Raw genomic sequence first — 57,671 nt, 5'->3', positions numbered from 1 at the left:
CGGCCGAGGTACGACACGAGCGACGATCCGAACGACGAGACGTCGCGCGCGATGGCGTTCTGCGCGATGCGCGTGCCGTTGATGTAGACGCTCAGCTGGCCCGTGGTGCCGCTGATCACCGTGGTGTAGAGGCTGAGCCCGGCCGGGGTGCGCACGCCGGAAGTGGCGGCGTTGGACGCGCCGGGGCCGACCTCGGTGCCCCAGGGGGCGCCCGCGTTCACGGTGTTGGTGACGACCGACTTGACGTAGCCGCTGGGGTTGGCGGGGTTGAGCAGCCAGTAGCCCGACGAGAAGTTCGCGCCCGAGGCGACGGGTGCGCCGATGAAGGCCGCCGCGACGTTGCCGTTGCCCGAGCGCGGCGAGAGCCACGTTGAGATGGTGAGGTCCTTCTTGCCCACGAGGCCCGCGGTGGGGATGTCGAGGTAGGCCGCGGTGCCGGCCGAGCCGCCCGGCAGCGACAGGGCGCCGCCGGTGACGGAGCCGCCGCTCTGGCGGATGGTGGCGTTGTAGTTGTTGCCGCTGGTGTCGGCGACGCTGCTGCCGTCGGCGCTGTCGAAGGAGTAGTGGATCAGCGGCTGCGGCCCGTCGGCCGCGTGGGCGGCCGTCGCGGTCGCGCCCAATCCGGTCAGGGAGACGGCCACCGCGGCCGAGACGGCCAGGCCCTTTCTCCACAGGGGTGTACGTGTGCGCGTGCGCATGAGGGGGCGTCCTTGCTCTCGGGTGACGCGATGGAGCGTTCCCGATTCCGGACGACAACGTCAGGGGCGCCGGGGCACGCGTCTTCGCGGTGTGCAGGTGACCGATCGCTCGGTCGGAGTGCGCTCATGTTACCGAGAACATTCGATGAGGACAAGATGCGCTGGGCCGGAGTATCCCGCAGCATCCCGAGAGCGCAGAGCACGTGTGAAAGACGAAAGGGGTGCCCCCGGATCGGATCCGGACGCACCCCTCTCGCTCATCTCCTAGCCGCAGCTGCGCGCGGCGTAATCGGCCGTCGCGGCACCGCCGGAGCCGGCAGCGGTCGCCGTGATCGACCCCGCCGCCAGGTTGGGCGTGCGGGTGGCGAAGGTGACCGACTTCGTCTTGCCCGCGGCCAGGCCCGTCACGTCGGTGCTGCCGAAGGGCGACACCACCCGGGCGTCCAGCGCGGTGGTTCCGGTGTTCGTCACCGTCGCCACCAGCGTCGCCTTGCCCGAGATGCACCGGCTCGACGCCGCGAGCTGCACGGTCGGCTTCACGGGCGCGGTGACGGTGACCGTCGCGGTGACCGTGCGGTTGGCCGGGGCGAGCCACTCGGCATCCGTCATGTCGAGGATGGGGGTGTCGTCCTGGCGGAAGTAGACCATGCGGATACCGGAGTCGCGACTGCCGTTCTGCGTCGCCTTCGCGTGGAAGACGTTGAGCAGGTTGCCGTCGTCGTCGTAGGTGTACGAGTTGTGGCCGGGACCCCAGTTGTTCGCGAAGGCGCCCTCGTAGCTCCAGATGGTGCTGTTGCGCAGGTTCCACACCGCCGGGTCGAGCAGGTTCGCGCCGGAGGCGGCGGTGAGCAGGCCCACGCCGTACGTCCAGTCGACGCCCGACCCCGAGAAGGTGATCATGACCTTGCCGTCGCGCTGGATGACGAAGGGGCCCTCCACCACCGGGGTGGTGTTGGTCGACCAGCCCTTGTCGGGGAACGCGACCGTCGACCGCTCGCTGGCGAGCTGCCAGCTTCCGGACGCCTTCGTCGTGACCTTCGCGATCTTGAGCACGGCCGGCCCCGTCGAGGGCGCGACCACGCGCTCCGACCACATGACGTAGTCGGTGCCGCCGTCTTCGAAGTGGGTCATGTCGAGCGTGATGCCCTGGCCGTACGTGGTCAGCGGCTGCCCGGCCTGGTCGACGACGCGCTGCGGGGCCTCCCAGTCGGCGCGGGTCAGGGGATTCCCGCCCGGCTTCAGACGCATCGTGTAGGCCTGCACGCCGGCCCACCAGTTGGCGCTCTCGGCGTTGGCGGCGAACATGATGTAGAGGTCGCCGTCGATGACGTGCAGCTCGGGTGCCCACAGCTGCGCGTTGACGCTGTTGCCCGAGAGGCCGGGTCCGAGGATGCGGTTGTCGGTCGCGCTCGAGATCCCGCCGATGGTGTCGGACTGGCGGATGAAGAACTCGTCCTGACCGGCGTCGTCGGTCGCGATGTACAGCCACGTCTTCTGCCCGTTCGGCAGCGTGTATCGCAGCACGTGCGGGTCGGCGCGGTTGGCCACGAGCGGGAAGTTCGTGTCGGTGCGCTGCAGCGTTCCGGTGGCCGTGTAGGTGCCGGGCTTGCCGGTGTCGACCGCCGAGGTGTCCCATGTGACGCCGAAGTCGTGGGTGCCGCCGTCGGAGTAGTCGGCGGTGACTTTCGCGGGCAGCGCGAGCGCGTCGCCGGTGGTGAGACCGACGGCCTCGGGGGCGCGCACGCCGGTGTTGCGCACGCGTCCGAGCAGATCGGATGCCGAGCGGGCCTCGGCCGCGGTGACCGGGATGGCCGTCGCGTTCTCGGCGTAGGCGACGCCGGTGGTCGCGGAGCGTCCGCCGGGCTGCTGTCCGGCGCCCTGCGCGGTGACGGTCTGGAACGCGGTGGTGGTTCCGGTCAGGGCGGAGCCGGCTGCGCTCGTCCACACCACGCGGTAGGCGCTGACGCGGGCGTCCCATTCGGCCGACACGGCACCGGTCGTGCCCTGACCGGGCAGCGGCAGCAGGCCGCGCTCGGTCCAGGTGACGAGGTCGGGCGAGGTGAACACGAGCGCTCCCGCGGCGTCGGCCGCGCCGGCGGCGTTCATGCGCCGCGCGATGAGGCCGTATCCCTGGTCGCCCTCGAGGCGGAACAGGTAGGGCGACCCGAGATAGCGGGTCGTGCCGTTGGACTGCTCGGTCATGCCGGTCGAGGTCGCGTAGACGATGCCCGCGCCGCTGTTGAGCGGCGTGTACGTGGTGCCGTCGCTGCTGAGCGCGAGGTGCCCGCTGCGGGTCACCTCGGGGTCGTCGCCGCCGCGGGTGTTGCGCGAGGTCGTGTAGGCGGCCAGGCGCGAGGCGCCGGCCTCGGCGATGCGCACCGGGATCTCGGTGGTGGCGGCGTCGGCTCCCGAGCCGACGACGGCCTTGAGGGTGGCGTCGGCGAGACCGGTGGCGGGGGCCGAGGCGATCGCGCCGTTCGCGACCGAGCCGGCGCCCGACACGTGCGACCACGCCACGGGCAGGCCCTGCGCGGTCGTCGGCAGCACGTAGCCGTTCTCGAGCACCGACGGCAGCACGAGGGCGGCGGCGGCCTTGGTGGCCTGCTCGGCGGCGCTCGCCGGGGGCAGCACGGTGACGGTGAAGGTGCGGGTGGCGGTCTTGCCGCGCACCGTGGCGGTCGCGGTGAGCGTGACGTCGGTGCGGCTGGCGGGTCGGGTGACCTTGCCGTCCGCGGCGACGATGCCCGAGGGCGACGACGTCCAGGTCACGCCGCCCGTCGTGGGCAGCGACAGGTCGGTCTCGACGGCCGACAGGTTCTGCGCGTTCGCGCCGGCCAGGTCGATGGATGCCACGACCTCCGACGCCGTGGCGGTGGCATCCGTCGCCGAAGCCGCGGCGATGTCGGTGGCCGACAGGGCCTGGTTGTACACCCGGAACGACGAGACGCCGCCCTGGTAGAGCGAGTCCTCGGTGTACGCGCTGCGGCCGATGTAGTTCATCGTGTGCGTCGTGAGGTCGCTCAGCGCGGTGGTCGAGTCGGTCTTCTGCGCGACGAGGGCGCCGTCGATGTAGAGCTTCAGCGTCGAGGTGGCGGCGCCGGCGTTCTTCTCGATGGTGGCCGCGACCGACTGCCAGCGCCCCTCGGCCAGCTTCGTCGACGAGGTGACGGTCTGCTCGCCCGCCCAGTTCGTCTTCGAGATCGCCAGGCGGGGGGCGACGGGCTGGATGAAGAACTGTCCCGTCGCGGCGTTGCCGGATCCGCCGATGTTCCACAGGAACTTCGCGCCCGAGAGGGCGGTGGGGCTGGTCTCGATGATGATGGTCGCCGCGCTCTGCCCGGCAAGCAGGTTGTCGGGCAGCTTCACGTGGTTGGCGCCCGTGAACTGCATCGATCCGCCGCGCCACGCGGCGCCGCCGACGACCGCGGCGTCGCGACCGGCGCCCGAGGCGTCGCGCACGACGGTGCCGCTGGTCTCGGAGAAGTCGTACGACGCCACGAGCGATGCGGGCTCGGCGGCGCTCGCCGCCGAGACCCCGACGCCGCTGACGACGAGGGCGAAGCCGAGCGCGCTGGAGATCACCCCCGCGCAGCGTCTACGGAAGGCGCCGCGGGCGGGCGCGCTGGTCTTACGGTTCACGTCAGTGTCTCCTCTTCGTCGAGATGAGTCGTTCGGTCATTTGCACGAGGTGGCGCGGTAGTCGGCGGTCACCGTGGTGGAGGCACCCTGCACGGTCAGCGTGACGCGGCCCGCGTCGACGGATGCCGCACGGGTGGCGACGATCTTGGTCACCGACTTGCCGCTCGCGACGCTGCCGGTGCCGACGGTGCCGAAGGCGCTCGACAGGGTCGCGGTGAGCGGTGCGCTCCCGGTGTTGGTGACCGTCGCGAACAGCGACACCTTGCCGGCGACGCAGCGGGTCGTGACGGCCAGCTGCGCGGCCGTCGGGGCGGCCGCCACGACGATTCGCGCGCTCACGGTGCGGTGGGCCGGTGCGACCTCCTGCGCCGCGCTCAGCGAGAGGTCGAGCATGCCGTTGGCGCGCACGTTCACGGCCTTGAACCAGGTGTTGCGGTCGGGGTCGAACAGACCGCCGGCGTTCCCGCCGGTGTGCGGCTCGGGGTAGGGGCGCGCGTGGTAGGCGAGCACGAGGTTGCCGGCGGTGTCGGTCGCGAACGAGTTGTGGCCGGGGCCGGCCTGGCCGGTGCCGCCGAAGCGTCCGCCGGCGGTGTCGTTCGTGGTGAGCACGGGGGAGGGTACCTGCGTCCAGCTCGCGCGATCCTTCAGGTCGGCGTTCTTCGGGGCGCGCAGCATGCCGAGGTCGTAGTACTTGTCGACCGTGCCGCCGGAGTAGGTGAGGTAGACGTAGTCGCCGTGCTCGAGCATGAAGGGCGCCTCGACGATGCCCTGATCGGCACCCTCGTTCGTGTCGGAGGGAGTCGGCGACTGCTTGCCGTACTCCCACGGCTGGCTGAGCGCGTAGATCTCGTTCAGCCCGCCGTCGATGAGCGGCACCGTGCCCTTCGCGCCCATCTTCGTCTTGCCGACCAGCAGACGGCCGCCGTTGGGCATGACCCAGTAGCCCTGGGTCGCGCCGTTCTCCTGGCGCTCGAGGTACGACACGTCGAAGGCGGCGCCGTCGAGGATGGTCGGCTCGCCCCAGTTGGCCTGGTCGACCAGTCCGCCGGCTCGCAACGACTCCTCGGTGCCGGTGTAGGGGATGAGCACGGTGTTGTCGCACCAGCCGTTGGTGGGCGCGTAGCCCCGGTTCATGCCGGCGACGATCCACCACTGGCCGTTGATCTTGTGGAACTCCTGCGCCCAGATGTAGCCGCCCCAGCCGTAGAACGTGTTGGGGTACTGCGCCTGCTTGCCCGGGGTTCCGGCGTCGGGGTCGATGACGATCTGCTCGGGCGCGTCCTTCAGGCCGGCGATGGTCTTCGCGCGCTTGAGCCCGATCTTGCGGTAGGCGTTGGCGTCGATGAGCTGGCTGTCGGGGGCGTTCGAGGGGATCGAGTAGTGCGAACCGGTGAGGTACCAGTAGCCGTCGTCCTCGTTGAAGAACAGGTGCGGATCGGCCCGGGCGTCGTTGACCATCTGCTCGGCGGTCTGCTGCACCGTGCCGGTCACCTCGTACGTGCCGGGCGTGCGCGAGTCGATGGATGCCAGGTCGTCGGCATCCCACGTGACCGGGAGGTTCTTGGTGGAGCCGTCGTTGTAGTCGAGGGTGACGGTGGCGGGGAGGGTCGTGGCATCCACCTTCGCGCCGTTGTCGACCGCGACGTCGCCGATGGCGCGCACCCCGGTGTTCTGGAGGTCGACGTAGTTCTTGTAGAACACGTCGAACTCGGCCTTCGACAGCGAGAACGAGCTCGCCTGCGCCTGCGCGGCGAAGCCGGGCAGGCCCGTGCCGCTCACGCCGAGCGTGCGGGCGTCGGCCTTGGTCGCGACCGACGGGGTGCTGGTGCCGGTGAGCCCGTCGAGCTGGGCGACGCGTCCCTCGCCGGTGAGGTCGTCGGTCCAGTACGCCTTGTACTTCCGGCTCGCGGCGTCGAACTCGATGCGCGGGTTCTTCACGACCGATCCGTCGGAGGCGATCTTGACCGTGCGCTGGTTTCGGAAGGTGGCGCCGTCGGGGGCGTCCCAGACGTAGACGGAGTCGGTGGCGTTGTTCTGCGCCGCGACGGCGCCGAGGCCGCCGTCGGCGAAGCGCACGAGGGTGGGGGAGCCGACCTGGGCGTTGGGGTTGGCGGACTGCGAGCCATTCCACGTCGCGTAGAGGATGGCCTGCGAGCGGTTCAGCGGTTCCCAGGCGGTGGCGCCGGAGGGGCGGGCCGAGACGAACAGCGCGTCGGCGCGACGGTCGTCGTTGTAGGCGAGGGGGTCGTCTTTGACGCCGCCCGTCGTCGTGACCGTCTTGACGTAGGTGGCGATGTCGCCGCCGGCATCCAGGATCTGCGCCGACGCGGTGACGGGCTGGGCGACGCCGGCGATCGTGGCGGTCAGCTCGACCTGCACGGGACCGGTCGCCGGACGCGTGATCTTGCCGTCGGCGGCGACGAGCCCCGCCCCGGCACCCGCGGCCGACCAGGTCACGGCGTTGCCGAGGACCGACGAGGGAAGATCACCGGTGATGCGGGAGGGGATGCCGAGGGCGGCGGCCGGGTCGCTGGCCGCGGTCGCGAGTCCCAGTTCCGCCGGGGTGAGAGCGCGATTGTAGATGCGCAGGTTGTCGAGCAGTCCCGAGAAGTACTCGCCGCCGCCCCAGTTGGCCTTGCCCACCTGCAGCACGCCCCCGGATGCCCCGAGGATCTGCGACAGCGCGGGGCCGGTGGTGTTGGTCGACACCAGCTTCTTGTCGACGAACAGGCGCGCGGTCGCGCCCGAGATGACGAGGTCGACGTGCTTCCACGCCGCGTTGGCGGCGGTGGAGGCGAGGTTGCCGGCGCTGTTGCGGCTGCCGGCGTTGTCGTAGCGCTCCACGGTGATGCCGGTGGTGCGGTCGAGGAAGCCGAGGTAGTGCTCCTGCGCGTAGGTCTGCGTCGCGGCGCTGCGGGCGGCGAACACGGTCCACCCGGTGTTGCCGGTGGCGTCGGGCTTGCTGTCGTACGAGATGGTCACGTCGTTCAGGCCGGCCAGCAGCGGCGAGCCGTTCGTCTTGGCGACGTTGAGCCAGAATCCACTGCCGAGCTGCGCCGCGTTGCCGCTGACACCGGGCACCAGCCGGGCGCTGCCCTGCGTCGTGGCCGTGGCGCCCGCGCCGGTGAAGCTGGTCGTGCCGCTGTCGAACGTGAAGTCGGCGATGAGCGCGTCGTCGGCCCCGGCCGCGTGGGCGGCCCCGGGGGTCAGCAGGCTCGCGCAAAGGGCCGCGGCGGTCAAGGTGCCCCACGCGGAGGCCGCTCTGCGTCGGGTTCTCGGGCGGTCGGACGGGGTCTCGAACGGCGTTCCAGCGGGTGCGAGGCGCGTCGAAGGGGCTGCGATAGGCAGGTGCATGAACCACTCTCCATCGGGTCACTGGCCACCATTGGCGCAGTGTTATCGCTCACATTATGCATACGGATCAGCCGGTGCCAAGAGCCGTGTCGCGATCGTGATCAAAGTGCGCGCGCGCCCGGCGAGCGTCGGAACGCGCTGTTGTCTCTCGGCGAAGTGAGCGGTAACATCCTCGGAGTTCACGCTCTCCGGAGCCTGATCGTCCAGGCAAAGGAGCTCGGAGATGACCGAACATTCAACCGTCCACGCCGCCCCGGCCACCCGGTCCGTGCGCCGGCGGATGCGCACCATCCTCGGTGCGGTGACCGGTGCCGCCCTGCTCGTGGGCGGCCTCGTCCCCCTCGCCGCGGCGCCCGCCGCCGCCGAGACCGCCGTGCCCGCGGCCGGCCTCCGGGCCGAGTACGTGTTCGACGAGACGTCGGGGGCGAGCGTCCCCAACAGCGCCCCCACCACGCTCGGTGCGGCGAGCGTCGTCAACGGCACCGACGCGCTGTGGACGGGATCGTCGCTGGTGTTCACCGGCGGCGCCAAGACCAGTCCGACCGCCAGCTGGGTGCGCCTGCCCAACGACGTGCTCGCGGGCGCCCGGTCGGCGACGGTCACGATCGAGACCAAGCTCGACGCCTCGATGAAGAACAACTGGAACTTCCTCTGGAACATCGGCAGCGACTCCCCGACGCGGTCGTACTTCTCATCGGTCCGCGACAACCCGCGCACGGTCATCACGACGAACGGCGGCGGCGGCGAGGTCAACGCCCGCTCAGGCTCCGCCCTGGCGGCCGACCGGTGGTACAGCCTGACGTCGGTGATCGACGGCGGACGCATCACCTTCTACGTCGACGGCGAGCAGGTGGCATCCACCCCCACCGCGCTGACTCCCGCCGACATCACCGATCAATCCCTCAACGCGATCGGCCGCGCGCCCTACCCCGACCCGATGTACAAGGGCGAGGTGTCGACGTTCCGCGTGTACGACCGGGCGCTGTCGGCCACCGAGGTCGCGAGCGTCTCGACCGCTGACGCCTCGCTCCACGCCGACGCGCACCGCAGCGCCGCGCAGGGCGTCGTCGACGGACTCTCGGCGGTCACGATCGACGAGACCACCACGACCCTTCCCACCGCGGGCGGCCGCGTGACGTGGAGCTCGACCGACGCCGGCATCACCGTCGCCGGCGACGGCAAGACCGTCACCACGACGCTGCCCGCCGTGGGCGCGCAGCCCCGCAGCGCCACGCTGACGGCCACCGCCACGGTGCGCGGCGTCTCGGCCACCCGCGCGGTGCCCGTCACCATCGAGCCGGCCCGCGCCGCCGACGACGCCTTCGGCTACGCGATGGTGCACTTCATCGAGGATGCCAACGGCTACGCCGAGAAGATCTACCTCGACGTCTCGCGCGGCGACGACCCCGAGGCGTGGGATCCCCTGAACGGCGGCAAGCCCATCCTCGCCTCGCAGCTCGGCACCACCGGCGTGCGCGACCCGTACCTGACCTACAACCCCGAGACCAAGACGTACTACATCATCGCCACCGACCTGCGGGTCTTCGGCGGCGACCGCGGCATGGGCAGCTGCACCGAGTGGTGCTACTGGTCGTCGCAGGGCAGCACCAAGCTCAACGTCTGGGAGTCCACCGACCTCGTCACCTGGAGCGACCTGCGCCAGTTCGACGTCGCGCAGTCCCCCGCCGGGGCGAAGGTCGCCGAGCTCGGCATGGCCTGGGCGCCCGAGGCGACCTGGGTCCCCGGCTACAACGCCGACGGCAGCGGAGCGTTCGTCCTGTACTGGTCGTCGACCGTCTACGGCAGCTCCGCGCACACCGGCTCGACCTACTCCCGCGTGCTGTGGGGCGCGACGACCGACTTCACCCAGCAGACCTACCGCTACGGCGGCACCATGATCGACACCGGCGGCAACGCCATCGACACCACCGTCATCCAGAACGACGGCAAGACCTACCGCGTCACGAAGGACAACGCGTTCGGTCGCGGCATCTACATGGAGTCGACCACGGCGACGGACTGGTGGAAGCCGACGACGGCGTGGACGACCGTGCAGGAGCGCATCGGCGCGAACTACGCCGGTGGCAACGCCGGCGGCGTCGAGGGCCCCGCGGGCTTCCAGCGCCACGGTGAAGACGAGTGGTATCTCTACGTCGACGTGATCCCCTCCATCGGATACCGCCCCATGCAGACGACGAACCTCGACGCCGGGTTCACCCCGCTGGTGTCCGACACGTTCTCGATGGCGCCCAGCACCAAGCACGGCGGGATCGTCCCGCTGACGTTCGGCCAGTACGACGGGATCCGCAAAGCGGATGCCGCGGCGGTCGTCGCCACCGACCTCGGCGACGCCACCGTGACGCAGGGCGCGACCGCCGCCTCCATCACGGCGGCGCTGCCCCGCGAGGCGCAGGTGACACTGGCGTACGGCCGCGGCACGGCCGCCCAGCCGGTGACGTGGAAGCTCGACGGCGTGGATGCCACCCGCCCGGGCACCTACCCGGTCACCGGCACGGTGCGCACGATCGGCGCGAACCTCAACCAGTGGGTGGGCGCGGGCGGATCCACGGCGTACAACGCCGCCGACCGCCGCCTGTTCAGCTCCACGGCCCTCACCGTCACCGCCGACGTCGTCGTGACCGCCCCGGCGCTGACCGTCACGGCCGCGGCCGAGACGCGGTGCGTCGCGGGTAAGCCCGTCATTGCGGCGCGCATCACCAACGGCGGCACCGAGACCGTCGCGCTCACGGTCGCCTCCCCGCACGGCTCGAAGACGATCGCGTCGCTCGCCGCGGGCAAGACCACGAGCGTGACCTTCACCGCGCGGACCACCCCGCTCGCCGCGGGCGAGGTCACCGTCACGGCGAAGGCCGGTTCGGCCACTACCACGGTGACCGCGCCCTACGCGGCGATCACCTGCCGCTGATTCGATGAGGCCACCGGGGTCGCCCCTCGCCCGCGCGGTGGGCGGCCCCGGGCCACCGACGACCCGTCACAGACGACCGGTCGTCGACGACCCGTCACCGACGACCCCTCGACGTCGAGAAAGAAGTTCATGGTGAGACCGAAAGGCCCTCTCGCGATCCTGGTGGCCGCGAGCCTGACGACGGGGGCGCTCACGATGGGCGCCGCACCGGCCGCCGCCGCGATCCCCCGCCCCATCCTCTCGTACGATTTCTCGACCTCTGCGGGCATCGGCTCCGGCGTCGCAGCCGGGGGCACGGTCGCCGACACCGCCGGCACGCACGCCGGAACCGTGCGGGGAGCCGGAGCGACCGTGGTGGCCGGGCCGCGAGGCTCCGGCGACAAGGCGCTGCGCCTGCCGGGCGGATCGGCGGGCTCCGCGGCTGCGTTCGTCGAGATCGCGCCGGGACTGACCACGGCCGCCACCACCGACGTGACGATGTCGGCGTGGATGCGCTGGGAGGGCGATCAGAGCTGCGCCTGGGGCTACACGCTGGGCCAGTCGTCCGACCGCTACCTCTTCACCACCCCGCAATGCGGCGGGCGCCTGATCGGCGCCGTGAAGGCCGGCAGCGAGCAACGCGCCTCCGATGACGCCCCCGCCGCGGTCGGCCGCTGGTCGCACGTCGCCGTCGTGCTGCGCAGCGGCGTCAGCGTCTCGACCTATGTCGACGGCGAACTGGCCCAGACGACGCCGACGTCCGCGACCGGCGCCGCGACCGTGGGCACCTCGACGTTCTCGGGCCTGCTCGGCAAGTCCTTCTACGGACCCGACCCCTTCTTCATCGGCGCGCTCGACGACGTGCACGTCTACGACCAGGCCCTCACTGCGGCACAGGTCAGAGAAGACGCCGCGCCCGCCGCGACCGCCATCGCCCGCGCCGACGCCGATGCCGCGCGCCCGCCGGTCTCGGGCACCGTCACCACCGACATCGCCCTGCCCACCACGGGCGCGGGCGGGTCGACGGTGACCTGGACGAGCAGCAACCCCGCGGTGATCGACGCCTCCGGCAAGGTGACCCGCCCCGCGGCCGGTTCACCCGACGCCACCGTCAGCTTGACGCCGACCGCCTCCTTCGCCGGGGCAACGGCGACCGGTGCCACCGCGACGGTCACCGTGCGTGCCGACAGCGAGGCGGATGCCGCCGAGCGCCTGCGCACGGCGCTCGTGGTGCCGCCCGTCGTCGCCTCGGGCACGGCCCTGCCCGGGGCGAGCGGGTACAGCATCCAGTGGAGCGCCGATGGCGCGGCCCTCGGCTCACCCGTGCTGACCAACTCGACGGCATCCGATCAGGTGCGTCGCATCACCGCGCGCGTCGCCGTCGGGGCCACCACCGTCGAGAAGACCTTCTCGGTCACCGTCCTGAGCGCCTCGACGGGCCGCCAGCTCGTCTCGTACACCCGCAACGCCACGGGCGAGCGCAACGCCAACCACGACTCCGTGGCGCACAGCCTGCACCTCGCACTCGGCTCGTCGGTCGACGACGCGGCCCCGCTGTACAAGAACGGCGGCGTGGTCTTCGCCGAGGGCGAGTTCTTCGCCGTCGACCGCATCGACCACCGCGGCATCTCGAATCCGTCCCTCTTCACCTTCGCCGACGGCACCATCGGCGTCATCGCGACGCGCGTGCTGCAGTGGGGAGCGGCCGACGGCACCGAAGCCTCGAGCGCTCTGGTGTTCAAGGCGCGCGACGCCGCCGCCACCGACTTCGACGAGCTCGGTCTGATCGATCTGGGCACGACCGGCGGCGTCGTCGCCCCCCGCGCCGTCTGGGACTCCGCCGACAAGCGGTACGTCGTGTCGTGGACGGATGCCGCGGGCGCGGCGAAGTCGACGACGGTCACCGACCTCGCCCGCACCGAGATGCGCCCCGCGCCGTTCTGGCCCGAAGACGGAGGCACGCGCCCCTGGGTCGTCACCGAGGGCAACCGGGGCGAGGCGCGCTCCGGCGGGGCCCTGACCGTGGCATCCCCCGATCTCTCCGGCTTCGCCCGCCGTGTCGCCGACGCCCGGCCCGCCGGCACGCTGGCCGTGTCGGCGGCGACGGCGAAATCGCTGACCGACCGGCTCGGTCGCGTCGTCAACACGGCAGTGACCGTCGACCCGCAGACCATCGCGCCGGGGGGCACCGCCGCCCTCGCCAAGACGAAGGCGAAGCTGGCGTACTCCGACGGGTCGAGCGCGCAGCTGGGGATCGACTGGAACACGCAGCAGCTCGACAAGCTGGCGACCGCGGCGCCCGGCACCTATACCCTGTCGGGCACCGTGCGGCAGCGTGAGTACGCGGAGCCCTTCGCGTACAACCGGGCCGACCCGACGATCTACCGGTACGAGCGCGACGGCAAGACCCGTTACCTCTTCATCGCCACCGACGACACGAACAACAACAACATCGCGTCGGCACACCTGCCGATCCGCGTCGCCGACACCATCGATCAGCTCGCCGACGACAACGGCGGACGCAGCCGCGAGGTGGACCTGCTCAACCGCTACACCCGCGGCGACCGCACCACCGACGGCCGCGTGATCGCCGGCTGCTACTGGGCGCCGGAGATCCACGAGATCGGGGGCAAGCTGTCGATCCTCTTCGCGCCGTGCTTCAACCCCTCCAACCCGCAGTCCAACGAGGGCGGGCAGTGGTACACCGTGCAGGCGCACATCATGCAGCTGCGCGACGGAGGCGACCCGGGCAACCCGGCCGACTGGTCGCGGCCGGCCGCCGTCCTCAAGGGCGACGGCACGCCGCTCGGCCGGGCGGACTTCGGGCGCAACATCAGCCTCGACATGACGTACTTCGAATCCGGCGGAACCGCGTACTACGCCTGGTCGCAGCGCTACACCCCAGAGGGGGCACCCATCAGTGACCCCGCGACGTGGATCGCCAAGGTCGACCCGGCCGACCCGACCCGTGTCATCGGCACGCCCGTGCCGATCATCGTCCCGAGCATGTCGTTCGAGGAGCGTCTCGCCGAGGGCGCCTTCGCCATCCAGCGCAACGGGCGCATCACGCTCGTCTACTCGAGCGACGGCGTGAGCCCGAAGTACATCGTGGGCGGTGCCTGGGCCGACGAATCGAGCGACCTGACGAACATCGACAGCTGGCACAAGTACGACATGCCCCTGCTCAAGAGCGAGCCGATGCCGGCGGGTGTGACCGACTACCGCACCTATGAGCAGGGCCCGGGCCACGGTGCCGTCACCACCGACGAAGACGGGAACGACCTGTACGTCTATCACACGTGGGGCGACGGCGTCGGCGGCAACGGGCGCGACACCCGCATCACCCGCATCCACTACGCGGCGGGTGACCGGCCCGTCTTCGACATGACGCGCGACGAGGAGGTGCTGCCCTCGCTGCGCACCGTCACGACGACGGTCACGGTGACCGCCCCGCTGAGCGTCGCGGCCACCGCGGCGACGCGCTGCGTCGCGGGCAAGACGACGCTCGTGACGACCGTGAAGAACACGAGCTCGGTCGCCGTCGACGTCACGCTCGACACGGCGTGGGGCAAGAGGGCGATGGGTTCCGTCGCCGCCGGCGCCACGGCAACGGCCGCCGTCGCCACCCGCTCCGCATCGGTCGGCGCCGGGTCGGTCGGGGTCTCGGCCACCGCGGTGGTCGACGGCAGGTCGGTGTCGACCCAGGCGTCTGCCACCTACGCGGCGCGATCCTGCGGCTGACCGGCGAACCGGGAGGACGTGTGCGCGGTCTCGGCCGCGTCCTCCCGCGCGACGGGGTCGTCGCACCCTTTGAGTGAACCGCGTTCTCGCGCCCGTCCGCCCCGACTCGGGCGGGCGGGCGCGGCCGTGCCGGGGCGACAGACTCTGGGCGAGTGCATAGTTAGCGGGAACATCGCCGAGCTAGAATGGGACGAGAACCTCGCCCGTCGGCATAGCTGACGGACACGCACAGGATTGACGATGTCGTCAGCCCTCCGGAAGGACCCCCCGATGGCCGGACGCCAGATCCTCACCCTCCTCGCCCATGGGCTGCTCGCCACTTCGGCCGTCGCCCCCGCGGGCGTGGCTGCGTGGGAGCACCTCGACCTCGACAACAGCGCCGTCTCGCAGATCGCCGAGGGCGAGCCCGACCTGCTGTACATCAACGGTCGCGCTTTCGTCATCGAGTGACGTCGTAGGGACGCTGCCGAAGGGTCGCGACCGACCGCTGCTGCTGATCAGCCCGCAACCCTGTCGCGCTGACCAGGCTTCGCGCGAGGCAGCGAGCCGTGCTCCGTAGGGAGTCGCGCCCCGACCCCCGAACTCCCGCGCGCTCGGACCCGGAGCCCTCGAAGCGCGCGTCCGCCCCCCCGGCTCATCCCCGCCCTCGTGCTCCTGCGCCCGCCGCCGGCCTGACGCCCTCGACGATCGCGCCTCGCCGCTGACACCCGCCGCCCGCGGCGCACGAAGAACGCCCCGAGACATCCGGGGATGCCTCGGGGCGTTCAGGGGTGGAAGCCGTGGGCGGCCGCGCCGTCGCGTCAGCCGCCCACGGGCGTCTCAGCTGCAGCTGCGGGCGTCGTAGGCCCCCTTCTGCGTGGCCGTGACCGTCTTGCCGTCGACCTGACCGGTGGCGGTCACCGAGACCTCCCCGGCGGGAATCTGCGCCTGCCGGACCGTGAAGGCCTGCGTGGTGGTCTTGCCCGGGGCGACCGACGCGACGGTCTTCTGACCGTGCGGTGTGACGATGTTCATCGCCACCGTGACGGCGCTGGTGTTCTTCGCCATGACGGCGAGGGTCGCACGGCCCGCGACGCACCGCGACGTGACCGACACCTCGGTGGTGAGCGCCGGGGGAGCGGCGGCCCGCACGATCTGGATGCGATACGTCTTGGCCGTCGTGTGGTCCTGCGCCAGCGACCGCAGCGTCAGCGTCGTGGGCGCGCCGTCCGCCGCCAGCGGCACCGTGCGCTTCTGCGTGTCGTCGATGAGGATGTCGCCGACGTAAACCAGACCGCTGGGGGTGGCCGGGTCGGCGTCGAACGTCGCCGCCGTGGCATCCCGCGGGACCGTCACGGTGTAGTCGTACGTGCCGTCGGTCAGCTTCGGGCTGAGGGTGCCGCCGTCGAAGGTCAGCGCATTCAGGTCGGCGTCGGTGGCGTAGGTGGTGGTCGTGGTCGTGTAGACCCCGAACACCCCGCCGACGTAGCTGGTGCCGTTGCCCTGGAAGCGCACCGTGATGATGGGGATCTTGTTCCCCTTCTCGTCGAGCACGTAGTTGCCGGCCTGATCGCGCTTGTAGCGGTCCTTCGTGGCGATGTCGGCCAGCGCCGAGGCGGGGATCTCGTCGTACTGGACGTAGAACGAGTTCCCCCCGTTGGCGTTGGTGACGCGCTCCGACTTGAACTTCACGTCGTTGATGTACACGTCGAACGTCCGGCCGTTGTCACCGCCGAAGTACCGCACGCCGAGGTAGTTCTTCGGCGCGGACGGGTCGACGGCCATGTCGTACTGGAAGAACGCCTCGGTCGACATCTCGCCGTCGCGGTACTGCTGTCCGAGGTGCGCACCCACCGACGACCGGTTGAACTTGTAGTTCTTGCCGGCCTCGCTGTTGTTGTTGTCGAACGAGGTGAGGGCGTCCGTGGTCATCTCGTCGATGCGGAGCTTCTCCTTGTCGCTCTTGATGAGCGCCTGCGCCGCCGCCGAGTCGGGCTGGATGAGGTTCATGTACAGCGCGTACCGGGCGTTGTACATGCTGTAGTACGGCTCGAAGGTCAGCGCAGCGGAGGCGGCGTCGACGTTCTGCAGTTTGAACTTCATCACGGTGCGACCGTTATTGTCGGCGCCGTTGTCCTGACGGACGAGGTTCTTCTCGATGTCCTTCTTGAAGGCCTCGACGTCGCCGACGCGAACGCTGTTGGTGACCGACTTGTCGGCGACGCTGGTGCGGACCAGGATGCCGGCGGGCGAGGTCGCCTCGACGTTGGTACGGTTCAGCTCGGCCGAGAGCACGACCGGTCCGTAGCGGAACGCGACCCAGTTGGGGTCTTCGGTGCCGGCCTCGACCTGCACCTTGGCGGGGAGCTTGTACGCGATCTCGTCGCCGGCCGAGACCGGCACCACCACGTATCCCTTGTCGGTGGCGGCGGCGACGTCACGCGCCTGGCCGTTCACCGTGAGGGTCGGGTTGGGCGACCACGACGGCACGCGCAGGCGCAGGGTGGTGCCCTCGGCGAGGGCGCCGCCGTCGGCGGCATCCACCGAGAAGGTGACGGTGTCGGTGTTGGGCACGTCGGCCGTCTGCGTCAGCTTCAGGTTGTGCTGCTCCGAGGTGAACTCGGTGGAGCGGAACATGTTGACGTAGATCGACGATCCCTTGCGGAAGTAGATCGAGTCACCGAGCTTGGTGAAGCTCTCGGTGGCCGTGCCGTGGTCGCACCAGAACTCGTCCTCCTTGCGGCCGAAGACCTTGGCGTACCCGGCGGTCTGCGGCTGGAAGTACGTCATCATGCCCGTCTCGGGGTTCTGCGACGCGAGGATCGTGTTGATGTAGGTGTTCTCGTAGTAGTCGGCGTACTTCACGTCGGGGCTCACCCGGAACAGGCCGTGCGTGAGCTTCAGCATGTTGTACTCGTTGCATCCCTCGACCGTGGACTGCTCGCCGTAGCCGGTGGTGATGCCGTTCGTGGCGAACTCGTGCAGGGTGCCCGGCTGCTGGAAGTGCTCGGAGTAGCTGTTGCCGCCGCCGATGTACGAGTGGTCGTTCACCACCATCTGCCAGAAGTTCTCGGCCGCCCGACGGTACATGTCGAGGTTCGACTTCTCGGTGTCCGACAGGCGCGCGTAGAGCGTCGGGTTGTCGGTGAAGACGGTGTAGCGCTTGAGGGCGCCCACCAGCTTCGGGATCGTGGTGTTGGCGTGCTTGCCGGCCAGCACGTCCTGGTTCGCAGCGAGCTGCTGGAACAGCGTGACCTCGTCGAAGAGCTCGGCGGCCTTCTTGTGCTGGTCGTTCTCGGTGATGCTGTACAGCTCGTACAGCGCCTCGTTCATGCCGCCGTACTCGGTGCTCAGCAGTGCGCTCGGGTTGGCCTGGCGCGAGCCCCAGACATTGAGCCAGGAGCCGAAGCCGCTGGCGACCGTGAGGGCCTTGTCGGCGACGTCCTTCGGTGCGTACTGGTGGGCGTCGAGCAGGCCCGCGAGCACCTTGTGGAGGTTGTAGAACGGCACGATGAGACCGTCGGCGCCGTGCGGCAGGTACGACACCGGGAAGGGCGCGACGTACCCGCTGTTGGACGGGTCCTTCTGGGCGTAGGCGGCTTGGGCCGCGGCCAGACCGTCGACCGCGGTGGTCAGCTTGGCCAGCAGCTGGGCCTTGCGGCCCTCATCGGTCTCGGTCGAGTACGCCTGCGACAGCGCCGACACGAAGTGGCCGAAGAAGTGTCCCTGGAAGCGCGCACCGGTCGTCCGCTCCCATCCGCCGTACGGCTGAGCCGTGGTGGGGATGCCGGCGAGCTGGTCGAACGAGTAGAGGAAGCGCTTCGGGTCGAGGGTGAGCAGCCAGTCCACCATCTTCGCGTTGCTGTTCTGCAGGTAGGGGTCGGTGACCAGCACCTCGTTGAGGTCGGTGTCGTCGACGTAGATCGACGTCGACACGCCCTCCTTCGCGACCTCGACCTGGAAGGTCTTGGTGCGCGGGGTGCTTCCGGCGTAGGTCGCCGTGGCGGTGAGGGTGACCGTGGTCGTCGCGTCCTTCGGACGCGTGACCGTCGCCTGGCCGCCGTTGACGGCGATCACGGCGGGAGTCGACGAGGTCCACGTGAAGGCCGTGCCGTTGGAGGCGGCCGTGGTCAGTCCGAAGCTCGCCGAGGCGCTCCCGGGCACCGACAGCTGGTCGAGACCGCGCTGCGCCACCTCGGCCGGGTCGAAGGCGGGGTTGTTGGCCTTCGTGAGGGCGACGACATCGGATGCCGAGGCGACGGCGTTGTAGAGGGTGTAGTCGTCGAGCGCGCCGCGGACGTAGGCGCCGTTGTAGCCGGGGCCGTTGAAGCCGATCGACTTGGTCGTGGTGCTCTCCGACGTCAGTACGCCGGTCGCCGCGCCGCCGATGGCGTTCGGGATCGACGAGACCTGCTGCTCGCCGTTGCGATAGAAGGTGACCGCCTTCGTGTCCTTGTTGTAGGTGACGGCGACGTGCGTCCACTGACCGGCGGGGAAGAAGGCGTCGCGCGAGCCGTTGACCACGACCTTGTAGGGCTGCCCGCCGCCGGGGCCGATCGACAGGGCGAGAGGGGTGTTGGCGTTCTCGGCGGTGAGGTACCACCCGGCGGAGTTGTAGACGCCCTTGTTCCAGGTGAACACCTGTTCGCCGGTGCCCATGGCGCCGTCGGGCTTGAACCAGAACGACAGCGTCAGGTTCTCGGGCTGGAGCAACGCGCTCGTGCCGAGGCCCACGGCGTCGCTGCCGCGCAGGCTGAGGGCGCGACCGTGGATGCCGTCGACGTACGCGGCCGATCCGCGCAGCATCGAGGTGGGGATCTTGTTGGGGCCGGCATCGGTGAGCGTGTCGTCGAACGGCAGGTCGAGGACCTTCGTCGATTCGAGGGTGGCGGCGCTGGCTGCGGTGGGGGCGATCACCGCCAATCCACTGGCGATGATCATTGCGGTCGCGCCGATGGCGACCGCCTTGCGGAGCAGGGGCATCAGTGTTCCTTTCTGCGACGTTGCAGAACTGCGGGGGTGAGCGGCGGCTCGTGCCGCGTCGTCGGGGTCGGAGACGCGGCGGGAGGCCGAGTCTTCATGTTATCGGTAACAGAGCAAAAAGGCGACCGCTTTCCCAGACATCGCCGCCCGGGTTCGAGGCCGAGGTGCGGCGTTCACTCCACGGGGAGGAAGACGCGCATGGTGGTCGGCCACCGCTCCGCCCAGCGGTGGTACGGGATCAACGAGACGGGGATCCGCTTGCGGGCGGTCGTCGCCGACGGGGCTCCGTACGGCACCCGGCCGGGTGGCGTGTTTCGGGTCATGCGCACACGGACGTCGATCTCGGCGCCGTCCCCGTGGATTCTCGGCGCCGACGTCGTGTCGATCGCGATGTCCTGCAGATCGACGCCGGGAGGCAGGTCGGTCGATTCGACGCACAACACGAGGGGTCCGCGTTCGACCGCGACGCTCGCGCGCACGGCGTCGATACGGGGGTCCGGCCAGGTGAGGCGCGGAGCGACGTCGAGGTCGAGGTCGACGACGTCTCCCGTCACCAGGTCTTCGACGTGCGCCCAGCCGGGGCCCACCTGCTGGGGGCTCCTGCCCGAGACCGCGAGCGAGGCCGCTGCGCTCCACGACGGTATGCGCAGGCGCAGGCGGCCGCTCGTCGGCGCCTCCACGACGGTGATGCGGATCCGGCCGTCGACGGGATACTGCGTCTCGACATCCATCGTGTATCCGGCGACGGCGACCCGTCCCGCCATGTACTGCAGGAGCACGGCGTCGCCGTCGTCATCGGCCGCGGAGTACGCGGCCAGGCTGGCGAAGGTCCGCGCCACGTTGGTGGGGCAGCACGACACGTCGAACCAGGGAGCACGGCTGCCGCCCTCCGCGCGCGCGTTGACCCCCTCGTCGGGCGCCGAGGCACGTACCCGCTGCTGCAGGGGATTGGCGTAGAAGAAGGCCCGGCCGTCCTCGCTCGGCGAGGTGGCGATGACGTTGAAGAGGGTGCGTTCGATGAGGTCGGCGTAGCGCACGTCTCCGGTCGCGAGATAGAGCCGCCACGCGAACATCACGGAACCGACGCCGGCGCAGGTCTCGCAGTACGCTCTGTCGGCGGGCAGCTCGAAATCGTCGCCGAATCCCTCGTCCTGGTGACGTGAACCCATGCCTCCGGTCAGATAGGTGCGGCGTTCGACGGTGTGCGCCCACTGGCGTTCGAGCGTGTCGACGAAGTCGAGATCGCCGTCGTCGACAGCGGCATCGACGGCCGCGGCGGAGAGGTAGAGCGCCCGCACGGCGTGTCCGCGCAGGACGGTCGCCGACCTGATGGGCTGATCGTCCTGGAAGTACTCGGCCGACAGCAGCGGGCGCACGGGCAGGATGCCGTGACCCCGCCGTTCGAGGAAGAGCGCGGCCTGCCGGATGTACCGGTCGTCTTTCAGGGCGCGACCGAACTCCATGAGCCCGACCTCGATCTCGGGGTGACCGCAGATGGAGGGGCGTCCGTACTCGCCGAACTCCGCCCAGACGTGGTCGGCGGCCCTCTTCGCCGTCTCGACGAGCGCGTCCGTTCCGTGCGTGCGAAGGCGGGCGACCGCTGCCTGCAGGAGGTGCCCGATGTTGTAGAGCTCGTGGCCCATGGCCATGTCGCTGTACCGCGCGGGCAGGCCGGGGTGCCCGAAAGCCGTGTTCAGATAGCCGTCGGCATCCTGTGCCGCACGCACGCGCTCCACGAGGGTGTCGTAGGTCTGCTGGAGATCGTCGTCGGGCAGACGTCCGAGCTCCCAGGCCATGGCTTCGAGGAGCTTGTACACCTCGGAGTCGGAGAACTGCCAGCCGGGGCGACCGGTGGTGCGGTCGCCGCGGGCGACGCGGTCGAAGTTCTCGAGCCATCCCAGCTGTTCCATCCACGACCGGCAGTGCTCGAGCGTCGCGCGGCGGTTGGTGTGCTGCCTGTGCCCCCAGAACCCGGAGGGGTCGAGGTGCACCTCATCGATGCCGACTCCCACGCGGCGCGATCCGGGCGGCACGACCGGCGCCGCGGCATCCCGAGGGTGCGTGGCATGGATGGTCGCGTCCTTTCGAGGGCCGGTGATGGTCATGTCAGTCCTTCACTGCGCCGGCGGTGACGCCGGCCGCGACGTAGCGCTGTGCCATCACGAGGAGGATCGCAGCGGGGATGGAGGCGATGACCGCGGTGGCCATGATGGCGTTCCACTGGGTGGTGTTGTTGCCGATGAAGTTGTAGATGCCGAGGGTGATGGGCCGCAGCTCGCTGTTGCGGGCGAGGGTCGAGGCGAAGACGAAGTCCGACCACGCCCAGAGGAACGCGAAGAGCGAGACCGTGAGCACGCTGTTGCGGCTCATGGGGAGCACGACCGCGGTGAATGTGCGCCACGCGCTCGCGCCGTCGACGCGCGCGGCCTGGAGCAGTTCTTTCGGCAGGCCGCTCATGAACGCCGTGAACAGCAGCACGCCGAAGGGCACCGCGACGGTGGAGTCGGCGAGGATCAGGCCCCAGACGCTGTTGAGCAGACCGACGCGCACGTAGATGGCGTAGAAACCCATCGCCATGACCACGCCCGGGATCATCTGCGCGACGAGCAGCACGAAGTTCAGCGTGCGGCCCCCGCGCAGGTTGAGCAGCGCGATGGCGTAGGCCGCCGGCGCGGCGATCACGACGGTGAGCACGACGCAGCCGAATCCGATGAGCAGGCTCGTCGCCAGGTTGGGGAGCTGCGTACGGAAGACGGCTTCGAAGCCCTCGAACGTGGGGTCGAGGGGGATGACGTGGGGCGGGCTGTCGCGCAGGTCCTGGGTCTTCGTCAGCGAGACGTTGACCATCCAGTAGACGGGGAACAGCATGACGGCGGTGAAAAGGATGCCGAGGGCGACTTTCCACACGGGGCGGCGGGGGTTCATGAGGTCACCTCGCGGCGCTGGATGCGCAGGTAGAAGAAGCCGAAGACCAACGCGATGAGGATGAGCAGGTTGCCCACGGCCGCGGCGGGGGAGAGGTCGGGCTGACCCGTACCGAAGGCCTCGCGGTAGGACCAGATCGCCAGGGTGGTGGACGAGTTGGCCGGCCCGCCGGTGGTCATGATCCAGATGATGTCGACGACCTTGAGGGTGTAGACGAGGCCGAGCAGCAGCGTGATGGCCGACACCGGACGCAACAGCGGGAAGGTGATGCTCCAGAACTGCCGCCACGAGCCCGCGCCGTCGAGGGACGCGGCCTCGTACACATCGGCGGGGATGTTCTGCAGGCCCGCGTAGAGGATCACCAGGTTGAAGGGGATCCCGAGCCAGATGTTGGCGATGATGACCGAGGTGAGGGCCGTTTCGGGTGAGGTCAGCCAGTTGATCTGCGGACCGCCGAACGCGGTGATGACGGAGTTGACGATCCCGTTGTCGCTGTTCAGCATCCACGACCAGGTGGAGGCCGAGACGATGAGCGGCAGCAGCCAGGGGACGAGGAAGAGTCCGCGGAGGATGCCGGAGAGGGGGAAGGCGCCGCGGAAGAACACGGCGAGTCCCAGGCCGAGCACGTATTGGAAGAGCAGCGAGACCGCGACGAAGAGTGCGGTGTTCCCCAGCGCCTGGGCGAAGAGCGGGGAGCCGATGACGTCGATGTAGTTCTGCAGACCCACGAAGGCGGCGTTGCCCTGCACGAAGGCGCGCACGGTGTAGTCGTGCACGCTCAGATCGATGCTGCGCACCAGGGGGAACGCGTAGAAGATCAGGAGGTACGCGATGAGGGGAGCCGCGAACCCGACGGCGATCCAGCGTGAGCCGAGCAGGCCCGACGGCGGTCGCTTCCGCCGGGAAGGGACGGTGACCGAGACGGTGTCGGTCGTGGGGGCGGCGTGGCGGCTGAGCGAAATGGTCATGGAGTGTCCCCTCGGGTCCGGGGCGGGAACGACGGCTCCCGCCCCGGACGCTCGGTGGTGGAGTGTTACTTTCCGGTTTCCGCGGCCGCTGCGGTCTGCGCGGCCTCGAGGGCGGCTTCGGGGGTCGCCGCGCCCGACAGAGCACTCTGCACGGCCGTCCACAGCTGCTCGGAGATCACCGGGTACTTGGTACCGAGGTTGTCGCTGGTGCGTCCCTTGGCGGCCTGCACGGCCGACACCCAGGTCTCGAGGTCGGGGTGCTCCTCGAGGAGGGCTTCCTGGCCTTCGGCGGTCGGCGGGATGTAGTACGCGAACGTGTTCGCGGTCTCGACGAATCCTTCCGGCGTCGTCATGCACTCGATGATCTGACGGGTGATGTCGTATCGGGCGGTGTCCTGCTGGACGGGAGCGATGATGAACTCGCCGCCGGTGGGGGCCGCCGCGGCACCGCCGTTCTTCGCGGGCAGCGTGATGACACCGGTCTTGAAGGGGGCCTCGGCCGCGCTGTTGACCTGCCAGGTGCCGTTCTCGGCGAAGGCGAACTCGCCCGTCAGGAACTCCTCCCAGACCGTGTTCTGCGAGTTGGTGATGACCGAGTTGGGTGCGTACCCGCCGTCGACCCAGCCCTTCCACAGCGTGAGGGCCTCGATCGCCTCCGGCGAGTCGAGCTGGGTGAGCTCGGCGCCCGCACCCCAGAACCAGGGGAGGAATTGGAACGATCCCTCCTCGGTGTTCAGGGCGGAGAAGGTGATGCCGCGCTTGCCCGTGCTGGAGACCTTCGCGAGGGCGGCGTCGAGCGACGCCCAGTCGGTGATGGACGCGGGGTCGACTCCGGCGGCGGCGAGGACGTCGGCGTTGTAGTAGAGGGCGAGGGTGTTGGCGCCGACGGGGATGCCGTAGGTCTTGCCGTCGAGTTCGCCCGCGGCGAGGAGGTTCTCGTCGATGCTCGAGACGTCGAGGCCCAGCTCGTCGACGGTCGAGACCATGCCCGTCTCCGCGAGGGTGGACACCGCCGGGTTGTCGAGCAGGATGACGTCGGGGGAGTTGTTCTCCTGCGCCGCCAGCAGCGCCTGGTTGGTGAGCGCGGTGGTGTCGTACGCCGTGCGCTGGATGGTCACGCCGGCGGCGTCACCGCACGCCTGGACGCGGTTGGCCCAGTCCGAACCCTCCTCGTGCTGCGGGTACGGGTCCCACCAGGTGTAGGTGCCGGATTCGGCGCTGGAGTCGCCGCCGGAGGCGGTGCTGGAGCAGCCGGCGAGCGCGCCGACGGCGGCGAGCGTGGTGACGAGCGCGACGGGTACGCGCAGGGATCGGGCGATCATGGTGTTCCTCCTTGAACGGGTGACTGGATACCCCAGTCGGGGTGAGTGAGTCAGCGCAGGTCGTGGGCTGGCGGTGGTGCGCCGACGGATCCGCGCTCGGTGATGACGGGCGGGATCAGTTCGACGACGTGGTCGGACGTGTGGTTCTCGATGTGCCGGACGAGCTGTTCGACCGCTCGCCGCCCGAGCTCCGCCGCCGCGCTGTCGACGGCGGAGTAGGGGAGCGAGAAGGTGCGGGCGAAGTCGTCGGAGTAACGGCCGATGACGGAGAGGTCGTCGGGCGCCCGGAGGTGCCTCGTCTGCAGGACGCTGGGCAGGGCGGCCGCTGCGGCTTCGTTGTTCAGCAGCAGGCCCGTGGCGCCGGGGTGCGCGTCGAGGAAGCGGTGAAGATCGGCACCGATCTCCGGTTGCGCCGATGCGCCGAAGTACGTGTGCAGGCGGGCCCCGAGCTCCTCGGCGCGGGAGTGAGCGGCGTTCGCGAGTCGCCAGACGTACGCGCCCCCGCGTTCCACGACGTGCTGCGGCTGTGAGACGAGCACCATCTCGCGGTGGCCCAGGCCGTAGAGGCGGTCGACCATGAGGCGTCCCGCCGCGGCGAAGTCGAGGTCGAAGACGTCGAGACCGTGCGGGTCGCTCGGGAGGCCGATGAGCGCTCCCGGCTGGACGGCGGTACGCAGAAGGTTCAGGCGCTCGTCGTGCTCCGCCACGTTGAGCAGGACGAACCCGTCGACCATCCGCGAGTCGGAGATGCGCTTGAGCGCTTTCACGCCGTCTTCCTCGGTAACCATGAGGGTGTCGTATCCGAGCTCGCGCGCGCGGTCGGTCACGCCGAGGATGTACTGCAGCATGGCGGGGGCGAACTCGTCGGTGAGGAACTGCGCGAGCAAGGCGATGACGTTGGTCTGCGACGTGGCCAGGGCGCGCGCGCCGGCATTCGGCGTGAAGTTCAGGGAGCGGATGACGGTCTCGACCCGCTCGCGCACCTCGGGGGAGATGGACCGCTTCCCCGATAGGGCGTAGGAGACCGTGCTGCGCGAGACACCGGCCGCTTTCGCGACATCGCCGATGGTGACCATGCGAGCTCCTCTGCTGTCGAACCGGTTCTCTTGCGAACCGGTTCGACAATAGATCAGCCGCGAGGGCGTCGCAAGACACCCATGTCGCGAATGCATAACGACGCCGTCGGGGCGTCGACGGAGCGGGCGCGTCCGGTCGCGGAGGCGCCCGCGGCGAGCGGCTACCAGGGCGGCCGGTCCGGAGGGAGCGCGCCGGCGGTCGACGCGGCGAGCCGCTCGCAGAACGTCCGGCTCGCAGGTAGCGCGTCGAGGGTGGGACCGATAGTAGGCTCATCGAACCGGTTCTCCTGCGGGTGGTCCCCGTCGTCGGACGATGGCGTCGGCACGACCCCGGAGCCGCCCGGCGACGTCGCCATGATCGTCGCGCGGGCTACGACAGTGAAGTGGAGCCCTTCATGACGCGCACCATCCCCGCCTTCGACGTGCGGCACGTCCCCTTCAGCAGGCGCGGCGCCTGGATCAACCTCTCTCCCGTCGTCGCGGCGCACGTGACGGTCGACGACGTCCACCTCGTGTCGCATCGCACGGGCATGCACGCGGTCCTGTCGTTGCGGCCCGCCGGTCCGGATGCCGAGGCCGCGTGGACGGTCGACGCCGACGCCTCCCGCCTGCGCTGGTCGGACGGGTCCCGATCCGTGTGCGCCGTGTTCGCGGCCTCCGACGTCGTGCGGATCCGAGGCGAGGCCGGTGCGTCGATGCGCCTCGCCGAGGCCGCCGCCGAGCTCACCCCGTTCACCGGCACCTACCTCTACCGCGATCCGCGCGACGGGAGCGCCGTGTTCACCTCGTACGAGACGGGATGCCGTTATCGCGTGACCCTCCTCCGGGGCGCCCTCCACATCGACGGCGCGGAATCCCTCGGCGCCGCCACCCGGGCGGTCACGGTGACGGGCGACGACACCGGGTGGGAGATCGCGATCGAGGAGTACGAGACCTCGCGCCCGCCCTTGTCGCTCACGCGGTCGTTCGACGCGTGCGTCGAGGAGGTCGCAGAGGAGTTCGGCGCATATGCCGACGCGGTCGCGCCGTGGGCCGGCGAGGCCGACGCTTCCTCATCGCGGAGCGATGCTTCGCTGCTCGCCGCCTACGTCCTGTGGTCCGCCACCGTCTCGCCCGCCGGCTTCTTCGCGCGCGAGTCCGTGCTGATGTCGAAGCACTGGATGGACAAGGTGTGGAGCTGGGATCACTGCTTCAACGCCCTCGCCCTGGCATCCGGTCTTCCCGATCTGGCCCTCGATCAGTTCTTCGTCCCGTTCGACCATCAAGACGCCTCCGGCGCCCTTCCCGACTCGGTCGCCCACTCCGAACGGCTGTACAACTTCGTCAAGCCGCCCATCCACGGGTGGGCGTTGCGGCGGCTGCGCGACGAGGGCGTCGAGCTCTCCCCCGCCCAGTTGAGGGACGCCTACGACAGGCTCGCCCGCTGGACCCGCTTCTGGCTCGAGCACCGTCGCATCCCGGGCCACGCGCTGCCGCATTACCAGCACGGCAACGACAGCGGGTGGGACAACGCCACCACGTTCGACCGCCATCGCGTCATCGAGTCGCCCGACCTCGCCGGCTTCCTGCTCGTGCAGCTCGAGGTGCTGGCCGAGCTCGCCGACGAGCTCCACGACGATCCCGCACCCTGGCGGGTCGAGATCGCGGCGATCTCCGACGGTCTGCACCAGCTCTGGACCGGTGACGGGTACGTGGCCCGCGGGGCCGTCGACGGTGAGGATGCCACGCGCTCGAGCCTGCTGCCCTCGCTCGCCATCGTGGCGGCCGACCACCTCTCCGGCGCCGTGCGAGACGCCCTCGCCGACGGCATCCGCCCGTTCGTCACCCCCTGGGGCCCGGCCACCGAGCGCCCCGACAGTGCGCACTACGCGCGCGACGGCTACTGGCGCGGTCCGATCTGGGCGCCTTCGACCCTGCTGATCGAGGACGGACTCCGCCGCGCCGGTCATGACGACCTGGCCGACGAGATCGGCGCGCGCTTCCTGCGACTGTGCGAGAACGGCGGCTTCGCCGAGAACTTCGACGCCCAGACCGGCGAGGGGCTTCGAGACCGCGCCTATACGTGGACGGCCGCGGCGTATCTCATCCTCGCCCGCGACGCATCGCGGCGTTCCGCGCGATACTGAGGATCGCCGGCGATCGCCTCTTGCGTCGTCGGCGAACGGTGGTTACCGTAGTCGAACCAGTTCGATGACGAGGGGGACGCATGGTCAACATCGCCGATGTCGCGAAGGCCGTCGGCGTCTCCCGCAGCACCGTCTCGTACGCGCTGTCGGGAAACCGGCCGATCTCGCGCGAGACGCGCGAGCGGATCGATGCCGCCATCGCCGATCTGGGGTTCACGGTCAATGCCGGTGCCCGCGCCCTCGCCACCTCGCAGACCATGGTCCTCGGACTCCTCCTGCAGTTCCATGACGACGAGTTCCCCCCGGCGATGCTGCAGTACATCCTCGCGATCACGACGGCGGCGCGAGAGCTGGGCTACGACATCCTGATGATCACCGACGATCACGGGGCGGAGGCCATCCAGCGCATCACCTCGTCCAACATGGTGGACGGCGTGGTCCTGCTCGACGTCACCCACGAAGACCCGCGCCTCCCGGCGCTGATGAAGGCGCGGCAGCCTGCCGCCCTCGTCGGTCTCCCGAGAGACACGGATGAGCTCGACGTCTTCGACCTCGATTTCGAGGGAGCGGCCCGGCTCCTCGTCGACCATCTGCACGACCTCGGCCACCGCGAGATCGTCCTCGTGTCTCCGCCCCGCCACGTCTTCGACCGAGGCGGGGCGTACGCCTGGCGTTTCCGCGACGCCGCGCTCGAGCGGGCCGCGCAGCACGGGCTCACGGTGCACGCCCATTACGGCGAGTCGCAGCAGCCGGCGGTCGAGCGGAGCCTCAACGCCATCCTCGACGCCCACGCGCAGGCTACGGGGGTGATCGTGCACAACGATGCCTCCATCGCCGCCCTCCCCGCGGTTCTGCGGGAGCGCGGCACGGTCGTTCCGCGCGACCTGTCGGTGGTCAGCCTGTACCCGCGCAATTTCGGCCGCACCTTCCTGCTGCCCTACACCGCGGTCGAGACCTCGCCCGACGGACTGGGTCGGGAGGCTGTCCAGCAGCTGGTTCGCCGGATCGTCGCTCCGCAGGGCGGGCCGTCCGTCGTCCGTTTCATCGAGCCCGAGCTCACCGACAGGGGGAGCACCGCCTGAGAAGGCGCGGAGCGCGCCCGGTTCGTCGCCCATCGTCGAACCGGTTCAATACATCACCTGAACCCCGATACGACCGCCGTATCGGACACCCACTCAATGACGAGGAACCCCCCAATGAGGTCATCACCGCGGCTCGCCTCCGGCACGCCCATCGCAGCAGTGACAGCAGGACTGGCCGTCGCCGCTCTCGCCATCGGTCAACCAGCCGTCCCCGACAGCGCGCGGGCGGCCACACCGGCTGTCACCGCCGCCGACCACCTGATCCTGGACTACGACTTCGACGGCGCCGCCGCACCGACCGCGACCATCGAAGACACGTCGGGTGACGGCCGCGACGGCACGCTCACCAACCCGGGGTCGGCGAAGCTCGTCGACCGCCCCGGGGGCGGCAAGGCCCTTCATCTGAGCGGTGGGGGTCGCACCTCGACGACCGCGCCCTACGTCACCGTCCCGGCCGGTCTGTTCGAAGGCCTCCAGGGAACGACGATCTCGTCCTGGGTGAAGTGGGAGGGGAGCGAGGTCTTCGAGTGGCTTTACGTCTTGGGGAAGGACCGCGACAGCGCGACGTTCTACACCCCCAAATTCGAAGACGGCGTGGCCCGCTCGAGCGCCAAGCCGGCGACCAACGGGCAGGAGGTCGGCGCGCGGTCGGCGACAGCCCTCCCGGCCGACGAGTGGCATCTGGTCACCACGACCCTCGACCGTGACAACGTCATCTTCTACCTGGACGGTCTGGAGGTCAGCCGCACCAACGTGGGCATCGACGTCGCCCAGGCGCTCTACGGGGCGGCGTCGCCGAACTCGGGGTACATCGGACAACCCTTCTGGACCGGAGCGCACCCCTTCTTCACCGGCGCGGTCGACGACTTCCAGGTCTACGACACCGTTCTGTCGCCGCAGCAGGTGCGCGACCTCGCCGGCGCGTCCGCGCCCACGGTCACCGAACTGCTCGAGACGACGACGCAGACGCGCACCACGGTGGGCACGGCGCCCACCCTGCCCGGCGTGCGCGCGATGTTCAGTGACGGCCAGGAACGCCTGGCTCCCGTCACCTGGGAGACCGTCCCGGCGTCCGCCTACGCCCGGCGCGGCTCGTTCACCGTGAACGGGGTGGTCGACGGAACCACGACCGCCGTCACGGCGACCGTGCGTGTCATCACGCCCGGCGAGCTCTCCATCGACGTCGCCGACCGGACCGGCGCCTTCATGGGCGGTGCGTCCGGAACCCTTTACGGTCTGTACGGGCCGGGCCTGCCCTCGAACAACCTGATCGACGGCATCCAGCTCCGCACCGTCTCGACGAAGGCCCAGGACGGACCCCAGCACCCCGGTGCCGACGCGCTCGAAGTGGTCAAGCCTCTCGCGGACTCGTCCGACGGCGACGTCTACATCTACATGACCGACATCAACCGCGGCTTCCCGTACCAGGTGCCGGGCAACAACGGTGCCGAGAAGACGGCGTGGTTCAAGCAGTCGGTCATCGACCAGGTGAAGCAGGTCAAGCAACTGCCCGCGGAGTACCAGGACAACATCGTGTTCGTGCCGTTCAACGAGCCCGAGGGCAACATGTACGGCAACGGGGGAGAGAGCTTCTGGGGCGTCAGCTGGCTGGATGACCCGACCCGTTTCCTCGCCGCCTGGGACGACTTCTACCGCGCGATCAAGGCGGAGCTTCCCAACGCGCGGATCGCCGGTCCCAACACCAGCATCCTGTTCAACCAGGTCGAGGGATTCATGAAGCACGCCGTCGCCAACGACACCGTGCCCGAGGTCGTGACCTGGCACGAGCTGAGCGATCCCGCGACGATCCGCTCGAGCGTCGCCCGCTACCGCACCTGGGAGAAAGGCTTCTTCGCCGGCACGAAGTGGGAGGGCACGGAACTGCCCATCAACGTGAACGAGTACGCCTTCAACTACCACACCTCGGTTCCCGCGCAGATGATCCAGTGGATCTCCGCGGTCGAAGACAGCAAGATCGACGCCGACATCGCCTACTGGAACATCGACGGCAACCTCTCCGACTCCGCCGTCGAAGCCAACCGTGGCAACGGCCAGTGGTGGCTGCTGAACTCGTACGGCAACATGACCGGCGACACCGTGCGGGTCACGCCCCCGCAGCCCGACGTCAGCTACACCCTCCAGGGCGTCGCGACGATCGACGACACCAAGCAGCAGGTCAAGGCCCTCATCGGCGGATCGACCGGCGCGCAGAAGGTCTACATCGACAACCTGCCGTCCTCCATCGGAGGCGCCGCCCACGTGCTGATCCGCGACATCCGATGGACGGGGCAGATCGGTGATTCCGCCGAACCGCAGACCGTCAAGGAGTACGACGCCCCGGTCGAGAACGGCACCCTCGAGCTGGCCTTCGGCGAGGGCGACCTGCCCGCGCTCGGCAAGGACTCGGCCTACGAGATCGTCGTGACGCCGGGCACCGACACGACCTCGCCCTCGGTCCCCTCCGTGTCGTGGCGCGGCGTCTACGAGGCCGAGGCGGCCGCCCACACCGGCGCGCCGTATTACAACAACGGTCCCGAGGGATCGCCGCGCGACGTGGCGAAGTTCTACACGTCGGGAGAGCGCAACGTCGGCGGAATCGAGACGAATTCGACCCTCGCGTTGAACTTCGAGGTCGACGTCCCTCAGGCCGGGACCTACGACCTCAGCGTGCTGGCCAACGCCTACAACAAGGAGGCCCGCAACGAAGCGCAGGGCCCGGTCAACATGTTCCTCCGGGTGAACGGCGCTGCCGAGCAGGAAATCTTCGCCGACCTGGGCTACAAGTGGGTCGTGTGGGACCACACCGACACCAAGGTCGCCCTGAACGCGGGCAAGAACACCATCACCCTCGCCGCGCGCAGCCTCGACGGCACCAAGGCGACCACGGGTGCGGCCATCATCGACAAGATCGACGTGACCCTTCCCAACGCCGCCTACGCGCCCCTCTACGAGGCCGAGAACGCGGTGCTCCGCGGCGCGGCGCCGGCGTACGATCGCGGCGGCGTCTCCGGGTCGGGCTACGTCGGGGTGGGTGCGGACCAGTCCGCCACCTTCTGGGTGTACAACAAGGACGACTCCGAGAAGTCGCTCGAGGTGAAGACCCTGGGCGGCGGCATCGCGAAGGTTACAGTCAACGGCGTCGACCTCGGCGAGGTCACCGACACCGCCACGATTCCGGCGTTCCTGGTCGGAGGCATCAATAAGGTCGAGATCGTCGGCGGCAGCGGAACCCTCGCCCTGGACCGCATCTCCGTCGGCGCATCGGGCGGAAAGCTCGCCGCGCAGACGATCGAGGCCGAGGCCGGCGTGCTGGCCGGCGCGACGAAGACGCAGAACCTCTCGCTCGCCAGCGGCGGCAAGGCGGTCGTCGGAATCGGCGGGGCGCAGAACAACGGCAACACCCTCACTCACACGGTGACGGTCGCGCAGGCGGGCACCTACGCGATGACGGTGCGCTACTCGAACGAAGAGCAGTCCCCGGCGTCGCACTACAACCCCGACCCGGTCGCGCGCCGCGCCGACGTGTCGGTGAACGGCGGTCCCGTCCAGCAGGTGCTCTTCCCGCAGAGCTACAACGCGAACCAGTTCTGGGACCTGACCGTTCCCGTGCAGCTGAAGGCGGGCGCGAACACCGTCACGTTCGCGTCGAAGGAGGCGCCGGACTTCAACGGCACCACCTTCATCTCACAGCGCTTCCCGACACTGGGTCTGCGCTCGCAGTGGGCACCCAACCTCGACAAGCTGACCTTCACCGCGATGAAGCCGGCGGCGCCCGCGCCCGCTCTGAAGGTGGATGCCACGGCATCCACGCGCAAGATCGCGGGCAAGGCGTACGTCGCCGTCGCCGCCGTCAACCGCTCGGCGGTACCGGTGCGGATCGACGTCGTCACGGCCTACGGGAAGAAGGCCTTCGCCGAGGTCCGGCCCGGCCAGACCGTCAGCGCGATCGTCAACTCCACGCGGGCGACGATCCCCGCCGGCACGGCCACCGTGACGGCCACGGCCACGGTCGACGGGACGAAGACCACGTCGACCGTCGAGGCGCCGTACAACGCGCAGAACTGATCACCGCGGGGAGGGGGCCGTCCACGCCCCCTCCCCGCTGATCGAGCGCCGGCGGAGCTCGGTCGGTCATCGACGGGTGACGGGGCCCGGGGAGCCGGGCGGCGGGCGCGATCATCTCCACTCGCCGGCGCGACGTCGAATCGGTTACCCCGCATGACGGGTCGTTACCGGCCGTAACGCTCCGACTTCGGCATCTGCCCCGCACGTGATGACGTGGAGCCATGACTTCACGCCGCACCGCACGCCTGGCCACGATCCTCGGCGCCTCCACCGCAGCCCTCCTCCTCGCCCTCACCGGGTGCGCCGGGGGAGCGGCATCCGGCGACGACTCGTCGCGCATCGTCCTCGGCGCCGACGACGGCAACGAGGCGCACTGGACGGTGCTGAAGCAGAAGCTCGCCGACGAGGGGATCGAGCTCGAGGTGCGCACCATCAACGACGGCGTGCAGCTCAACCAGGGCGTGCAAGACGGCGAGCTCGACGTGAATCTCTTCCAGCACCTCATCTACCTGTCGCAGTTCAACGTCGAGAACAACGGCTCGCTCGTGCCGGTCGGCGCGACGGCGGTGTACCCGCTGGCGCTGTACTCCGAGCAGTACACCGACGTGAAGGACCTGCCCGAGGGCGCGACCGTCGCGATCCCGAACAACCCCACGAACCTCGCGCGCGGCCTGCTCAACCTGCAGACCGCCGGGCTGCTGACCCTGAAGGACGGGGGCACCGCGCTCTCGACGCCGGCCGACATCGAGACGACCAAGGTCACGCTGCTGCCGGTCGACACCAACCAGACCGTCACCGCTCTCAAGGACGGCAGCGCTCAGGCCGCCATCGTCAACAACACCCAGGCGCAGAAGGGCGGGCTCGGCGACGAGCTCATCATCTTCAAGGAAGACCTCGACAACCCGCAGCTGGCGCCCTACATCAACGCCTTCGTCACGCGCGACGACAAGAAGGACGACCCCCGCTGGGCGAAGCTCGTCGCCGCGTACCACTCGCCCGAGGTCGAGGCCGCGGTCACCGAGCTGAACCAGGGCAACCTGCAGTTCAAGACGGAGTGGACCGGCGCCCAGCTCCAGGACGAGCTGACCAGCCTCGAAGACGCCCTCGAGGCCCAGAACGGATGACCGCGGTCATCGAGCTGCGGGGCGTCACGAAGAGCTTCCGCACCGATCGCCGCACCTCCTCCACCGCCGTCGACGACGTGTCGCTGACGGTGGAGGAGGGGTCGATCGTCGGGGTCATCGGCTACTCCGGCGCCGGCAAGTCCACGCTCGTGCGGCTGCTCAACGGGCTCGAGCAGCCCACGTCGGGCACCGTCGAAGTGCTGGGCGTGAACGTGGGGGATGCCACCGAGGCGACGCTCCGCGACCTCCGGCGCCGGGTCGGCATGATCTTCCAGCAGTTCAACCTCTTCTCGTCGCGCACGGTCGCGGCCAACGTCGCCTACCCGCTCAAGGTCGCCGGCTGGAAGAAGGCCGATCGCGACAAGCGGGTCGCCGAGCTGCTCGACTTCGTCGGCATCGGCGACAAGGCGAAGCAGTACCCGCGGCGCCTGTCGGGTGGCCAGAAGCAGCGCGTCGGCATCGCCCGAGCGATCGCCACCGACCCGCGCATCCTGCTCGCCGACGAGGCGACCAGCGCCCTCGACCCGCAGACCACGGCCGAGGTGCTCGATCTGCTGCGCGAGATCAACCGACGGTTGGGCATCACCATCGTCGTCATCACGCACCAGATCTCGATCGTGCACGAGCTGTGCGACCAGGTGATCGTGATGGACGGCGGACGCGTCGTCGACAGCGGCGACACGTACCGCGTGTTCGCGCACCCGCGCGCCGAGCTCACCAAGCGCTTCGTCGCGGCCGTGACCCAGGGGGTTCCGTCGGGCGAGGCGCTGTCGGCGCTCACCGCGGGCGGGGGAGACCTGGTCAGCGTCGAGATCAACGAGTTCTCGAGCGAAGACGTCTCCGAGGTGTTCCACCGGCACGGTGCGCGCCATTCCGTCGTCTACGGCGGCGTGACCGACGTGCTCGGCAAGCAGCTCGGAACCCTGACGTACCGCGTGCACACCGATGACCTGGAGGCGGTCGTGGCCGAGCTGCGAGCACACACCGACGTCGTCGTGCCCACCGCGGAGGTGCGCGCGTGAACAAGTGGGACACCCTCACACCGGTGCTGCTGCAGTCCATCGGCGAGACCGTCTACATGGTCGCGGTCTCGTTGCTCATCTCGGGCGTCGCGGGTCTCGTCATCGGCGCGCTGCTCTACGCCACCCGGCCGGGCAACCTGTTCGCCAACCGTGTCGTGTTCGCCGTGGCCAACCTCGTGATCAACGTCATCCGCCCCATCCCGTTCATCATCTTCCTCACCGCCGTGGCTCCGGTCACGCGCGCGGTGACGGGGACGACGCTGGGGACGGATGCCGCGATCGTGCCGATCACGATCATGGCCACGGTCGTGATCGCCCGCGTCGTCGAGCAGAATCTCGTCGCGGTCGATCCGGGCACCGTCGAGGCGGCCCGGGCAGTCGGTGCACGGCGCATCGGTGTGCTGTTCGGAGTCGTCATCCCCGAGGCCCTCGCGCCGCTGATCCTCGGCTACACGTTCATGTTCATCGCGGTGGTCGACATGTCGGCCATGGCGGGGTACATCGGCGGCGGCGGACTCGGCAACTTCGCGATCATCTACGGCTACCAGCAGTTCAACGCGCAGGCGACGTGGGGGACGGTCGCCATCATCGTCGTCATCGTGCAGGCCGGTCAGCTCCTCGGCAACGCCCTGGCGCATCGCATCCTGCGCCGCTGACCTCGGGCGCAGGTGGCGGGGACGGCATCAGCTGCGAGGATCGGCCTGCCGGGCCCGCCTCCCACCTCCCCGCCTACGCTCGGAGGATGAGCCTGCTCCGCACCTCGGCCCGCTGGCTGCTCGGTGGCGTGCTCCTTCTCGCCGGCACCGCGCACCTCACCTTCGCGCGCGATGAGTTCGTCGCTCAGGTGCCGTCATGGCTCCCGTTTCCGGTCGACGTCACCGTCGTGGCATCCGGGATCGTCGAGATCGCGCTCGGCCTCGCCCTCGTCGTCCTCGGTCGCTTCCGTGTGGTGGTTGGCTGGATCGTCGCGGCCTTCTTCGTCGCGATCTTCCCCGGCAACATCGAGCAGTTCGTCCGCGGCACCGATGCCTTCGGCCTCGACACCGACCTCGCCCGCGGTGTCCGCTTGCTCTTCCAGCCCCTGCTGGTGACCTGGGCCCTGTGGTCGACCGGAGCGTGGCGGGCCTGGCGAGCGCGAAGATCGACCGCCCGCCGTTGAGCGCGGCGTCATGCTGAGAAAACACTTTCGCTTCGCGGCTGAGTTTGAGAACGATTATCACCAGCGTTACGGTTGCTCCCATGACCCGACGCATCCTCGCCCCCGTCGTCCTCGGGGCCGCCTCCGTTCTCGCGCTCGCCGGTTGCGCCGGCGGGGCGCCCGCCGCCACCAGCTCCGAGTCCGCCGCGGGCGGCAAGGTCGCGGTCGTGGCATCCACCGACGTCTACGGATCGATCGCGCAGGCGATCGGCGGTGACTTCGTCGATGTCACCTCGATCATCACGTCGTCGTCGCAAGACCCGCACGAGTACGAAGCCAGCGCGCAGGATCAGCTCACCCTGAAGAATGCAGGCCTGGTCATCGAGAACGGCGGCGGGTACGACTCGTTCATGGAGTCGCTCGTCGAGGCCAGCGGCACCACCGCGCCGGTCATCACCGCCGTGGAGTTCAACCACGACTACCCCGGTGCCGCGTCGCACGACGAGGCGCACGGCGACGAGGCGACCCCCGCCCCGACCGAGAATGCCGACGCGCACGCCGAAGACGACGGCCACGACCACGCCGAGGGCGAGACCCACGCCGAGGGCGACGGCCACGACCACATCGAGGGCTTCAACGAGCACGTCTGGTACGACCCGCACACCGTCGAAGACCTCGCCAACGACATCGCCGAGCACCTCGGCGAACTCGCTCCCGACCACGCGGCCGACTTCACGGCGAACGCCGACGCCTTCGTCGGCGAGATCGCCGGCCTCGAAGACTCGCTCGGGCAGATCGGGGCCAAGGATGCCGATGCGAAGGTCTTCGTGACCGAGCCGGTGCCCGTGTACCTCATCGAGGCCGCCGGGCTCGACAACGCGACCCCCAACGAGTTCAGCGAGTCGGTCGAGGAGGGGCAGGACGTCCCGCCCGCCACCCTGCTCGAGGCGCTGCAGCTGATCGACTCGGGCGAGATCCGGGTCATGATCGTCAACCCGCAGACCGGCGGCGCCGAGACCACGCAGGTCGAGAACGAGGCCAAGGCGAAGAACATCCCGGTGATCGAGTTCACCGAAACGCTCCCCGAGGGTCAGACTTACATCTCGTGGATGCAGAGCAACATCACGGCGCTGTCCGACGCGCTGGCGGCGTGACCGCCGCAGCCCCGCTGCGCATCCGCGGCGCCGCCCTGGAGCGGGGCGGCCGAGAGCTCTGGGCCGGGCTCGACCTCGAGGTCGAGCCCGGCGAGCTCGTCGCGGTGCTCGGGCCCAGCGGCTCGGGCAAGACGACGCTGCTGCGCGCGATCCTCGGCCTCGAGCGGCTGAGCGCCGGCTCCATCGAGGCGCTCGGCGCGCCCGTGCGTCGCGCGGGCAACCGTCGCATCGGCTACATCCCCCAGCAACGCCCCCTGCCCCGCGAGACGCCTCTGCGCGGGCGTGACATCGTCGGCCTCGGCGTCGACGGGCACCGGCTGGGGCTCCCGCTCTCGCGCAAGAAGGATCGCGCGCGCATCGACGAGCTGCTCGAGGCCGTGGGCGCCACCGCGTTCGGAGACCGACCCGTCGGACTCCTCTCCGGCGGCGAGCAGCAGCGCCTCCGCGTCGGTCAGGCCCTCGCCGACGACCCCGCCCTGCTGCTGTGCGACGAGCCGCTGACCAGCCTCGACCTCGCGAACCAGCAGGCCGTCGTGCGCCTCATCGATCGGCACCGCCGCGAGCGCGACGCGGCCGTGCTGCTGGTGACGCACGACATCAACCCCGTGCTCTCGCGGGTCGACCGCATCCTCTACATCGCGCACGGCCGCTTCACCCTGGGCACGCCCGACGAGGTGCTGACCACCGAGACGCTGAGCGGTCTCTACGGCGCCCCCGTGTACGTCGTGCGGGCCGGCGGGCAGCTCATCGTCGTCGGAGCACCGGATGCCGACGAGGCCCACCACCATCACCACGACGAGGACGACGCATGAACTGGTCCGACGTCGGCGACGCCCTGTTCGGCGGGGTCAGCCAGTACGGCGCCATCCTCGAGCTGGTGCAGAACTCCGTCTACGCCGGGGCCGTGCTGGGCCTCGTCGGCGGTCTCATCGGCGTGTTCGTCATGCAGCGCGACATGGCCTTCGCCGTGCACGGCATCAGCGAGCTGTCGTTCGCCGGCGCCGCGGTGGCCCTGCTCATCGGCGTCGACGTCGTCTCGGGCTCGATCGTCGGCTCGCTCATCGCGGCGGCCCTCATCGGTCTGCTCGGAGCGCGCGCCCGCGACCGCAACTCGATCATCGGCGTGCTCATGCCCTTCGGCCTGGGTGTCGGCATCCTGTGCCTCTCGCTCTACAACGGCCGCAGCGCCACGCGGTTCAGCCTGCTGACCGGGCAGATCGTGTCGGTGCAGAGCGAGCAGCTCGGGTGGCTCGTCGTCATCGGCGTCGCCGTGCTGGCGGCGCTCCTGCTGATCTGGCGCCCCCTGCGCTTCGATTCGCTCGACCCGCAGTCCGCCGCCGCCCGCGGGGTGCCCACCACCGCGGTGTCGCTGGCGTTCATGCTGCTGCTCGGTCTCATCGTCGCCGTCGCCGTGCACATCATCGGCGCGCTCCTGGTCATGGCGCTGCTGGTGACCCCGGCGGCGGCCGCGATGCGCGTGGCATCCGGGCCCCTGTCGGTGCCGCTGCTCGCGGCGGCGTTCGGCTTCGTCTCGGCCGTGGGCGGGGTGCTCCTCGCGGTCGCCGGAACCCTGCCGGTGAGCCCGTACATCACGACCATCTCGTTCGCGATCTACCTCGTCTGCCGTCTGGTCGGCGCGCGGCGCGACCGCACCACCCGCGCGCTCTGACGTCGACCGGCGGCGGCACGCCCCGGGTGCGGGCGGGAGGCGAGGCACCGCGGCGCGAGGCGGATGCGCGAGGCCGTCGCGGGCTACCGCGTAACCCCCAGCCGATTCACCGAACGCCTCGCTAGACTCGCCCGCATGGTCCAGCGCAACACGTGGCAGCGCGAGCGCGTGCGCGAAGCCCTGTCGGGAGCCGGCGGGTTCGTCAGCGCACAGACCCTGCACGCCACCCTGCGCGACGAGAACACCGGCATCGGCCTGGCCACCGTGTACCGCACCCTCGCCGGTCTGGCGGCCCGGGGCGACGCCGATTCCCTGCAGAGCCCCGAGGGCGAGAATCTGTTCCGCGCCTGCGAGACCCGCGGCCACCATCACCACCTGATCTGCCGCTCGTGCGGCAAGGCGGTCGAGATCGCGGCCACCGACGTCGAGGAGTGGGCGCAGCGCACCGCGGCCCAGCACGGGTTCAGCGAGGCCGAGCACGTGGTCGACATCTTCGGCATCTGCACCGATTGCGCCCGTGACCGGGCTCGCGAGCGTGGCGACGAGTAGTCGCACCACGGCACCCCCGCCGCAGCGTACGGGCGCCCCGCGCACCCTCGTCGCGCTCGGCCTGGGCGTCGTCGTGCTGGCGGTGCTGTTCCTGATCGACGCGCTCGCTCCGACGCTCTTCGCGCAGTCGCTGCCGACCCGCGCGCAAGACGGGCTGACCCTCGCTCTCAGCGTGCTCATCGAGTCGTTGCCGTTCGTCGTGCTGGGCGTCGTGCTGTCGATCGTCGTGCAGGTCTGGGTGCCGCCGGGGGCGATCGAGAGATGGATGCCGCGCGCGCCGTGGGCGCGCCGGGCGGTGCTGTCGCTGCTGGGCATGTTCATCCCCGTCTGCGAGTGCGGCAACGTGCCCTTCGCCCGCGGCCTGCTCATGCGCGGCTTCGGCGTCTCCGACACCCTGACGTTCCTCGTCGCGGCTCCGATCGTGAACCCGATCGTCATCATCTCCACGCACGCCGCGTTCGGCTTCAGCGACGGCATCCTCGTCGCGCGTCTCATCGGCGGGTACCTCGTCGCCAACCTCATCGGGTGGCTGTACAGCCGGCATCCCGATCCCGACAAGCTGCTCACCGAGCGCTTCCTCGAGACGTGCGAGATCGTCGTGCAGGAGCGCGGCGACCGCGGGCGGCGCACCCTGGCCCAGTTCGTCGTCGAGCTGCGCTCGGTCATGCCGGCGCTCATCATCGGCTCGCTGCTGGCGGGAGCGGTGCAGGTGCTCGTGCCGCGCAGCGCCCTGCTGGCGATCGGTTCCGACCCGGCCCTGTCGATCGCGGCGATGATGCTGCTGGCGATCGTGGTGTCGCTGTGCTCGAACGTCGACGCGTTCTTCGCGCTGTCGTTCGCCTCGACGTTCACGCCGGGGTCGATCGTGGCGTTCCTCGTCGTGGGCCCCATCATCGACCTGAAGATGATGGCGCTGCTGCGCACGACCTTCACCACGCGCGTGCTCGTCGGGATGACGGTGGTCGTGGTGCTGTTCGCCTTCGCCCTCGGAACGGTGGTGAACCTCCTTGTCTAGAACGGGTGCCCTCGCGACGCGCTGGCTGGGCGTGGGGCTCGCGACCTGCCTGTCGATCACCACGATCACGCTGTGGGTCACGGGCCGCATGTCGCTGTACATCAACCCCGACTCGGCCTGGTTCGCCGTCGGCATGTCGATCGTCCTGCTCATCGGGGCGGTCGCCTCGTTCGCGCTGCCGCTGGGGGCCGAGGCCGACCACGGCCACGACCACGAGCACGGCCATGCCCCGGCCGCGGCGTCCGCCCGTCGTGAGGCGTTCGCGCATGCCGATCACGAGCACGTCGATCCGCTCGACGACCACGACCACACCGCTCACGAGCACCTCGCGGCCCGCCCGCGGCTGACCCCGGCGGGGCTCGCCGCCTTCACCGGCGGGGTGCTCGCGTCGGGCGCGGTGATCGCCGTGCTGCTGACTCCGGCCGCGTCGCTGTCGACCGAGCTCGCCGTCTCGCGCGACATCGGCGCGCCCCCGCTGTTCGCGGGGTCCGATGTGGTGACCCTGGCGGCGTCGGGCGACACCTCGCAGTTCGGCATCGGCGACTGGTCGGCGGTGTTCGCCCACGCCACCAACCCCGAGACCTTCGACGGCAAGCCCGTCACCCTCACCGGGTTCATCACCCCCGGCGGCGACGGCGCGAGCTTCGATCTGACCCGGCTCGTGATCACGCACTGCGTCATCGACGCGCAGACCGCCCGCCTGCCCATCGCCGCCTCGGGAGCCGCCCCTGCCACCGGGCAGTGGGTGACGGTCACCGGTACGGTGCGCTCCAGCGGCGACGGCCGGCTCGAGGTGCAGGCCGAGCAGGTGGCATCCATCGACGAACCGGCGGATCCGTATGAGTACTGACTCCCGCCGGTCGAGGTCGCGCACGCGCCGCGGGCGCGCCTTCGCGGTCGCGTTCGCCGCGGTGCTCGTCGGCCTGGTGGTCGTGGGCGGCATCGGCGGCGTCGTCGCCGTCGCCCAGGGCCCCCGGGTCACCGACGTGCAGGTCGACCCGGCGGCGGCCGTCGCGGCATCCGGTTCGCGGGTGATCCTCACCACGACGCAGTCGCTCGAGACCGTCGACGCCTCGCAGGTGTCGGTGGAGCCCGCGACGCCCTTCACGGTCGACACGGCGGGGCGCAGCGTCGGAGTGCGCTTCACGCTGCCGCTGCGCGACGACACCGACTACCGCATCACCGTCGACGGCGTGAGCGGGCTCGGCGCGGGGCCCTCGTCGACGCTGACCGAGACGTTCCGCACCCCGCCCCTGCAGGCGTATCTGATGCAGCGCGGCACCCCCGAGGGCGACACGATCTTCCGGACCGACCTGAGGGGCGAAGCGGGACTCCCCGTCTTCGTCCATCCCCGCATCGAGGACTTCCGCGCCACGGCGAACCACCTCGTCATCTCGGTGCGCGACGGCGACACCGCGCGGGTGATCATCACCGACCCCGACGGACAGAACGCGCGCGATGTCGCCCTCCCCGGACCGGGCTTCGTCAGCAACCTGCAGTCGGCCGACCGGGGCGAGCGGATCGGCTTCACCTTCTCGGATGCCGATCTGAGCGCCGCCGGAGGTCGCGAGAGCCGCCTGTTCACCGTCTCGGCGGCCGATGACGCCCCGCCCACGGAGGTCGGCCTGAACGGCGGCGACGTGCGCATCGCCGACTACCGGTTCGTGCCCGACACCGACAGCATGCTCGTGCTGACCTTCGACTCGCGCCTGCTGCTGACCGACGCGGAGGGGGGCAACGCCGCGCCCCTGGGCAGCGCCGTGTCGATCGACGGCATCGCCCGCGGCTCGTCGGTCGCGATCGTCGAGCGTCTCGAGGGCATCCGCGAGATCGACCTCACCGACGGGTCCGAGCAGGCTCTGGTGCAGCCGGTCGACCCGCCCGGAATGGCCGGTCGCGCGACCCCCGTGCCCGGAACGGATGCCGGCACGATCCGCTCGTTCGCCGACATCAGCGCCGACGGCGTCTCACGCTCCACCACGGTCGCCCACGTCGAGACCGACGGCACGGTCCGCCCGTTGCTCGAGGTGCCGGGCTCCGACACGGTGCTGCAGACCTGCGTCTCGCCGAGCGGGCGGTACGCCGCGGTGCTCATCGCCCCGCGCGCCGTCGACAACCCGTTCGACCGGTATCAGCTGCCGCTCCCCGAGCGCCTGCTCACGCACCTCGTCGAGGTCGACACCGGCCAGGAGGTCGTGGCGCTCCAGGGCTTCGACCTGTCGTGGTGCCAGGTGCCTCCGCAGTGACGCGTCCGGCGACGCGCGACGACCTGTCGGCGCTTCCCGTCGAGGTCGCGCCGCGACTGCTGGGTGGGATGCTCGAGACCGTCGTCGCGGGGGAGCGCGTGGTCGCGCGACTGACCGAGGTCGAGGCGTACCACGGCCGGGGCACGGGCGATCGGCCCGATCCGGGCTCGCACGCGCGCATGGGGCCGACGGCGCGCAACGCCACCATGTGGGGCGAGCCGGGACACCTCTACGTCTACCTCAGTCATGGCATCCACTCCTGCGTCAACGTCGTGTGCGGCCCGGACGGGGTGGCCGGCGGTGTGCTGTTGCGCGCCGGCGAGATCGTCGAGGGCGCCGACGTGGCCGAACGGCGGCGACTCGAGCGACGCGGAGCCGTGCGTGCGCCGCGCGACCTCGCCCGCGGGCCGGGGCGCCTCGGCGACGCGGTGGGGCTGCGGCATCCGGTGCACGACGGGATCGATGCGGTGACGGGCGCGGAGCGGGCCGGGGCGGTCGCGCGCCTGTGTTTGCCGACCGAGCCTCCCGGCCGGATCGCCACGGGGCCGCGGGTCGGCGTGGCGGGCGTCGCGGGGACGGATGCCTTCCCCTGGCGGTTCTGGATCGAGGGGGATGCCACGGTCTCGGCGTTCCGCTGGGGCCGCGGCGCCGCGGAAGCGGCGGGGCGCTGAGGGATCCGGTGCCTTCGACGGGCTCGGGCGCCTGGTCGCACCGGTGGTCGGGGTCCGGTGCCCTCGACGGGTTCGGGCGCCCTGGTCGCGACGGAGGTGGCTGAGCCTGTCGAAGCCACCGGTGGTCGGGGTCCGGTCCCTTCGACGGGCTCAGGGACCCCGGTTCGGCGGCGGGGAGGCTGCGCTCGTCGAAGCCTGCGGGGTCGGGGCCCTTCGACAGGCTCAGGGACCTCGGCGCGAGTGCCCCGTCAAGCCGACACGCCGGTCGTGCTAGACTGACCCCTTGTCTGCGCGCACTCCAGCACGCAGTTCGCATCCCACCTCCTGATCACGGCCTCGTGCTGTGCGCAGGCGGGGTGCAGACAAGGGATCTTGGGTGGCACCGTCCGGTGTCACGGTACAGAAGGAGACATCACCATGGCAGCAGTGTGCCAGGTGACTGGAGCGGTTCCCGGCTTCGGTCACAACATCTCGCACTCGCACCGCCGGACGAAGCGCCGCTTCGACCCGAACGTGCAGAAGAAGACCTACTTCGTTCCGTCGCTGGGTCGCAACATCAAGCTCAACGTTTCGGCGAAGGGCATCAAGGTCATCGACGCTCGCGGCATCGAGTCCGTCGTCCGTGACCTGCAGGCGAAGGGCGTGAAGCTGTAATGGCGAAGAAGGCTCAGGACGTTCGTCCGATCATCAAGCTGCGTTCGACCGCGGGCACGGGGTACACCTACGTGACGCGCAAGAACCGTCGCAACAACCCCGACCGCATCGTGCTCAAGAAGTACGACCCCGTGGTCCGCAAGCACGTCGACTTCCGAGAGGAGCGCTAAGCACATGGCTAAGAAGAGCAAGATCGCGCGCAACGAGCAGCGCAAGGTCGTCGTCGAGCGCTACGCCGCGAAGCGCGCCGAGCTGAAGAAGACCCTGGTCGACCCCAACGCGACCGACGAGGCCCGCGAGGCCGCCCGCGTGGGGCTGCAGAAGCTCCCCCGCAACGCGTCGCCCGCCCGCGTGCGCAGCCGCGACGTCATCGACGGCCGGCCCCGCGGCGTCCTCACGAAGTTCGGCGTCTCGCGCGTCCGCTTCCGTGACATGGCCCACCGTGGCGAGCTGCCCGGTGTGACCAAGTCGAGCTGGTAAGCACCAGACACCCGCACGAAGGGCGGGGGTTCCGAGAGGAGCCCCCGCCCTTCGTCGTTTGGGCGGGGCTCCTGTGTCGTCGGGTCTCACTCGCCGGTCAGCCGCTCGACCGCCTCCGCGCGCGTGCGTACGCCGAGCTTCTGGTAGATGGAGCGCACATGACTCTTCACTGTGTTCAGCGAGACACCACGCTCACGTGCGATCTGAGCGAGACTGATCGGGCTCACCAGAAGCGAGGCGAGGGCGCGCTCGCTCGGAGTCAGCAATGCTGACGTCGCGGAGACGACACGTTCCGAATCGGGCAGAGCCGCGCGCGCAAGCGCGGCGCGGAGGGGAGATGCGACGGCCAGGAGGTCGTCGTGACCGTTCATCGCCGCGTTCACGAGGACTTCCGTCTCGCGATGGGGAAGCATCAGGAACGGCGTCGCCGAAAGGCCGGTGCGGACGATGAGCAGAAGCGCCGCCTCCATCGTCTCCCGGGCGCGGCGAGGGTGATCGAGACGGTTCAGGGCCAGCGCCCGTCTCACGAGGACGGGAATGAGGGTGCGCAAGCAGTGGTCGGTCCCCGCGGCCGCGCAGGCGTCGGTCTCGCCCAGCAGGTCGCGCTCGCGTCCGAGGTGCAGGAGAGCCGCCGATCGGTGCAAAGAGAAGCAGATGCTGTGCCCCTCAGGACTCTCGTACGGCTCGAGCAGGGCGAGAGCCTCACGATGCTCCCCCTCGGCGACGAGCAGGTCGGACGTCGCGCACACCAGGGAGTGACGCGCCATGCGATGGCTGCTGTGTCGGAGGGTCCCGCTCAGCAGACGTCGACTTCCTGCGCGTGCCGCGGCGAGGTCGCCGCTGAACATGTCGGCGACGACCTCCATCGCACCTGCCGAGAACGCGATGTACGAGTCCTGAGGCCGCGCCTTCGTCATCCTCGTCGAAACGCTCCGCAGTCCCGGGGCGTCGAGCCTTGCGGCGGCGACGTGTGCGTGCGCCAGCATCAGCAGGTGATCGGTCTCCTCTTGCGGCCAGTCCTCCTGCGCGAAGAGTTCCTCCGCCTCGGCGATGTCGGGTTCCGCTGACCGATGATCACCGTTCAGGGCGTGTCCGAGCGCGGCGAGGGACAGCGCACGGTAGCGCACTGCACGCGTGTCGGCGAAGAGAAGGGCCTGGGCGCTGAAGCGCGCGCCCATCTGCGGCCATCCGATCGCGTTGCAGTACTCGCCGGCACTCGCATACAGCTGGGATCGCACGCCGGGGCTCAAGGTGCCGGGGCGGGTGAGCCGCCCGCCCTCGAAGTATCGGGTGATCAGACCCATCCCCGCACCGAGTGCGTCGCGACGGGCACGTGCGGCGAGGCACGCGGTGAGATACGTCGCGGTGGCGTCCGTCCACGACGCCGGCGCCGCCGGCGGTTGCGTCTCCGCGAGCAGCGCCAGGTCGCGAGGGAGGGGGATGCCGTGGCCCGGGGCGAGACGGGCGACGGTTGCGGCCGCCGCGGCTTTGAGGTCGGCACCCGGCTCTCCCGGCGCCCGCTCACCGCGCACGACAAGTCCATCGCGTCGCGTCGGTGTCGACCGCACACGCCGTCGCCACGCCTTCGAACGTCCTCGCCCCGCAACCGGCGGGCCGTCCGCCGAGCGAACCGCGGCGAAGCCGACGGGTCGCTTCGCGTCGAGTGATCGCCTGGCCGGTGCAGCGATCACGTCCTCGAAGGGACGTCATCTCACGAGCGAGCGGGAGAGGACCTCTACCGCGGCGCGACGACCGCCGACCCCCAGCTTCGTGTAGATCGACCGCGCCTGGCTCTTGACCGTGTTCACCGATACGCCGCGTGCGAGAGCGATGTCGGGCAAGGTCATCGGTGTGGGCAACATCGCGGCCAGCTCGCGCTCAGCGGCTGTGAGCCCCGCATCTGCCCGGGGCGCGGGTTCCGTGCTGAGGGGTGCCGCGACTTGCGGCAGGGCGACGCGGAGCTCGGCGATGTCGCCCCGCAGTGCGGGGCGGGCGTCGGCGACCGCGTCGAGGAGCGCACGCACCTCGTCGCGGGGCAACATCACGAACGGCATGACCGAGATACCCGCCCGCACGAGAAGCAGAAGTGCGGACTCGAAGCTCTGCATCGCGCGTCGCGCTTCTCCCTGGCGCTGGAAGGCCACGGCGCGGCGGACGAGGAGGGGCACGAGGGTCCGCAGGTTGTGCTCGGCCTCGTCGGCCGCGCACGCCTCCGTTTCGGCGAGCAACTCGCGTTGTCGTCCCAGACCCAGCAGGCTGGCCGCGCGTTGCGAGGCGAAGCAGATTCCGTGCCCCGGCGAGCTCTCGTGCTGTGCGAGCAGGGAGAGGGCTTGGGTGAACTCACCCCGCGCGACGAGGATGTCGCTGTGGAGACACACGAGATTCTGCCGGGGGAAACTGTGGCTGCTGAGGCGACGACTGCTGAAGAGCAGCTGCGAGCTCAACGCGAAAGCCTCGGCGAACTCCCGTGAGTACAGATGAGCGGTGACGTCAGCCATCCCGGCCGTGAAGATCCAGTAGGGGTCATCGGGGTGCGTGGCGGTCATCTGGCTGCTGGTCGCGCGCAATCCCGTGACGTCGGCACGAGACGACGCCACGGCGATCTCCGCCGCGAAATGCCCGTAGTTCTTCTCGACCGCCGGCCACCCGTGGGCGTCGAAAAGCTCCTGCGCGCGACGGATCTCGGTGTCGGCGGCGGCGAACTCCCCGTTCATCGCCTGTGCGAGGGCGATGAGGGTCGTCGTGCGATAAAGGAGGGACGGAGTGTCGGCGAACAGCTGGGCTTCTGCGGCGAAACGAGCGCCCATGTGGGTCCACCCCAGGGCACCGCTGTACTCGGCGACGCACGCGTAGAGGTGAGTGCGCACGCCGGCGGACAGGGAGGCGGGCCGCCGCAGGCGCACGCCGTCGAAGTACCGGGAGATGAGGCGGCAGCCCTCCTCGAGCGAATCCTGACGCGATCTCGCCACGAATTGGGTGGCGAGGGTCAATGCCGCCGAGTCCGTCCAGACGGCGGGCGTGACGATCGGCTCCGACTCGGCGATGAGGGCGAGGTGGCGTATGGAGGGCACGCCGTTACCGGGCGGGACGCGTGAGGCCGTTGTGGCGATCGCGGCCCGCAGCGCGCGGCGCGCGTCGATGGAAGACTGGGATCCCGGCATCCGTGCCCCTCGGGTAGGGGCGAAGCCCTGCCCCGGGGCTTCGCCGTGTGCGGGCATTTTACGGTCCATACGTCACGCCGAATGACGAGAAGATGACGATCAGGCGGTCTAGAGGGTGACCCGGGTGACAAGTTCGCCCGCCAAAAGGCGTAGATTCACCCGAGCGGGCCGGGTCGCGCTCGCGCACCCCGGAGTGGTGAGGCGCGATCCCGTGCGCCGGCCGACCCTCACCGCGCCGACTGCAGCGCGACACGCCGGGCAGAAAGGGCCGAAATCCGTCAAGATCCGCGTAATTCCGCGGTTCGGTTGATACTGTCGAGGCGGTCTCCCGACCACCGAGGAGGGTTCCTCCTCGTCCGAGTAACGAGAGACGGCTTTCGCCGCCGTCTGGAGGACAACCACATGGCCGACAAGTCCATCACCAAGACCGAGCTCGTCGCGAGCATCGCCAGCGCGACCGGCCAGAGCCAGTCCGCCGTGTCGGGCGTGCTCGACTCCCTCTTCTCCACCGTCTCCGAGGCGGTCGCCAAGGGCAGCAAGGTCTCGATCCCCGGCTGGATCGCCTTCGAGCAGGTCGCGACGTCGGCTCGCACGGGCCGCAACCCGCAGACGGGCGAGGAGATCTCCATCCCCGCCGGCAAGCGCGTCAAGGTCACCGCGGGCTCCAAGCTCAAGGCCGCCGTCAAGTAAGACGGTCTCGAACCATCGGAGGGGGGATGCCACGGCATCCCCCCTCCGCTCTTTCCCGGCGACGTAGGCTGGTCGGGTGAATCCCCGACTTCTGCGCGTCGCGGGCCCCGTCATCCTGGTCGCGGTCTCGATCATCGCCGTCGTCGCCGGGCTCGCCTTCGGCGGGGGAGCGGCCCCCGGCCGTCTCGCCGACGCGGGTCCCGTGGTGCGTTGGGGTCTGCCCATCGCCACGGTGATGGTCAACCTCGCCGCGGCCACCATGGTCGGCTCGCTCGTGCTCGCGCTGTTCGCCCTGCCCGCGGGGGAACGACCCTTCGAGATCGCGCTCGACACGGCGTCGATCGGCGCGGCCCTGTTCACCGTCGCCGCGGCGGTGACGGGGTACATGACGTTCCTCAACGTCCTGAACGCCACCCCCACCCTCGACGCCGTCTTCGGGCAGCAGCTCGGTCGCTTCCTGGTCGAGAGCCCGCCGGGTCAGGCCTGGCTCATCACGACCATCGCCGGTGCGGTCCTCACGGTGCTCACCTTCGCCGTGCGTTCGTGGATCCCCACGCTGATCGTGGCGATCCTCGCGATCGCCTCCCTCATTCCGATGGGCACGCAGGGGCACTCCGGCACCGAGGCCAGCCACGACGCCGCGGTCACCTCCCTCGTGCTGCACATCATCGCCGCCGCGGCATGGCTCGGCGGCCTCATCCTGCTCGTCGTCGTGCGACCCGCGATGTCGCGCGGACAGCTGCAGACCACCCTCCTGCGGTACTCCTCGATCGCGCTCGTGGCGTTCATCGTCGTCGCGATCTCGGGCACGGTGCGCGCGTCGATCGGTCTCCTCGGCCTGCAGAACCTCTGGTCGGCGTACGGCGTGCTCGTGCTGGTGAAGGTGGTCGCGCTCGTGGCCATGGGCGTCTTGGGGGCCTGGTACCGCGGTCGCCTCATCTCGCGCATGGCCGACGAGCCCGGCTCTGCCCGGTTCTGGGGCGTCATCAGCCTCGAGCTCGTCTTCATGGGAATCGCCAGCGGTGTCGCCGCGGCGCTGGCGCGCACGCCCCCGCCCGCCGAGGCGCCCCTGGTCGGCACCACTCCGGCCGAGGTGCTCACGGGTGCGCCTCTGCCGCCCGAGCTGACCCTCGAGCGCTGGTTCACGGCGTGGAACGTCGACCTGCTGTGGACGCTGATCGTGGCGTTCGGCCTCTTCTTCTATCTGGCCGGTGTCTGGCGCCTCCTGCGTCGCGGCGACGGGTGGCCGATCCACCGCACGGTGCTGTGGTGCCTCGGTCTGTTCGGGGTGTTCTGGGTCACGTCGGGGCCGATCAACGTGTACCAGGACTACCTGTTCAGCATGCACATGATCGGGCACATGCTGCTGTCGATGGCGATCCCGCTCATGCTCGTGTTCGGAGCCCCGGTGTCGCTCGCGGCCCGTGCGATCCGCAAGCGCGACGACGGCACGCGCGGCGGCCGCGAATGGATCCTCTGGGCGGTGCACAATCCGGTCGCGAAGGTGCTGACCAACCCGTACGTCGCCGCCGGACTGTTCATCGGCTCGCTCTGGGCGTTCTACTACACCGATCTGTTCCGATGGTCGCTGTACGACCACGTGGGCCACATCTGGATGGTCGCGCACTTCCTCGTCACGGGGTACCTGTTCGTGCTCAGCCTCGTCGGCACCGACCCCGTGCCCTTCCGCCTGCCCTATCCCATGCGCCTGCTCGTGCTCATCGCGATCATGGCGATGCACGCCTTCTTCGGCATCGCGATCATGATGAACTCCGGACTCATGGTCTCGGAGTGGTTCGGGGCGATGGGTCGCACGTGGGGCGCGACACCCCTGGACGATCAGTACGTCGGCGGCGGCGTCGCCTGGTCGGTGGGTGAGATCCCGACCCTCATCCTCGCCATCACGGTCGCCATCCAGTGGAGCCGCAGCGACGAGCGCCAGCAGAAGCGCCGCGACCGGCACGTCGACCGCGTCGGCGATCTCGAGCTCGACGCCTACAACGAAGAACTCGCGCGCCTCGCCGCCCGCGACGCCCGCGTCGCCGCCCGCGGCGGCAGCTGAGTCCCGGGGGCGATGCCCCCGTCCGGCCGCGGCGGCGCGCATGACGGCGGAGCACGGCGCCGACACGCGGGCCGTGGCAGCCGTGTGGCGGCGTGTCGCACGAATTCCCCGCGGTCGTGCCCGCCGCCGCGGCGCCCGGGCGATCGCTCTGCGGCTTGTACGGCGGGCGTGCACAACGGCGGCGAACGGGGACGACACGCGGGCGGTGAATGCCTGGCGGCGGCGTGTCGTTGAAGAGATCCGCCGTTGTGCACGCGGCATCCGCCCGCCGGGCCGCCGCCGGTTCAGTCGGAGGAGCCGCCGACGAGGATGGATGCCGAGCCGTCGGGCTCGACGGTGATCTGGCCGTCGACGGTGAAGTCGACGTCTTCTTCGACCGTACGGACGCTGCCGTCGAAGATGGAGCGGATGTCGACCTCGATGTGCGCGACCGCCGGGGCGGACGGGATGCGCCACCCGGCGCCGTCGGGTTCGACGGTGACCTGCGGCTGTTCGACGATCGACCACGACGGGGCGTCGTCGATGCGATTGCGCACCGTGAAGCCGAACGGACAGCCCGTGGGCTGCAGCACCTTCTGCTCCGCGCACGCGGAGAGGAAGTCCTCCACCCGCTGCTGCACGACCCCGCGGAACTCCTCGGTCGGCTGGGCCTGCACGTCGACGGGGATGCCGGCCAGCGGCGCGTCGGCGAGCACGGCGACGCCGGGGGTCGCCGAGATCGCTGTGTCGACCGACACCGAGTACAGCCCCGGCGAGAAGACGAGCAACGGAAGGGCGGCGGTCGGGTCGACGTCGGCCCCCTCGATCGCGACCTGCCGCTTGTCGACCTCGAAGCCGTTCACCGCGAAGCGCATCGACCCCTCGACCGAGAGGTTCATCACCGACAGGGGACTCCGAGCGAAGCGCCAGCGGGGCAGCAGGGCATTGCCGGTGTCGCTCGTCACGTCGAACGTCGTCGACCCGGCGTATCCGCCGACGGAGTAGCTGACGCTGACGCGCGTGCGGTCGCCGTCCACGCTCTCGCCGGTGACAACGGCATCCGTCACCGCCTGCAGCGAGTCGGGGCGCAGCAGTGCTTCGGAGGCGGTGGCGGGCAGACCCGCCGCCTCGAGCTCGGCGGAGTCGACCGCGACACCGGGGACGGCCAGGGCCTCGGCGGCGCGGCGCTCCTGCAGAAGCTCGAGGTAGTGCAGCACGAACGCGCGGGGGCTGTAGAACTCGCGGTACAGCGAGGCGGTGCCGGCCCCGAGCGCGGCGACGAGCAGCACGCCGATCAGGATCATCGCCGGGATCTCGAGACGCCGGCGCGCGCGCACGCCGCCGACACCCTCGGGCGTCGCGGGGCCCCCGCCGGCGTTGCTCACGCCCCCAGTCTAGGAAGCAGTCCTGTGGGGGTGCCGCGTGCGTTACGCCACGAGCGACCGCACGACGGCCACGGCCGCGAGCTGTCCTCCCGCGATCGCCGCCGCCAGCGAGAACATCGGCCCCGGAAGGTGGTCGGGGTGGGCGATGTCGCCGACCGCGTACACGCCCTCGACGCTCGTGCGGCCGAACGGATCGGTGCGCACGGCGCCCGACTCCTGGCGTTCGAGACCGAGCGCGTCGACGAGCTCACCGCGCACGGTCCACGTCGGCGCGACGAAGGCGCCGGCCACCTCGCGCGCGGTCCCGTCGGCCAGGTGCAGGCGGAGTCCGTCGCGAACGCCCGAGACGGCGCTCACCTCGTCGGGTGCCACGACGTGCACCTCGGATGCCACCGGCTCGAGCATCCGCGCGAGGACGACGGCGTGCGGCGAGGCGTTGACGACGGCGACGGGGCGACCGGCGAACTCGTGTCCGTGGCAGAACGGGCAGTTCGCGACGGTGTCGCCCCAGTGCTCGGCGAGACCGGGGATCGGCGGGAGCTCGTCGGCCACACCGGTCGCGAGGATCACCGCGTGGGCGCGGAGGGCGTCGCCGTCTACGGTGACCGTCAGCGCGTCGCCGTCGCGCACGATGCCGGCGGCCGTGGCATCCCGGACCTCCACGGCGTCGTATGCGGCGATCTCGGCGCGGGCGATGCGGCGCAGCTCCGCCGGATCGCGTCCGTCGTTGGTCAGCAGGTTGTGCGCGTGGCGGACGGTGCCGTTGCGATACGCGCCCGAGTCCAGCAGCAGGGTGCGCCGGTGCATCCGGCCCAGCGTCAGCGCCGCCTGCAGACCCGCGGGGCCGCCTCCGATGATGATCGCGTCGTACACGATGGGCTCCTTCCGTTTGCGTCCGAGGCCATCGTGTGACTTCATGTCGACATGAAGTCAAGCGGGGAGTCCATCGGCGAGGCGGCGGCGCGGTTCGGGCTCGACACCCACGTGCTGCGGCACTGGGAGGACGCGGGGCTGCTGCGCCCCGCGCGCGACGGCGCGGGGAGGCGCCGGTTCGGCGACGACGACGCCGTGCGCATCGCCGTGATCCTGCGCAACAAGGCGGCGGGGCTCTCGCTCGAGCAGATCCGCGTGCTGCTCGACGACGACGCCCCCGACCGGCATCGGGTGCTCGAGGAGCACGTGGCCGAGCTCGACCGTCGCGCGGCCGAGATCGCCGAGGCCCGCGCGATGACCGAGCACGCGCTGCGGTGCCGGTCGCACGACATCACGCAGTGTCCCCGATTCCGCAGCCACGTCGCCGACGTGCTCTCGGGCGAGGCGCGTTGGCTGCTCCTCCACACCGAGCCGGCGGGTGGCGCCGTCGGCACGGCTCTGCGTCGGCGCGACGGCGCGAACTAGCATGGGCCGGTGACCACGCCGCCCCTTTCCGCCGAGCAGCAGGCGCTGTTCCGGCTGATCGAAGACACGCGCGAGCACGTCTTCGTCACGGGCCGCGCCGGCACCGGCAAGTCGACGCTGCTGCAGCACCTGGCATGGAACACGAAGAAGCAGATCGCCGTCTGCGCGCCGACGGGCGTGGCCGCGCTCAACGTCGAGGGGCAGACGATCCACTCGCTGTTCCGCCTGCCGATCGGGCTGATCGCGAACGGCGACATCGATCAGAACGACGCCACCCGCAAGATCCTCAACGCCATCGACACCCTGGTGATCGACGAGATCTCGATGGTCAACGCCGACCTGATGGATGCCATCGACCGCTCGCTCCGTCAGGCCCGCGGTCGTCGCTCCGAGCCGTTCGGCGGCACGCAGATCGTCATGTTCGGCGACCCGTACCAGCTGGCCCCCGTCCCGCCGCGGGGCGACGAGATGCGCTACATCCGCGATCACTACCGCTCGTTCTGGTTCTTCGACGCGAAGGTCTGGTCGGGCGCGGCGGCCAGCGACGGGCTCATCGACATCGGCCGGCACGGCGCCGACCTGCACGTGAACGAGCTCGTCGAGATCCACCGGCAGTCCGACCCGGGCTTCAAGACGCTGCTCAACGCGGTGCGCTACGGGCGCGTAACGGCCGAGATGGCCGGCATCCTGAACAGCGCGGGGGCGCGGACGCCGCCGCATCCCGCCGATGGCGAGCACCCGGTCATCACGCTCGCCACCCGCAACGACCGCGTGAACACCATCAACCGCAAGCACCTCGACGAACTCGTCGGGCGCACCCAGACCGCGAACGCGGAGATCTCGGGCGACTTCGGCCGCGGCGAGGCCAACTACCCCGCCGAGATGGAGCTGACCCTCAAGGTCGGGGCGCAGGTCATGTTCCTCCGCAACGACGCGGGGCAGTTCGGCGAGGCGCCGCGATGGGTCAACGGGACGATCGGCACGGTCACCCGCATCGCCGGCGACAGCGTGCGCGTCGAGGTCGACGGCATCCAGCACGACGTCGAACCGGCCGTGTGGGAGAGGTACCGCTACGCCTACGACCCCGGCACGAAGAACCTGTCGCGCGAAATCGTCGCCGAGTTCACGCAGTTCCCCCTGCGGCTGGCGTGGGCCGTCACGATCCACAAGTCGCAAGGCAAGACGTACGACCGCGCCGTGGTCGACCTCGGTTCGGGCGCCTTCGCCCCGGGGCAGACCTACGTCGCGCTCAGCCGGCTCACCTCGCTCGACGGTCTGTATTTGACGCGTCCGTTGCGCCCCGGCGACATCCGGGTCGACGAAGACGTCCGCCGCTTCATGAAGCAGGCGTGGCTGGCCCGGCAAGACGAGGCGGCCACCCGTCAGGCGTGAGGCTCAGGCGACCCGTGCGGCCTTCGCGCGCGTGAGGTCGGCGAACAGCTCGGTGGTGAAGCGGTAGGCCACCAGCACCTCGGCGATGACACGTTCTTTCTCGGCGTCGTCCCACGGCGCGGCGTCGAGCTGCTCGCGGTAGACGCTCTTGAACGCCTTGGGATCGGCGATGTCGCCGAAGAGCAGGAACCCGATGCCGTTCGTCTCGAACCCGAACTGCCGCTGCATGAGCCGGCCGATCGACGGGCCGCCCGACAGATCGCCGAGGAACCGCGTGTAGTGGTGCGCGACGAACCCACCCGGCCAGGTGGCCGCCACGCGTCGGATGCGCGAGACGTACGCCTGCGTGGTGGGCAGGGGGCGGATCTCGTCGCGCCACTGCGGGCCGATGAGGAAGGCGAGGTCGGCCTCGAGCGCGGGCAGGCGCGAGAGCTTGTCGCTCAGGAACACGGATGCCACCGGGTCGGTGCGCATGCGCGCGGACGCCTCTTCGAGGGCGGCGTAGAGGAACCAGTGCTGGGCGATGAGCGCGATGTAGTCGTCGCGGGTTCCGGCGCCGGTGAGCAGGTCGGTCATGAACCCGTCGCACTCGCGGGGCGAGTGCGCGCTGCTGGAGCGCTCGCGCAGAGCCGTGGAGAACGGGACGACGGCGTTCATGCGGTCATCATACGCAAAGAGTTAGGTTCGCCTAACCCCGTGTTCCCCCGGAGTCGCGCGAGGTGGCGGCAGTCGTGATGCAGACGTGACTCCCCGGGTGCGCAAGCGGCGGGTGGGCCCCCGCCCCGTGTGTTTGAATTCAACGGGAGTGCGCTTCGTCGCGCTCGGAAACGCTGGGGGTTCACATGCGGAGATGGCGTCGTTCCGCGGCCGTCGCGATCGCGGGCGCGGGAGCGCTCGCCCTCGTGCTGAGCGGCTGCACGAGCCAGGGGACGGTGTCGATCGACGTCCCCGCGCAGGTGGACGCCCCACTTCCCGAGGCCACCGTCACCGAGATGCGCGACGCGGTGAGCGCGGCCATCACGGCGACCGGAGCGACCGGGGCCATCGTGGGCGTCTGGGCGCCGTGGAGCGGCACGTGGATCTCCGGCGTCGGCACACAGGGTCCCGGCGGAGCCGAGGTGACCGACGACCTGCAGTTCCGCGCCGCCGACGTCACCGGTGCGATGACGTGCGACGCGGTGTACCGCCTCGCCGCCGACGGGCGCTTCGCGCTCGACGACCCGATCACGCAGTGGGTCAGCAACGTGCCCGGCTACGAGGACATCACCCTTCGGCAGCTTTGCGACGGCACGTCGGGCCTCGCCTCGTACACCTCGAGCCTCGACGGCCTGGTGCGGAGCAACCCCGATCGCGTGTGGAACGCGCGCGAGCTGATGGCGTACGGCATCTCGAAGCCCCGCCTCAACGATCCCGGTGTCTCGTTCGCCTCGTCGCCGACGAACTTCCTGCTCGCCGGCCTCGCCGTCGAGCGGGTCACCGGCGAATCGCTCGCCGACGTGATCACCGAGCGCGTCATCGACCCGCTGGGTCTTGCCGCGACGTCGTTGCCGGGCCCCGCGGCCGCCACCCCGGGCACGTCGCCGCTGACGGGTCACTGGTCGCAGCCCAACGCCGACGGCGCCTACGACTGCGCGCAGCCGACCGAGTTCACCACGATGTCGTCGAGCTACGGGCAGGCCGTGTCCGGCGCCGTCACGAACATCCGCGACCTCGGGCGGTACGCCCAGGCCCTCGCGACCGACGCGCTGCTTCCCGACGACAACGACAGGTTCGCGAACCCGGTGCCGGTCGCCGCCGATCAGCCGACGTGGTTCACCGCGGCGGGCGGGGCCTACCAGGCGGGCTCGCTCATCGGGCAGTTCGGTTCGACGCCGGGCTACATCGTGGGCGCCTTCGCCGACCCCGCGACCGGAATGTCGGTCGCCGTGGTGCTGAACAACTCCGCCGGCAACGAGAACACCGGCGCCTGGCTCGCCTGGCAGCTCGCGGCGATCGCCTCCAAGGCCCCCGCGGCCGCGGGGCAGACGCTGCCCGAGGCCGGCCTCCCCTGGACCGCCGACCAGATGCGCGACGCCATCACCGCCAACGCCATCTGCGCGCCCCCCGCCGGATGATCGCACGCGGCGGACAGGGCTCGGCCGCCGCGCTCGTGCTGGTGGGTCTCGCGTGCCAGGAGGTCGGCGCGTCGTTCGCCGTCATGCTCTTCCCCGAGACCGGCCCGCTCGGCATCGTCATGCTGCGCCTGGTCTTCTCGGCGCTGCTTCTGCTGCTGATCGCTCGTCCGCGCCTACGCGGCCACACCGCCGTGGCGTGGCGCTCGGTCATCGGCTTCGGCGTGGTGCTGGCATCCATGAACGGGCTGTTCTACCTCGCCCTCGCACGCCTGCCGCTCGGGGTGACCGTCACGATCGAGGTGCTCGGCCCGCTGACCCTGTCGATCCTGACGGCGACGGGCCTCGCGCGCTGGCTCTGGGCGGGCCTCGCGCTCGCGGGGGTCGTCGCCCTCGGTGCGGGCGGGTGGGACCGGCTCGACCTGCTCGGCGTCGTCTTCGCGCTCGGGGCGGCCGTGAGCTGGGCGCTGTACATCCTCGCGTCGGCGCGCGTCGGCCGGGAGTTCCCCCGCCTCGACGGGCTCGCGCTCGCGATGGCGGTGGGGGCGGTCATCGTCCTGCCGTTCGGTGTCTGGCAGGCGGGCTCGGCGCTGCTGCGCGTCGACATCCTCGCCCTGGGCGCCGCGGTCGCGCTGCTGTCGTCGACCATTCCGTACGCCCTCGAACTGGTGGCGCTGCGTCGCCTGCCCGCGTCGGCGTTCGCGATCCTCATGAGCCTCGGACCCGCGACGGCCTCGGTCGCCGGCTTCCTGCTGCTGGGGCAGCACCTGTCGTGGCTGGAGATCGCGGGGATCGCCCTGGTCATCGCGGCCAGCATCGGGGCCGTGCTCGCCGCCGCCCGTCGCGGCAGCGCGGCGCGGCATCCGGGACCCGACGCCGACGAGCCGTTGAGCGAGCCCGTCGGTTGA

The 57,671-nt window shown here is 70.3% G+C and carries 41 protein-coding genes (1 of these 41 running past the window's edge); 27 read left to right on the top strand and 14 right to left on the bottom strand.

Features of this window, described 5'->3' with window-relative positions:
- The 3 genes from AS029_RS06915 to AS029_RS06905 all read right to left on the bottom strand — a co-directional run.
- Positions 1–698, bottom strand: the beginning of a protein-coding gene (locus AS029_RS06915) for an immunoglobulin-like domain-containing protein (RefSeq protein WP_082642201.1). It extends 2,233 nt beyond the left edge of the window; only the first 698 of its 2,931 coding nucleotides appear in the window; it begins with the start codon at positions 696–698; the stop codon falls past the left edge of the window.
- 264 nt (positions 699–962) lie between these two features.
- A complete protein-coding gene (locus tag AS029_RS06910; protein ID WP_139168044.1) occupies positions 963–4,337 on the bottom strand; it encodes a family 43 glycosylhydrolase in 3,375 nt (1,124 codons plus the stop codon).
- A gap of 36 nt (positions 4,338–4,373) precedes the next feature.
- Positions 4,374–7,577, bottom strand: coding sequence for a LamG-like jellyroll fold domain-containing protein (locus AS029_RS06905; protein WP_058231850.1), 3,204 nt, complete (start codon positions 7,575–7,577; stop codon positions 4,374–4,376).
- Positions 7,578–7,914: 337 nt separating this feature from the next.
- On the opposite strand from AS029_RS06905, the gene AS029_RS16875 reads away from it, so the two are divergent.
- The 3 genes from AS029_RS16875 to AS029_RS06885 all read left to right on the top strand — a co-directional run bounded on the left by AS029_RS16875 (position 7,915) and on the right by AS029_RS06885 (position 14,787).
- The gene (locus AS029_RS16875; RefSeq protein WP_139168043.1) at positions 7,915–10,617 is read left to right on the top strand and encodes a LamG-like jellyroll fold domain-containing protein; all 2,703 of its coding nucleotides are present in this window, start codon (positions 7,915–7,917) and stop codon (positions 10,615–10,617) included.
- A gap of 129 nt (positions 10,618–10,746) precedes the next feature.
- Positions 10,747–14,337 (top strand): LamG-like jellyroll fold domain-containing protein, encoded by a 3,591-nt coding sequence (locus tag AS029_RS06890; protein WP_058231848.1) that lies wholly within the window; start codon positions 10,747–10,749, stop codon positions 14,335–14,337.
- A 270-nt stretch (positions 14,338–14,607) separates the two neighbouring features.
- Complete coding sequence (locus AS029_RS06885) at positions 14,608–14,787, top strand: hypothetical protein (RefSeq protein ID WP_058231847.1); 180 nt, start codon at positions 14,608–14,610, stop codon at positions 14,785–14,787.
- 369 nt (positions 14,788–15,156) lie between these two features.
- Here the strand turns inward: AS029_RS06885 and AS029_RS06880 are convergent, their stop codons facing one another.
- The 6 genes from AS029_RS06880 to AS029_RS06855 all read right to left on the bottom strand — a co-directional run bounded on the left by AS029_RS06880 (position 15,157) and on the right by AS029_RS06855 (position 25,590).
- Positions 15,157–19,299 (bottom strand): beta-L-arabinofuranosidase domain-containing protein, encoded by a 4,143-nt coding sequence (locus AS029_RS06880; protein ID WP_058231846.1) that lies wholly within the window; start codon positions 19,297–19,299, stop codon positions 15,157–15,159.
- A gap of 173 nt (positions 19,300–19,472) precedes the next feature.
- Positions 19,473–21,404 (bottom strand): glycoside hydrolase family 127 protein, encoded by a 1,932-nt coding sequence (locus AS029_RS06875; RefSeq protein WP_058231845.1) that lies wholly within the window; start codon positions 21,402–21,404, stop codon positions 19,473–19,475.
- A gap of 1 nt (position 21,405) precedes the next feature.
- On the bottom strand, positions 21,406–22,224 hold the full coding sequence (locus tag AS029_RS06870) for a carbohydrate ABC transporter permease (protein WP_058231844.1): 819 nt from the start codon (positions 22,222–22,224) through the stop codon (positions 21,406–21,408).
- A complete protein-coding gene (locus AS029_RS06865) occupies positions 22,221–23,192 on the bottom strand; it encodes a carbohydrate ABC transporter permease (RefSeq protein WP_058231843.1) in 972 nt (323 codons plus the stop codon). The genes AS029_RS06870 and AS029_RS06865 overlap by 4 nt, the downstream gene beginning before the upstream one ends.
- A gap of 65 nt (positions 23,193–23,257) precedes the next feature.
- Complete coding sequence (locus AS029_RS06860; protein WP_058231842.1) at positions 23,258–24,514, bottom strand: sugar ABC transporter substrate-binding protein; 1,257 nt, start codon at positions 24,512–24,514, stop codon at positions 23,258–23,260.
- A gap of 50 nt (positions 24,515–24,564) precedes the next feature.
- A complete protein-coding gene (locus AS029_RS06855) occupies positions 24,565–25,590 on the bottom strand; it encodes a LacI family DNA-binding transcriptional regulator (RefSeq protein WP_058231841.1) in 1,026 nt (341 codons plus the stop codon).
- Between the two features lie 395 nt (positions 25,591–25,985).
- Here AS029_RS06855 and AS029_RS06850 point away from each other — a divergent pair, with 395 nt between their 5' ends.
- The 18 genes from AS029_RS06850 (at position 25,986) to rpsN (ending at position 44,585) form a co-directional block, all read left to right on the top strand.
- Entirely contained in the window at positions 25,986–27,716 is a 1,731-nt protein-coding gene (locus AS029_RS06850; RefSeq protein ID WP_058231840.1) for an amylo-alpha-1,6-glucosidase, read from the top strand.
- 80 nt (positions 27,717–27,796) lie between these two features.
- A complete protein-coding gene (locus AS029_RS06845; protein WP_058231839.1) occupies positions 27,797–28,798 on the top strand; it encodes a LacI family DNA-binding transcriptional regulator in 1,002 nt (333 codons plus the stop codon).
- 114 nt (positions 28,799–28,912) lie between these two features.
- Positions 28,913–32,863: a LamG-like jellyroll fold domain-containing protein gene (locus tag AS029_RS06840; protein WP_082642199.1), complete on the top strand. Its 3,951-nt coding sequence runs from the start codon at positions 28,913–28,915 to the stop codon at positions 32,861–32,863.
- 221 nt (positions 32,864–33,084) lie between these two features.
- Positions 33,085–33,987 (top strand): MetQ/NlpA family ABC transporter substrate-binding protein, encoded by a 903-nt coding sequence (locus AS029_RS06835; RefSeq protein ID WP_074615875.1) that lies wholly within the window; start codon positions 33,085–33,087, stop codon positions 33,985–33,987.
- A complete protein-coding gene (locus AS029_RS06830; RefSeq protein ID WP_058231838.1) occupies positions 33,984–35,009 on the top strand; it encodes a methionine ABC transporter ATP-binding protein in 1,026 nt (341 codons plus the stop codon). The genes AS029_RS06835 and AS029_RS06830 overlap by 4 nt, the downstream gene beginning before the upstream one ends.
- Positions 35,006–35,665, top strand: coding sequence for a methionine ABC transporter permease (locus AS029_RS06825; protein WP_074615874.1), 660 nt, complete (start codon positions 35,006–35,008; stop codon positions 35,663–35,665). Before AS029_RS06830 ends, AS029_RS06825 begins: the two co-directional genes overlap by 4 nt.
- A gap of 86 nt (positions 35,666–35,751) precedes the next feature.
- Positions 35,752–36,168, top strand: a complete 417-nt coding sequence (locus AS029_RS06820) for a DoxX family protein (RefSeq protein ID WP_058231837.1) — start codon at positions 35,752–35,754, stop codon at positions 36,166–36,168.
- Between the two features lie 80 nt (positions 36,169–36,248).
- Complete coding sequence (locus tag AS029_RS06815; protein ID WP_058231836.1) at positions 36,249–37,301, top strand: metal ABC transporter solute-binding protein, Zn/Mn family; 1,053 nt, start codon at positions 36,249–36,251, stop codon at positions 37,299–37,301.
- A complete protein-coding gene (locus AS029_RS06810; protein WP_058231835.1) occupies positions 37,298–38,113 on the top strand; it encodes a metal ABC transporter ATP-binding protein in 816 nt (271 codons plus the stop codon). The genes AS029_RS06815 and AS029_RS06810 overlap by 4 nt, the downstream gene beginning before the upstream one ends.
- Entirely contained in the window at positions 38,110–38,970 is an 861-nt protein-coding gene (locus AS029_RS06805) for a metal ABC transporter permease (RefSeq protein WP_058231834.1), read from the top strand. Before AS029_RS06810 ends, AS029_RS06805 begins: the two co-directional genes overlap by 4 nt.
- 135 nt (positions 38,971–39,105) lie before the next feature.
- Positions 39,106–39,519, top strand: a complete 414-nt coding sequence (locus AS029_RS06800) for a Fur family transcriptional regulator (protein WP_058231833.1) — start codon at positions 39,106–39,108, stop codon at positions 39,517–39,519.
- Complete coding sequence (locus tag AS029_RS06795; protein WP_175456637.1) at positions 39,488–40,534, top strand: permease; 1,047 nt, start codon at positions 39,488–39,490, stop codon at positions 40,532–40,534. The genes AS029_RS06800 and AS029_RS06795 overlap by 32 nt, the downstream gene beginning before the upstream one ends.
- Entirely contained in the window at positions 40,527–41,384 is an 858-nt protein-coding gene (locus tag AS029_RS06790) for a TIGR03943 family putative permease subunit (RefSeq protein ID WP_058231832.1), read from the top strand. The genes AS029_RS06795 and AS029_RS06790 overlap by 8 nt, the downstream gene beginning before the upstream one ends.
- Positions 41,374–42,780 carry a hypothetical protein gene (locus AS029_RS06785; RefSeq protein WP_058231831.1) on the top strand — a complete coding sequence of 469 codons (1,407 nt, stop codon included), beginning with the start codon at positions 41,374–41,376 and terminating at the stop codon, positions 42,778–42,780. The genes AS029_RS06790 and AS029_RS06785 overlap by 11 nt, the downstream gene beginning before the upstream one ends.
- Entirely contained in the window at positions 42,777–43,451 is a 675-nt protein-coding gene (locus AS029_RS06780; protein ID WP_058231830.1) for a DNA-3-methyladenine glycosylase, read from the top strand. The genes AS029_RS06785 and AS029_RS06780 overlap by 4 nt, the downstream gene beginning before the upstream one ends.
- Positions 43,452–43,868: 417 nt before the next feature.
- Entirely contained in the window at positions 43,869–44,105 is a 237-nt protein-coding gene (rpmB, locus tag AS029_RS06775) for a 50S ribosomal protein L28 (RefSeq protein WP_055832508.1), read from the top strand.
- Positions 44,105–44,275, top strand: a complete 171-nt coding sequence (rpmG, locus tag AS029_RS06770) for a 50S ribosomal protein L33 (protein WP_013584775.1) — start codon at positions 44,105–44,107, stop codon at positions 44,273–44,275. The genes rpmB and rpmG overlap by 1 nt, the downstream gene beginning before the upstream one ends.
- A 4-nt stretch (positions 44,276–44,279) precedes the next feature.
- Positions 44,280–44,585 carry a 30S ribosomal protein S14 gene (gene rpsN, locus AS029_RS06765; protein WP_022878196.1) on the top strand — a complete coding sequence of 102 codons (306 nt, stop codon included), beginning with the start codon at positions 44,280–44,282 and terminating at the stop codon, positions 44,583–44,585.
- Between the two features lie 86 nt (positions 44,586–44,671).
- On the opposite strand, the gene AS029_RS06760 is transcribed toward rpsN, so the two are convergent.
- Both AS029_RS06760 and AS029_RS17980 read right to left on the bottom strand, forming a co-directional pair.
- Complete coding sequence (locus AS029_RS06760) at positions 44,672–46,117, bottom strand: helix-turn-helix transcriptional regulator (protein ID WP_058231829.1); 1,446 nt, start codon at positions 46,115–46,117, stop codon at positions 44,672–44,674.
- Positions 46,118–46,291: 174 nt separating this feature from the next.
- Positions 46,292–47,656, bottom strand: a complete 1,365-nt coding sequence (locus AS029_RS17980; protein ID WP_139168042.1) for a helix-turn-helix transcriptional regulator — start codon at positions 47,654–47,656, stop codon at positions 46,292–46,294.
- Between the two features lie 492 nt (positions 47,657–48,148).
- On the opposite strand from AS029_RS17980, the gene AS029_RS06750 reads away from it, so the two are divergent.
- Positions 48,149–48,436, top strand: coding sequence for an HU family DNA-binding protein (locus tag AS029_RS06750; RefSeq protein WP_013584778.1), 288 nt, complete (start codon positions 48,149–48,151; stop codon positions 48,434–48,436).
- 76 nt (positions 48,437–48,512) lie between these two features.
- The gene (locus AS029_RS06745; protein WP_058231827.1) at positions 48,513–50,498 is read left to right on the top strand and encodes a bifunctional copper resistance protein CopD/cytochrome c oxidase assembly protein; all 1,986 of its coding nucleotides are present in this window, start codon (positions 48,513–48,515) and stop codon (positions 50,496–50,498) included.
- Between the two features lie 284 nt (positions 50,499–50,782).
- Here AS029_RS06745 and AS029_RS06740 read toward each other — a convergent pair whose 3' ends face one another.
- The gene (locus tag AS029_RS06740) at positions 50,783–51,862 is read right to left on the bottom strand and encodes a hypothetical protein (protein ID WP_058231826.1); all 1,080 of its coding nucleotides are present in this window, start codon (positions 51,860–51,862) and stop codon (positions 50,783–50,785) included.
- Positions 51,863–51,904: 42 nt separating this feature from the next.
- Complete coding sequence (locus tag AS029_RS06735; RefSeq protein WP_058232049.1) at positions 51,905–52,735, bottom strand: NAD(P)/FAD-dependent oxidoreductase; 831 nt, start codon at positions 52,733–52,735, stop codon at positions 51,905–51,907.
- A 51-nt stretch (positions 52,736–52,786) separates the two neighbouring features.
- On the opposite strand from AS029_RS06735, the gene AS029_RS06730 reads away from it, so the two are divergent.
- Positions 52,787–53,260 (top strand): MerR family transcriptional regulator, encoded by a 474-nt coding sequence (locus tag AS029_RS06730; protein WP_058231825.1) that lies wholly within the window; start codon positions 52,787–52,789, stop codon positions 53,258–53,260.
- A gap of 9 nt (positions 53,261–53,269) precedes the next feature.
- On the top strand, positions 53,270–54,652 hold the full coding sequence (locus AS029_RS06725) for an ATP-dependent DNA helicase (RefSeq protein WP_058231824.1): 1,383 nt from the start codon (positions 53,270–53,272) through the stop codon (positions 54,650–54,652).
- Positions 54,653–54,655: 3 nt separating this feature from the next.
- On the opposite strand, the gene AS029_RS06720 is transcribed toward AS029_RS06725, so the two are convergent.
- Complete coding sequence (locus tag AS029_RS06720) at positions 54,656–55,309, bottom strand: biliverdin-producing heme oxygenase (protein ID WP_058231823.1); 654 nt, start codon at positions 55,307–55,309, stop codon at positions 54,656–54,658.
- 185 nt (positions 55,310–55,494) lie between these two features.
- Between AS029_RS06720 and AS029_RS06715 the strand changes: the two genes are divergently transcribed.
- Positions 55,495–56,766 (top strand): serine hydrolase domain-containing protein, encoded by a 1,272-nt coding sequence (locus AS029_RS06715; protein ID WP_058231822.1) that lies wholly within the window; start codon positions 55,495–55,497, stop codon positions 56,764–56,766.
- Entirely contained in the window at positions 56,763–57,671 is a 909-nt protein-coding gene (locus tag AS029_RS06710; protein WP_058231821.1) for an EamA family transporter, read from the top strand. The genes AS029_RS06715 and AS029_RS06710 overlap by 4 nt, the downstream gene beginning before the upstream one ends.

Origin of the sequence: Microbacterium enclense (genome assembly GCF_001456955.1) — a bacterium.
In the GTDB taxonomy this organism is placed as follows: Bacteria; Actinomycetota; Actinomycetes; order Actinomycetales; family Microbacteriaceae; genus Microbacterium; species Microbacterium enclense.
This window is presented reverse-complemented; position numbering and strand designations above follow the sequence as displayed.

What these genes read in the sequence shown, in the direction of transcription:
- AS029_RS06870 (WP_058231844.1), bottom strand. Translation starts at nt 22,224, where the DNA reads ATGAACCCCCGCCGCCCCGTGTGGAAAGTCGCCCTCGGCATCCTTTTC.
- rpsN (WP_022878196.1), top strand. Translation starts at nt 44,280, where the DNA reads ATGGCTAAGAAGAGCAAGATCGCGCGCAACGAGCAGCGCAAGGTCGTC.
- rpmB (WP_055832508.1), top strand. Translation starts at nt 43,869, where the DNA reads ATGGCAGCAGTGTGCCAGGTGACTGGAGCGGTTCCCGGCTTCGGTCAC.
- AS029_RS06720 (WP_058231823.1), bottom strand. Translation starts at nt 55,309, where the DNA reads ATGAACGCCGTCGTCCCGTTCTCCACGGCTCTGCGCGAGCGCTCCAGC.
- AS029_RS06880 (WP_058231846.1), bottom strand. Translation starts at nt 19,299, where the DNA reads ATGCCCCTGCTCCGCAAGGCGGTCGCCATCGGCGCGACCGCAATGATC.
- AS029_RS06865 (WP_058231843.1), bottom strand. Translation starts at nt 23,192, where the DNA reads ATGACCATTTCGCTCAGCCGCCACGCCGCCCCCACGACCGACACCGTC.
- AS029_RS06805 (WP_058231834.1), top strand. Translation starts at nt 38,110, where the DNA reads ATGAACTGGTCCGACGTCGGCGACGCCCTGTTCGGCGGGGTCAGCCAG.
- rpmG (WP_013584775.1), top strand. Translation starts at nt 44,105, where the DNA reads ATGGCGAAGAAGGCTCAGGACGTTCGTCCGATCATCAAGCTGCGTTCG.
- AS029_RS06815 (WP_058231836.1), top strand. Translation starts at nt 36,249, where the DNA reads ATGACCCGACGCATCCTCGCCCCCGTCGTCCTCGGGGCCGCCTCCGTT.
- AS029_RS06840 (WP_082642199.1), top strand. Translation starts at nt 28,913, where the DNA reads ATGAGGTCATCACCGCGGCTCGCCTCCGGCACGCCCATCGCAGCAGTG.
- AS029_RS06715 (WP_058231822.1), top strand. Translation starts at nt 55,495, where the DNA reads ATGCGGAGATGGCGTCGTTCCGCGGCCGTCGCGATCGCGGGCGCGGGA.
- AS029_RS06890 (WP_058231848.1), top strand. Translation starts at nt 10,747, where the DNA reads ATGGTGAGACCGAAAGGCCCTCTCGCGATCCTGGTGGCCGCGAGCCTG.
- AS029_RS06850 (WP_058231840.1), top strand. Translation starts at nt 25,986, where the DNA reads ATGACGCGCACCATCCCCGCCTTCGACGTGCGGCACGTCCCCTTCAGC.
- AS029_RS06830 (WP_058231838.1), top strand. Translation starts at nt 33,984, where the DNA reads ATGACCGCGGTCATCGAGCTGCGGGGCGTCACGAAGAGCTTCCGCACC.
- AS029_RS06845 (WP_058231839.1), top strand. Translation starts at nt 27,797, where the DNA reads ATGGTCAACATCGCCGATGTCGCGAAGGCCGTCGGCGTCTCCCGCAGC.
- AS029_RS06875 (WP_058231845.1), bottom strand. Translation starts at nt 21,404, where the DNA reads ATGACCATCACCGGCCCTCGAAAGGACGCGACCATCCATGCCACGCAC.
- AS029_RS06730 (WP_058231825.1), top strand. Translation starts at nt 52,787, where the DNA reads ATGAAGTCAAGCGGGGAGTCCATCGGCGAGGCGGCGGCGCGGTTCGGG.
- AS029_RS06835 (WP_074615875.1), top strand. Translation starts at nt 33,085, where the DNA reads ATGACTTCACGCCGCACCGCACGCCTGGCCACGATCCTCGGCGCCTCC.
- AS029_RS06800 (WP_058231833.1), top strand. Translation starts at nt 39,106, where the DNA reads ATGGTCCAGCGCAACACGTGGCAGCGCGAGCGCGTGCGCGAAGCCCTG.
- AS029_RS06710 (WP_058231821.1), top strand. Translation starts at nt 56,763, where the DNA reads ATGATCGCACGCGGCGGACAGGGCTCGGCCGCCGCGCTCGTGCTGGTG.
- AS029_RS06855 (WP_058231841.1), bottom strand. Translation starts at nt 25,590, where the DNA reads ATGGTCACCATCGGCGATGTCGCGAAAGCGGCCGGTGTCTCGCGCAGC.
- AS029_RS06860 (WP_058231842.1), bottom strand. Translation starts at nt 24,514, where the DNA reads ATGATCGCCCGATCCCTGCGCGTACCCGTCGCGCTCGTCACCACGCTC.
- AS029_RS06750 (WP_013584778.1), top strand. Translation starts at nt 48,149, where the DNA reads ATGGCCGACAAGTCCATCACCAAGACCGAGCTCGTCGCGAGCATCGCC.
- AS029_RS06885 (WP_058231847.1), top strand. Translation starts at nt 14,608, where the DNA reads ATGGCCGGACGCCAGATCCTCACCCTCCTCGCCCATGGGCTGCTCGCC.
- AS029_RS06820 (WP_058231837.1), top strand. Translation starts at nt 35,752, where the DNA reads ATGAGCCTGCTCCGCACCTCGGCCCGCTGGCTGCTCGGTGGCGTGCTC.
- AS029_RS16875 (WP_139168043.1), top strand. Translation starts at nt 7,915, where the DNA reads ATGACCGAACATTCAACCGTCCACGCCGCCCCGGCCACCCGGTCCGTG.
- AS029_RS06785 (WP_058231831.1), top strand. Translation starts at nt 41,374, where the DNA reads ATGAGTACTGACTCCCGCCGGTCGAGGTCGCGCACGCGCCGCGGGCGC.